Below are 57,510 nucleotides of genomic sequence, written 5' to 3' on the forward strand. Positions count from 1 at the left end.
AGGGGGAGGGATTCCTGCATTTAGTGCAGATTCCTAAACTGATAATTATGATAACTATTAATATTTTTAAAAAAACTATTAGATTTGACGTAACGATAAAAAAAGGAGGAGGTTAATAAATGGATAACTTAAAGAAAATATTAGATGATTTCTTAACAGATCAGAAGGAGAGGTTAAGCAAGCGTACTTATAATGATTATAGTAATGTAATATCTCTTTTTGAAGATTATTTAAATAGCTATGCTTATATGCATCTACCGGCGAAAGAACAGGATAATTTTGAAGAGAAAGCGATTTATGGAGAGGAGAGCTATTGTGAGATGTATTCAATTGATCAGCTGAGTAGTATGCAGATAGATGACTTTATGGCTGATTTTATGATCAGAAAAGTAATGGCTGAAAAATATTTAATGAAAAAGACAGCTACAGTAATGCGCCGCTTCAGTAAATGGTTGAAAAATAATGATTATATTACTGAGGAAAAATTTGATATCATTTATTCTACAATCAACGAAAAAAAAGATAGTCTGCCTAAAGCAGCTGAATTGTCTGATTTAATTTATGATGAATCAATAAAAAATGAATTTAATAAATATAGTTCTTATGAGGAAGGTAATTATGCTGTCACCAAAATAAAGCCGGGTAAATTATGGGTTAAAGATTATATGGAGGCTGGAGAAGAGATAGGTCCAGTTATAGTTCCTAAAAAAATAACTGATCTTGCGGAAAGAGATTTTTTTGTCTTTCTTGAGTTAGGGAAGAAGAATGGGAAGTATTATATAGTTAATAGCGGCAATGTTTATCCTTATTAGAATTGTTGTTGTGAAATGTTTATTGCTCCTGAAAGATTAGAAAGATATAATTAATTTGATTATTTCTCAAGGCTTTTAAAAAGGAGTTAAAAATGTATGATTTCAGCAAAAAAACTAAAAAAGAAATTAGACGGTTGGCAGCTCTCGCTCATGAGAGGGAACTAGAAAAAGCTTTAGTTGATCTGAATTTAAAATTTAAGCAGTGGGAAAAAGAAGAGCTGGATCCTTTTGAATTGGACAGTGAAATACACAATTTTCATAATAAGATATCTAGAGAAATCTTCAAAAAATATAACAGCTATGATATGGAGGATCATTTTGTAGCCATAGCTATAGTCAATGGAATAATAGATAAAAGTGAGATCAACACAGAAGCCTACCAGGAACTTGAATCATTAATTGAGAAAATAGAAGACAGTGATTACTTTTAATTGGAGGAATATCAATGGTTGCACCTAAAAGAAAAAGATATAATAAAAAACAGAGACTGGCTGCTGCAGAAAAGTGGATTCCTACCTATGACGGTAAAAATCTAGTCAAAGGTTACAGCAATTGGTTTGGGGTCGATAAAATCTGTGCAATAAATGAACTTGAATTACTGGGTCATGAGATAGATTCAGAATATAAAGAGCAGATTTACAAACTTAAAAAAAGACAGGAAGAAGCTGCAAAAAAGGAAAATTTCGATGACCCAGGTGATTTAAAAACAAGAGAATTTGATGACTGGCAGAATGCTGATTATTATTTCATAGCCGGTTGTTCCATACGGAATAACCTGGGAAGAATATGAGAGGGAATACAGGGAAGAGGAAGAAGAAAATAATAGCAGCAGAAATTTTGATAAAGATGATTTTGATGTACCTTTTTAATTGTTATTATCAAGAATAATTGAAAATAATACAGATATTGAATTGTGACAAAAAAATAATATTCATTGAAAGTATTTAAAATAATATCAAATAATTTGGATAAACAATATAAAAGAATAAAAAATATTCTTGGTCAATTATATAAACCATTTCAAGAATCACTAGAAATATACGGCAATTATTAAAAAAAGAACTTTATTTTCCATGTTATGTTAAGGGTCTAGAAGATTTCAACTGGGAAGAATTTTATGTTTGGGGTTGAGGACCTAAAGAAGATTCTGAAAGACTTAAAAAGAGTCACCCTTCATACAGGGAGCAATTTGAACTAATTGATTTAGATAGTGATTTAAAGTCAAAGTGGATAATAGATAAAGCTGATATTGTAGCAAAAGTTAGGAGAATTGATGATAATAATATTTTTTATTTATCTCTGTCAGAATTAGAAACAGAAAATAAGAATTCTTTAAATTATCAATTGCTGCATGATTATTCAGTCTGGTTTGTAAATAGACAAGATAGATAGTTAGGAGTTGATTATAATGGCTTTAAATGAATTATTGAAAAAAAGAGTTGAAAAAAATTTGGACAAATTTTGCGATGAGCGTATTCCAGAAAGAGTTAAAGATCAGATTAAGCTGGATTATAAGATTAGAGGTAATAGTGTGACACTAATTGAAAAGCGTCCCCATTATAAAAATACAGATGAATGGGTTGAAATGAAGATTGCTCAGTTTAGATTTAATCAGGATAATAATAAATGGTCTTTATACTGGTGGAGGCATACAGGTAGATGGTATGAATATGATAATATTGAAGCTACTACTGATTTTCAAAAACTGGTTAATGAAGTAGATGAAGATCCAACCGCTATCTTTTGGGGTTAATTCTTAAATAATCGATAGAGATTCAGGTGATAAAATGGCAGTAAAAAAGATAGATCTAATCACAATTAAAAACGACAACCTCTCTCTAAACATCAAGGGTAAGCCCCTGCATTCTGATCACGAAAAGGAATTTCCAGAAGCAAATAAAGCTCAGGCTGCAGTCAGTTTTAGCTCAGTTTTAGACCAAAACTTTGACTTTAAATACCATGAACCAGAGAAAAACAAGCTCAAACTGAGCCAGTTTAACTCCATAAAAAATTACCCTCTCTTTTTTGAATATCAAAACTATGATTTTTATATAGAATCAGAAATGCCAATTGACATCTACCATCCTAACCGAGAAATCAGGGATCTCTATCACATCCAAATGACAATCCAAATGTATTATACGGCAGCATTAACTTTGGCAGTGATATAGGTTATTCTGAATTTGAAATCAGAAGTAAGTCTCAGGTTATTTTCACTCTCAAATTAGAGGTCTTTTCCAGTAAAATTGACTATCAAAAAGACTATCAGCAGTTAATAGAGGAAGTAAATAAAGAAGTATATAATTTAGCCTATGATTTTTTAAGAAAGACCTATCAGAATATGAACACTGCAGAAAAACAGAACATCTCTAAATCTGAATTCTTTGTAATTATTGAAAATATATTTGCTGATTTATTTAAAGCTTTAAAATGAGTAGAAGAATCACCCCACCATCAGATTATTAAAAAAAGAAATGTCCGACCAGCCTCCAATGTAAAAAGAGTGGGGAGACAGAGCCTTAGTGGCTAAATAAAAACAGCCGCCATATGACAAAGAACTTAAGCTGCTGGAAAAGATGCTGGCAGTAGAAAAGAAATTGAGCTATGATAACTTTGAAAATAAGTTTATCAAGTGGAGCTTTTCAGAATTAATTAAAAGGCTCAAACATTTTAAGATTAATTATCTAAAAGTGAAAAGAGAAAATGTGGATCAGGATCTGATTAAAAAGATTGATAAAATGATTAGAAAGTTAAAATTAAAGCCCAAACATTCATTTTTAGCTGAAGTGGGCGAACTGCAGAAAATCAATTCAATTTCTCTGGTGCTGCAGATGGCCCCCGGCTATAAAGAATTATATAAATATTACTTGATGCTTTTAAAGGGACTTTCTCTAAACGGAGATATCTTTAGACTTTCAATTAAAGAGCTCTGGCAGCTTTATGAATACTGGACTTTTTTAAAGTTAAACAGCCTGCTGCAGGATAAATATAAGATGCTAAAAAATAATATTATTAAATTAGATTACAGCGGCATTAATGTAACTTTATCTAAAGGAGGCTTGGCAGAGGTTGAATATCAAAATCCAATTACGGGGGAGAAATTCACTTTAAGTTACAACACTGCAGCTGGAGATGGAATTACCACCAATCAGAAACCAGATAATATTTTATCTTTAAGCAAAGAAGATTCTGAGCATCAGTACAAATTTATCTTTGATGCTAAATATCAGCTCAATCAGGCAGAAGATGGGACTCCTTATGCTAGAAGCCACAAAGGGATTCCTGGTCCGGAAGAGGAGGATGACATCAACACTATGCACCGCTACCGGGATGCAGTGGCAGCAGCTTGGTAAAAAAATTAAATCTGAGGGTTATGGAGTCAATGGCAGCCATATTTATTCCAATCTGATGCTTTTAAAAAAGGCTGATACCCTGCCTGAACTAAGTATTCGTTCCTTAAAAGAATGGAGAATCTGGCTCGAATTAAAGCGGCTCAAGAAAAATATAAGGTTTAAGCTAAATAACAACAATTTAGATCAGATCGATAAAATTGAGGGCATTAAGATAGGAGAAGTTGAGCTCAACCTAAAAAAGAATGAACTTTTACTGGAATTAAAAAATGATCAGTTTAACTTTTCTTATTCAAAGTTTTTACAAAACCCAAGAGCTATCTTAAATAAAATAATTACCTCGGGAGAAATTAAAAAATAACATTTAGAGAATTAAGCTTTCAAATTATTCTTATTAGAATTATTCCAGGGTTAAAATATTAAATAAGGAGAATACAATGATTAAACTAGAAATTTGCTGTGCTTCAGCTGCAGACGCAGTTAATGCTTTTAAAGGTGGTGCAGATCGGGTAGAATTAAATTCGGCTATTGCCTATGGCGGTTTAACACCGAGCCTTGCTGATTTGGAAATGGTAAAAGCTAAAACCAATATTCCAGTGATGGTAATGATCAGGCCTCGAAGTGGAGGCTTTTCATATTCTGAGATGGAATTTGAAGTTATGAAAAGAGAGGCCGAACTGGCAGTTGAATCTGGAGCAGATGGCCTTGTGTTTGGAGTACTTAAAGAAAATAGAGAACTTGATCTTAAAAGAAATAAAATTTTAAGGGATATTGCAGGAGATAAAATAACTGTTTTTCACCGAGCTTTTGATATAGTTCCTGCTCCCTTTGCTGCCTTGGATAAAATTAAGGAAATTGGGATGGACAGAGTTTTAACTAGTGCTCAGGCTAATAAAGTTGCTGATAATCTGCAGCTGGCAAAAGAAATTATAGCATATGCTGGTGAAGAGCTGGAAATATTATTGGGTGGAGGGATTAGAGAACATAATTTAAAAGAAATCATTGAGCAGACAAACTGCAGAGAGGTACATTTATCAGCTTTCAATAAAAAGGTAGATAAGTCAATGCTTAAGCAGAAGCTTAAATTTAATAGCGACTGTATTTCAGAGTCTGAATATAAGCTGACTGATATTCAGAAAGTAAAGAGAGTTAAAGAAATTTTAAGTCATTATTAGTCCGGATTTGTTTTGCTTAATTAAATTAAAGAAAGCGCTTTCAATTTTTACCGACTTTAGTCATAAAACTGTTTACTTCCTAAATCGTTTTATGTTACAATAATATTGTTGTTTATAAAATTTTAAGGATCTAATTATAGGGACAATTACTAAATAAAGAAGTAAGGAGAATTCAAATGGAAAAAGTTAAACTTGATCTGGAAAAATATGCAGCAATTTCTCGACAGGCAGCTGCAGAAGGCTGTGTGCTTTTAAGAAATGAAAAGCAGGCACTTCCAATTAAAAAAGGAGAAAAAGTTTCTGTTTTTGGTAGAATTCAATTTGATTATTATAAGAGTGGTACCGGTTCTGGGGGACTTGTTAATACTGAATATGTAGTGGGGATTTTAGATGCCCTAAAATTAAACGATGAGCTTGATCTTAATCAGGAGCTGATCGATACATATGAAGAATGGCTGGAAGATAATCCCTTTGACCACGGTGAGGGCTGGGCTCAGGAACCCTGGACACAGAAAGAGATGCCGGTCAGTACTGAACTGGCCCAAAAGTCAGCCGCAGACTCTGATCTGGCAGTTGTTATTCTCGGCCGCACTGCAGGGGAAGATAAAGATAATTCAGCAACTAAAGGCAGTTATCTGCTGACAGATACTGAAGAAGAGATGCTGGCCAGTGTATGTGAAGCCTTTGATCGGGTAGCTGTAGTCTTAAATGTGGGTAATATTATCGATATGAAATGGGTCGATAAATATCAGCCCGAAGCTGTACTCTATGCCTGGCATGGAGGTATGGAAGGTGGAAATGGAACTGTAGATGTACTGACAGGGAAAGTAAATCCTTCCGGTAAGCTCAGTGATACAATTGCAGTTGATATTTCAGATTATCCTTCTATGGATGATTTCGGAAATAAGGATACTTTAATTTATAAAGAAGATATTTATGTGGGTTACAGATATTTTGAAACAGCAGCCAAAGACAGGGTTATCTATCCCTTTGGCTATGGACTCTCCTATACAGAATTTGAAATTGATATTCTTTCCTTTAAGGAAGGAGAAGATTCACTTACTGTAGAGCTTGAAGTCAAAAACACCGGTGATCTGGCCGGTAAAGAAGTAGTACAGGTTTATGCAGCTAAGCCTCTGGGTAAACTAGGTAAAGCAGCCCGGACTTTAGAAGCATTTGCTAAAACCAATTTACTGGAGCCGGGTCAGAGCCAGAAATTAAGTTTGAGCTTTAGAAAAGAACAGTTGGCTTCCTATGATGACAGCGGGATAACAGGCCACAAATCTTCATATGTAATGGAAGCTGGTGAATATAAGATATATGCTGGCAGTGATGTCAGAAAGGCGGAACTTGCCGGAAGTTTTGAAATCGAAACTCTGGAGCTCATAAAAGAACTTAAAGAAGCATGTGCACCGGTAGAGTCCTTTAAACGCTTAAAAGTTGATTCAGATGGCAGAATGACTGAAGAGGAAGTACCAGAGAGAACTATAGATTTAGATCAGCGGATAGCTGTCAAACGACCGGAAGCAATTCCCTATACAGGTGATCAGGGAATAAAGTTAAAAGATGTTTATCAGGAAAAAGCATCCTTAGAAGATTTTATTGCTCAGCTGAGTGACGAGGATCTGGCCTGTCTGATGCGGGGTGAAGGAATGAATTCTCCCAGAGTAACTCCCGGTACAGCTGGAGCTTTTGGTGGTGTAAGTGAAAATCTGACTGATTTTGGAATTCCTGCCGCCTGCTGTGCTGATGGACCTTCCGGAATTAGAATGGACTGCGGCACAACTGCGTTTAGTCTGCCAAATGGGACCTCTTTAGCCTGTACATTTAATTTAGATTTAGTAGCTAAATTATTTGACCTGATGGGACAGGAGCTTTTGGCAAATCATATTGAAACTATCTTAGGACCGGGAATGAATATCCACCGGACACCCTTAAATGGACGGAATTTTGAATACTTTTCTGAAGACCCGCTGCTGACCGGAAAAATGGCTGCCGCTCAGCTTAGGGCAATGAATAAATATAAGGTTACTGGAACTATCAAGCACTATGTGGCCAATAATCAGGAAGCTCACAGACATGATGTGAATTCTGTGGTCTCTGAAAGAGCCCTAAGAGAAATTTATATGAAGGGCTTTGAAATAGCTGTTAAAGAAGGAGAAGCAGCTTCCATTATGTCTACATATGGCGGCTTAAATGGAATCTGGACTGCCGGGAACTATGATCTTCTGACTACAATCCTGCGGGAAGAGTGGGGTTTTGACGGAATTGTAATGACCGACTGGTGGGCCAGAATCAATGAAGAAGGCGAAAAAGCCAGAAAAGGAAATACTATTCCGATGGTTCGAGCTCAGAATGATCTCTATATGGTCTGTGAGAATCCAGAAGAAAATAGCTGTGATGATAATACCTTAAAAGGCCTGGCCGAAGGGAAGATCACGAGAGGCGAGCTGCAGAGAAACGCGGCCAATATCCTTAAGTTTATATTGGATTCAGCTGTGATGGAAAGAAAACTAAGTGGAACTGGAGAAGAAGCAGCTGCAAAAGAAAGTATTGAAGAACCAACAAATGTAATGGAATATTATGATCTGACTGAGGTAGATGCCATTGACCTCTCAGATGTGAATACTGCCAAAGGAGAATCGGTTGTCTTTGGCATAATTCGAGATGAGAGAGGAATTTATAAGCTGAAGCTTGAACTGAAAGCCAGTGGAGGAGAAGTTGCTCAGGTACCTGTTTCCTTATTTATTAATAATAAGCTGGATTCAACGATTACAATCAATGGTACTGGCGAGTGGCAGACAGTAGAAAAAGAAATAACCCTCTGGAGTAAAAATAATTACATCAAACTTTATTTTGCTCAGAGTGGAATGGAACTCGGCAGGATGACTTTTGAATTTGAAAAAGAAATTGAATCAAATTAAATAAGCTTTTAATTATAAATGAATAGCACCTGTTAATTATGGCAGGTGCTTTCATAATTTTACGTATTTTTTTATTATAAACATTCGTTTGCAACATAATGCTGTCACATCTATGTGTTATACTTTAATTGTAAAGAAGCTTTTGAGATATTTAAAACACTGGATATTTATGAAGCACCCTCGGCAGTACATGACCTTCCATTGCCTTTAGCAGTGTTTCTTTGTCCGCACCAGCCTTTAAATCAAGCTGATCTTCAAGAGAATAGACATAGAATCTGTAAGTGTGGACCCCACTGGGTGGTGTGCCGGTCCCCTATAGCCTAATTCATTAAAATCATTTTTTCCCTGTGTGGCTCCATTTAGTTCTTTAACTTTTTCTTTCCTTTCAATATTTTTTGAAATTTTACTGATATCTGCCGGAATATTTCAGATCAGCCAGTGGGTAAAATTACCGTTTGGGGCATCAGGATCATCAACAATAACAGCCAGAGTTTTTGCATCTGAAGGCACATTTTCAATTATCAGCGGAGGAGAAATATCTCTGCCGTCTGCTGTGTATTCTTCAGGAATAAAGCCACCGTCTTCAAAGGCAGATTTAATAAGCAGTTCTTTTTCCATAAATTTAAGCCTCCTTTCTTAATCTCAAAAACTAATCAGCTGGATTAAGTTTTATATCTAGGCTTTTATAGTCTTTTATTTCAATTATATAATAACAAAAAACATTCAGAAAATAAAGAGTTGTAGAAGTAATTGCTACAGTCAGAGAGCTAAAATAAAGATAAAAAAGAAATTTCTATGTATTGGTATAATTACTATAAATATTTTATAATATTATTAGACAATACACCGACATTAGAAAAATATTAGATAAAGAGGCTATATTTATAAAAAGCTTGAATATGATATATGAGAAGCAGAAAATAGTTTAAAAATATACAGAGAGAGGACTAAATTGAACTTAAAGTTGGAGGTATCATTATGAACAAAACCAAACTCTCAAAACTATCTCTTATATTCTGCGCCATCATCCGGAAGATTTTGACTTAAAACTGGCAGCAGATGCTTCTGTTAAAACAGATGAACTTCTGCAGGCATTGAGTAAGAAGTATAAAAATATAACAAAGAATGACTTAATAAAGCTGGTCCAGAATGATTCCAAGGAGCGTTTCAGATTTTTAGATGGCAGGAAAAGAATCAGAGCAAGCTATGGCCACAGCATTGATGGAGTTAATCCAGATTACAGAGCCGTTAAGCCACCTAAAATTCTCTATCATGGTACCAGACCTGAGGTTAAAGATATAATTCTTGCTTCTGGTCTCAAACCGATGAAAAGAAATTATGTCCACTTAAGTGTTGAGATACAAGAAGCTGAGAAGGTGGCTCTGAGAAGAACCAGTAAACCGGTAATTTTTAAGATTAAAGCTCTTAAAGCTCATCAGGAAGGACAGAACTTTTATAAAACAGCAGCAAATATCTATCTAACTGATAAGATTTCTGCTAAATATTTATCTTTACTGAAAAAGGATTAGATTCATTCCCCTTATTGTAATTTAAATTGACAAGATTATAGATTTAGCAGGATCAAGATAAAGGAATTCTATTATAGATGATGAATTATAATAGTATTGGAATAATCTTTTTGTACAGCAAGAGGGGGGAAGTAAAATGAAAAAAATACTGGTCGGTGTGGATGGAACGGAAAAGTCAAAAAAAACATCTCATATTGCCGCAGACTTGATTAATCCTGAATCAGAAGTTACTTTAATAACAGTAATTACTGAAGCTGTAAAAGAAGAGAATATTAAAGAACGAATAAAAAAAAGTAATGGACAAAGAAGCAAATTTTTTTAAAAAAAGAGGCATAAAAGTAAAAAAGGAAATTCATTATGGACACCCTGCTGAAATAATCTGTAATTTTGCTGCTGAAAATAATTTTGACTTAATTATTCTGGCTGATAAAAAAGACGAAAAAAGAAGTTTTTTATTAGGTGGAACCAGTGATAAGGTAGTTAGACATGCAAAACAGGCAGTAATGGTAGTTAAATAGCTTTTCTAATAAAATATATTTTTAGGAAATTAAACTTTAATAGACTAAAGCACCCTCTAAGTCTTGATTGATTTTAGAGGGTGTTAATTTTATTTTAAAGATTGCTAAAGAAGATAGAATTGCATTTGCAGAATAGAAGTCATATAAAAAATTATTAATATTAATCTTTTAAAAAGGAGAAATTAATATGACAGAACTTGAATTATTGCTTGATTTTCATATAGAGGGTAAAAGACAGGGGCCAGGCAATACTGAGGATACAATAAAAGCACTGAGCTTTATGGAGCTAAATGAAGATAAAAATTTAAAAGTTGCAGACATTGGCTGTGGTACAGGTGCCCAGACAATTACTCTGGCTAAAAATATTAAAGGAGAGATAACAGCTGTTGATTTATTTACTGAATTTTTAAATGAATTAAATTCAAGGGCAGAAGAACTGGGCTTAGCTCATAAAATCAATACTTTAAAAAAATCAATGGATGATCTGCCCTTTGACCGTGAAGAATTTGATATTATCTGGTCTGAAGGAGCAGTTTACATTATGGGATTTGAAGCAGGCATCAAGTATTGGAAAGAGTTTTTAAAAACAGGCGGTTATCTGGCAGTAAGTGAGATAACCTGGCTCACCAATTCCAGACCGGTTGCAATAGAAGAACACTGGAATAGTGAATATCCTGAAATTGATACAGCTTCAAGCAAAATTAAAATCTTAGAAAAAAATGGTTTCTCACCAGTTGGATATTTCTGTTTGCCAGAATCAAGCTGGATTGATAGTTATTACAAACCAATGGAAGAACGTTTTGACAATTTTCTTAAAAAACATAATTACTCAGCAGCAGCCGGGCAATTGATAGAGAAAGAAAAAGAAGAAATAAGACTCTATAAAAAGTATAAAAATTATTTAAGTTATGGCTTTTATATTGCTAAAAAGATAAGATGATTTTATACTTTGTTAACTCCACAGGATATTAAACTTTTTTTGATAATCTCTTTTATTTTAATTGCTAATGTTGGACTAAAAATTTTCCTCAACATAGCTAACTAATAGATTAGAAAAGGGCATCAGGAGTGGAAAGAATGCATAGGGAAAATATTCTACTGTTGTCACTCCTAAAACTGCTGTCATCATTAAGGCGTTAACATTCCAGGGGATTAAGGGTGAAAATATGAGGCCGGAATCTCCCAGGGCTCTGGCCAGTTCTTTTCTTTTAACCTTCATTTGGTCGTAATTTTTTCCCAGCATTTTAGCCGGCAGAAATACTCCCAGAAACTGATTGCAGCCCAGAGCAGCAGAAATTATACCTGCAAAGATCGTTACAGTAATCAGATGCATTTTTTTCTTAATTAGATGAATAAATGGTTTTAAGAGACTGTTTAAAACTCCCATTTGTTCCAGGAGTCCTCCTAAAAGAACAGCAAAAATAATTAGCGAAATTAGCTCCAGCATACTTGTTAAACCGCCGCGACTAAGTATATTATCTATGAAGACCACCCCAGTTTTATTTTTAAAACCTCTAAACATAATATTTAAAAGTTCTGACCAGCCTCTTTGTGTTAAAGATATTCCCACTGCTAAAGAAAATAGAATGTTTAGTGCAAGATTAATAATTGTTGGTATTTTTAAGATGGCCAGAATAATGATTAAAATTGGAGGCAGTAAAAGCCAGTAGGAAATCTGAAAATTGCTGTTTAAAAGTTTAATCAGAGAATCTAAATTAACTGCAGCTGTCATGCTGGAAAAACTGTTTAATCCAATAAAGAGAAAAATTAAAGCTGTAATTAGATAAGGTAAAATTGCAGTTTTGAGCATATGGTAAATCATATCCATTAGCCGGGCTTCTGAACTGTGAGCTGTGATAATAGCAATTGAAGAAACTGGTGACATTCTGTCTCCTACATAAGATCCAGAAATAATTGCTCCTGCAGCTAAGGCAGGGTTAAGCCCCATTGTCTGGGCCAGACTGATTAAGGCCAGTCCGATTGTACTTGCAGTTCCCACAGCGGTACCAACTGCCATTGAAACAAGAGAAGTTGAAATAAAAGAAAGGATAAAAAAGTATCTGGGGCTGATAGTCTGCAGCCCGAAGTAGATCATTGTCGGTACTGTGCCTACAGCAATCCAGAGTCCGATCATCATTCCCAGTAAAAATAAAATTAAAATTACATTACCTATATTTTTAAAACTTGAAAAAAGCATTTCTTCAATTTCCTGCCACTTATAGCCCCAGTATAAGGCTAAAGCTATAATAATTATTATTTCAAAAAAGAGAGCAATCTGAATCGGTGCCTCCCAGAATAGAACAGAAAATAAGATCAATAAAACCATTGTAATCACAGGTATTACTGCCTGTTTAAAAGTTAACATTCCAATTCCCCCAGAGTTTTCTATTTATTATTTACCAATCCTACTATATAATTAATTTTGAACATATGTCAACACTTTGTTAGAAAAAGTTTTAATTATTTTTTGATTTGATATAATAGAAACCAGGAAGTGATAGAATGCCCAAAAAAATCTGCCTGTTTTACCAAAACAGCTTTTCAACCAGATTAAAACTATGGAACTGAATAATGTCTTTCCAATATTCAGTGTAGGCAGCATTGTTTTAATCACAGCCGCTGGTTATCTCTTTTTCGGAGAAAAATTAAGAACAAAAGAATGGGCCTCATTCTGATGACAGTAATAGAACTAATTTTAATCAATATTTAGAGCTGATTGAAATATAAAAGATAATATTTAAATTAAAGGAGTTAATATGGAAAAATTTAAAAAGCGAAGATTCAACAGTTTCGGAGAATTTATTAAAGAATTAAAATTTATTATCAAAAATAGAGATCAGATAAAGAAATTAGATTCAGGAGAACTGCTGGATGCAGAATTCAGGCAGAGGCTGATGATGGCTGTAACGGAGGTCAACGGCTGCCGCTACTGTTCCTACTATCATTCAAAACTGGCTCTTAAGGCAGGTATCAGTCAGGCTGAACTTAATTCTCTTTTAGCAGGTGAATTAGAAGACTGTCCGAAAGAAGAAACTTTGGCTTTATTTTACGCTCAGCACTGGACAGAAAAGAAAGGGCAGCCTGAGCAGGAAATGATGGATAAGGTTAAGGCTGAATATGGAAGAGAAAAATTTGAAACTATTAACTTAGCAGTCAGAATGATTAATTTCGGCAACCTGTCGGGGAACAGTTTTGATTATTTTCTTTATAAATTAAGCTTTGGTCTGCTGGCACAAAGCAGCTGATACTGCTGTTGCTGTCTGTGCAAATTATTAAAATAATATTATTCCCGGAGGAATAATTATGGATATTAAAAAAGATAAAAACATCAAAAAATTTGGATTTTATGGTCTGCTAAAAAACCTTAAATTCTTTGAGCCATTTCTTTATATATTTTTTCTCAGCCTTGGTTTTTCCTATTTTCAGATTGGAACCCTCATTTCAATCAGAGAAATTACTAAAAATATACTGGAAGTACCATCAGGTATTTTTGCTGATCAGTACGGCCGTAAAAAAAGCCTGCAGATCTGTTTTATTTTCTATATTTTTTCTTTTATTTTATTTTACCTGGCTTTAAATTATTTGGTTATGATTCTGGCAGTGATTTTTTTTGGTATAGCTGAGGCATTTAGAAGTGGAACCCACAAAGCTATTATTTTTTTATATCTTGATCGCAGAGGGCTTGCCGATAAAAAGTCGGAAGTTTATGGAAGAACTAAATCCTATTCACTGATAGGTTCAGCCATTTCGGCTTTAATTGGAGCTTTTATAGTTTTTGTAGAATCAAACTACAGATTGATTTTTTTATTTTCTATTATCCCCTATATTCTGGACTTTATTTTAATTTCTACTTATCCGGCTTACCTGGATGGAAAAACAAATGGAAATTTAGATTTAAAGAAATTTTTTCTGGCTGGAATCGACAGTCTAAAGAGACTGTTATTTAATTTACAGGATTTGCGGAAAGGAATTATAAATTCAGGTATTTATGATGGATTTTTTAAGGTTCTAAAAGATTATCTGCAGCCGATTTTAAAAATAGAATTGATTGCCCTGCCTTTGATGCTGAATTACGGAGAAGAAAAAAGACTTTCAGCTCTGCTTGGCCTGTCCTATGCAGTGATTTATCTACTCAGTTCCGCTGCCAGCCGCAGCGCCTTTAAGCTGAAAAGAATTTTTGCAGATACAGGTAAAGCTCTAAATATTGTCTATATTTTAACAGTAAGTATAATGGCTCTGATCGGCTTAATTATCAACAGCGGTTTTACTTATTTTATAATTCTTTTGTTTATCTTATTCTATGTTCTTAGAAGTATGAGAAGACCGGTGATGCTCGATTATATTGCCAATATCATAGCTGAAAAGGAAAGAGCAACTATGTTATCTATCGAATCGCAATTTAGAACTGTTTTCATTGTGGTTTCAGCTCCAATTATTGGTTTTATTGCTGACCGATGGGGTTTAAATATAATGTTTCTGACAGCTGCTTTAGTAATGCTTTTATTAAAAACTTTGATCAAATTATCAGTCCAAAAAAATAGCAAATAGAAATTATTTTGTTAACTGAGCTGATATGATATACTAAAATTAGCACAAAGTTTAAAATGAAGCAGTTGGCTGATTATTTGGAAAGCCAGAGTCTGGAGCAGGCTTATCTTTTAAGTTTAATTATAAAAACAGGAGGGAGCGGGATAATGTTAAAATCAATATTTAATGCTTTTGTTTCAAATAAAGCAGGTAAACTATATTTAACATCGATACTTATTTTGATCATTTCTAACATAATACTTAGTAGTAATAGTAATTTATATTTCATCGGTACAGCTGCTGTTATTTTTTATGTCATTGCACTGGTTTATTACTCAAGACATATGGAAATAAATATCTGGGTTAATATTCTCTTAGTTGCTTTAACTTTAGTACCTTTTGGGATCTGGATGACTTTAATATATTTTGCCCGCAAAAATTATTATCTAAATCAGCCAGAGGATTGATATCATGCTGACAATTAAATGTGCAAAATGCAAAAGTAAATTATTTAAATACAAAAAAATTGGCCAGGGCAGAGTTCTCCGCTGCTGGAAGAGCAAAATAACAAGGCTTTATGATGGAGAAGTTAAAGGTAAAAACTTTTTCTGTAAAAGTTGCGGTAATATTATAGCTGAAATCAAAGATGACCGCCTCGATATGAATAGTGATGCCTTTACTTACAGCGGAACAAAAATCAGAAAATAATTTTGATCTTTAATTTTAAAAATAATTGTTATAAAGAAAGCCGGGATTTCCCGGCTCTTTGATTTTTAAACAGGGAAAATAAAATTAATCAAGAATTATATATAATAGAAAAGGAGAATCTTTAAGTTGGATTACCATCAAAAAATTTTAGAGGAAATTAGAAAATATAAGCCGAACAGTCAAGCTGAGAAAAAATATAAGCGTCAAATTATAAATTTTTTAGCTAATAATGAAGATGACTATTTGCGAACTAATTCTAAAGGGCATTTAACAGCTTCTGCCTGGATAGTCAATCATCAGGGTGATAAGGTTCTACTTCACCATCATCAGGCACTAGATAAATGGATTCAACTGGGTGGACATTTAGAAGAGGGAGAATTAATTGAAGAAGCTGCTTTAAGAGAAGCTGCAGAAGAATCTGGTTTAAATTCACTTTCAGTAGTTGAGCAGAAAATATTTGATCTTGATGTTCATAAAATTCCTGCAGTTAAAAAGCAGGCTGAGCATTTTCACTATGACTTAAGAGTTTTATTGCAAGCAGATGCTGGAGAAGAATTAGAAAAGAGCAGCGAATCTAAGAATTTAAAATGGATTGATCTCAATAGAGTAGATAACTATGTCGATGAAGAATCAGTATTAAGGATGCTCAGAAAAACTAAAATGAAAATTTGATATTAAGGAGACAAAAATGAAAGTTAAAAAAATAGCAGAAGTTAGAAGTAAATATAAGGAACCTGTTGGTCCGGATGAGATGAAAAAGAATAGAAGTATAATTGAGGTTGAGGAAGAATACCTGGATGGTCTTGACAAAATAGAAGATTATGAATACCTGCAGATCCTTTTCTATTTTCATAAATCGGAAGGATATGACCTAATCAGCAAAAGAAGAAAGGGGTCGGAAAGAGGTCTCTTTACCTCCAGAAGTCCCCGCAGACCAACACCGATTGGGATTACAACTGTGGAATTATTGAAAAGAGAGGGTAATAAACTGCATGTCTATGGACTTGATGCGATAGATGGAACTCCAGTTATTGATATTAAACCTTACGCCTCATTTATGGATCAGCCAACTCTATCTCTGCAGAAGAAGACACCGCGCTACAGGATTAATAAATTGATCAGATATCAGAATCTTCATGATTTACTGCTTAAGACGGGAGAACTGCACGGACATTACTGTCCCTTTCTTGCCCTGGGAGTGCTGGCTGCTGCAGATGCCTTAAAGAGACTTGTTGCAGAAAATGATGGAATGGAGGATTTACTGGCTGTAGTGGAATCTAACAGCTGTTTTAGTGATGGTATTCAATATGTCGCAGGTACTACCTTTGGCAATAATTCAATTATCTATCGTGATTTTGGAAAGACAGCTGTCACCTTTGTCAAAAGAAAAAATTCATCAGAAAATCTTAGATATTATCTCAAAGATCCAGATTTTATTGAACGGGAATATCCAGAAGCAGCTGAATTATTTAAAAAAGTTATTGCAGAAAGAAGAGGCAGCAAAAAAGAACAGCAGAAAATGAAGGAACTCTGGCAGCAGATAGCTTTTGAAATAATTGAAGCAGATCCTGATAAATACTTTAAAATTGAAGAAAATGCTGAAATCAAACTACCTGATTATGCCCCGATCTTTGCTGATGCTGAATGCAGTAAGTGTGGGGAGAGATTAATGGCTGCCAAAGCTGTTCAAAAAGATGATAAAGTTTTATGCAGGGACTGTGCTGAAAGCAGTTATTATCAGCTTGACGGCAGCGGAATAGTTGAGAAATAAGGAGGCTAATTATGACCTGCAAATGGTATCCGGTCTGTCCGATGAAGAGATTTTATGAAGCTGGTAAAATAGATAAAAAGTGGGTTGAAAACTACTGTCATGGTGATAATAAAAGCTGTCAGCGCTATCAAATGGAAGAGCGCGGTGAATATCATCCTGATAATATGCTGCCTGACGGCAGTATTGATCAGAGTTTATAAATCTCAGTAATTAATAATAAATAAAAACAGGTGATAGTATTATGTTAGAGAAAAGACTTAACAATAAAACTGCCCTAATAACAGGGACCAGCCGGATGCAGGGAATTGGCGCAGCAATTGCCAGGAAATTAGCAGAAGATGGTGCAGATATTTTTTTTACTTACTGGCTTGATTATGATCGAAAGATGCCTTGGGGCGCAGAAAAAGAAAGAGGCGGCAGAATAATTAATCTCAGTTCAGGTCAGTTTAAAGGACCAATGGAAAATGAGATAGCTTATGCAGCTACCAAAGGAGCAGTGGATGCCTTAACCATCTCTCTGGCAGCTGAATTAGCTCCCAAAGGAATAACAGTTAATGCTGTTAATCCGGGTCCTACAGATACCGGCTGGATGGGTCAGGAGCTGAAAGAGGAGTTATTGAAAAAGTTTCCGCAGGGTAGAATCGGTCAACCTGAAGACACAGCCAGACTGGTTAGTTTTCTGGCCTCAAAAGATGCTGAATGGATTACCGGGGAAATTATAAATTCTGAAGGTGGATTTAAGCGTTAAAAATTAATGATTGAAGGTGATTAAATGTTTCTTGTAAGTTCCTGTCTGGCAGGAATTAACTGCCGCTATGACGGCAAAAATAACTTAAATAAAAAAGTTGCAGAGTTAGTCAAAACAGGAAAGGCAATTCCGGTCTGTCCTGAAGTTTTGGGAGGACTCCCGACTCCCAGAGATCCCTCCGAAATTATTATTGATGATCAAGGCAGGAAAAAAGTTGTAACTGAAAAGGGTAAAGATCTAACAGCTGAATTTAAACTGGGGGCAGAAAAAACTTTAAAAATAGCAAAAATTGTGGAAGCCAAAAAAGCATTACTGCAGCAGAGAAGTCCCTCCTGCGGCTCGGAAAAAATCTACGACGGAACTTTTAGCGGTACATTAATCAGCGGCAGAGGTCTCACAGCTGAATTATTAATAAAAAATGGGATAAAAGTTTTAACTGAAACTGACTTAGTGAAAAACAATTTAATTGAAGATTAGATTTAATAAAAATTTAAGGAGCTAAAACAATGGCTGAATTTAAACTGCAGCATTTAATAACAACCGGGACCCGCGAAGCAGAGATGATAGAGGCCTTACTCAATGATAACGGGATTGAGCTTATTGTGCGCCACGATGAAACCGGGGACTATACTATGCTTTATATGGGCTATTCCGCCTTCAATATAGAACTTTATGTTGCAGAGAAGGATTATAAAGAGGCTAAAGAACTGCTGGAAAGTTTAAATATAGAGGCTACAGAAGAAATTAAAGAAGCAGATCAGAGTCGAGAACTTAAAAGTGATAAAAATAGAAACAGAAACTTTTCTTTTTATCTGGCTCAGATTGCTAAAATAATTATTGTTCTCTATCTACTTTTACATTTACTACCCCTATTTTTTTAAAAAGTTTTAAATATTCTTTTTATGTTAGATTATTAAATATTCTTTTTTGGATGATATAAAAAAACAATAAAAAATAATTGACAGGGAGGCAAAAATAATGAAAGATAAAAGCTATTCTGCTTTATCAAATGCTGCACTTAGAGCAGCAGAATCATATTATCCCGAAGATGAGAGACTCTTTTATGATGGAGCAGCATTTTATTTAATGCCTCCTCTCTGGAAACTGTTTTTAAAGCTGATGAAGTTTTCTCCTCTAAGAGAGATGATATTTGCTAAAAGAGATAAAGAACTGCCTGGCGTAATTGGCAATCTCTTATACAGAACAAGATATATTGATGACACTTTAAGAGAAAACTTAAAAGAGATGGAGCAGTTATTAATTCTTGGCGCAGGATTTGATACAAGGTCCATCAGGATTGAAGGGTTGGAAAATCTGGAAGTCTTTGAAGTAGACCATCCTGAGACTCTTTCCAAAAAGAAAAAAGGATTAAAAAAGTTATATCAGGATCTTCCTGAATATCTTAATTTGGTAGAAATTGATTTTGAAAAAAGAGACTTAAATGAGGTGCTGCAGGAAAATAATTTTGATAAGAATAAGAAAACTTTTTTGATCTGGGAAGGTGTTACTCAATATCTGGAAAGAGAAGCGGTGGATAAAGTAATCGATTATTTTGCTGAATTAAAGAGTGGAAGCAGAGTAGTTTTTAGTTATGTGAAAAAGGAAGTAGTTGTTGGTTCTGAAAGATCTGAAGTTGATGAAAAAATCATCTCTTTTGTTGAAGAGATGGGTTCTCCCTGGAAAACCGGCCTTAAAAGCAGTGAAATTGAAGAGATCTTAAATTCACGAGGTTTAGAACTAATAGAAGATGTGGGAAAGGATGAGTATCAAAAGCTGTATTCTGATTTAAGCAGCAGAGAAATCAGCATTTATGATGGTGAAAGAATAGTTTATGCAGTTAAGGATTGATAAAGAGAAATTATTCGATTAAAGAATGAAATAATCAACTTTCAATATACTTAATTTTAGGCTGTATTTGTGTTTTAACTAAAATAATTATTATGTTAATATAATTTAAAATGATAAAATTGCTATAGCTGATTTGGAGTCACAGCAGCAGGTTTTAGATTTAAGTCTGGAGCTGTTGGAGGAAGAAGAGAAGATTGATGTTTTGATCAATAATGCGGGAATTTATCAAAATAAATTAGAATATAGTGAAGATCAGATAGAAAAGACTATAGCTGTCAATTATCATTCTCAGTTTATTTTAACACTTCATTTGCTTTCATTATTAGATAAAATTACCTCTAACTGCCTACATCCAGGAGTTATTAATACCAAATTGCTGCAAAAAGGTTGGGGAGCGGAATAAAAGTTTTGAAATGATAAGATATCAGGAAATTATAAACAGGTTACCTGATCGATTTCTGAAGTAAAAGATATAAATAAAGAGGTGAATATATGTTTTATCTACTAATGCTGGTTACATTTTTGGTGGCACTCCTTGTCTGCTATATAGTAAGCAGATTGTTTAATGATTCAATTTATAAAATTTTAAACTTAATAGTACCTGAGGCAATCAATCAGGCCTGGCTTAAATATATTAAATTTGCAATTTATGTGGTTGGAATCTCCGGGGGAGTCAGAGTCTGGGATTTAGAAAAATATATAACTTCTCGCTATGAAAATAGAGAAGTTGTTCAACTTACAGCTGAGCGCTGGACTTTAGAAATTTACAGAACTTTGATTGGTTCTCTGCAGAGCATTGCTACAGTCTTACTAATCTTTTTTGTCTTTACATTAATTGCTTATGTTGTCTTGAGTATTTTTTCATCAAAAAATGAGAAAAAATAATTGCTGGTTGATTTTGTTAAGAAGTAGTAAATTAGTTGAATATACAATGACTGCAATTTGAACAGTAATTTAAAGTGGAAAAATCTGATCCAGATAGTTTACAATTTTAATTTAAAATGATAAAATTAGTTAACTTATTAAGAACAGTTATGATTATAATTAGTGATAATTCGAGAAGTAGAGTAGAGAAAGGAAGGATCATATGAATTTTATCTTTATATCGCCATATTTTCCTAATAATTTTTATAATTTCTGTGTGGAGCTTAAAAACGCCGGAGTCAATATACTTGGAATTGGAGATATGCCCTATTTAGAATTGAGAAGAGAGCTTAAAGATTCTCTGACAGAATATTATAAAGTTGATAATATGGAGGACTATTCCCAGCTGCTTAGAGCTTGTGGATATTTCACCCATAAGTATGGAAAAATTGATAGAATTGAGTCCAATAATGAACATTGGTTGGAAAAAGATGCCCGTTTGCGAACTGATTTTAATGTGCCAGGTTTAAAAATTGATGAAATTGAAGCAATGAAGTACAAATCAAAGATGAAAGAAATCTTTCAGCAGGCTGGTTTAAACACAGCCCGCGGCAGGGTTGTTAACAGTCTCAACGAAGCCGAAGACTTTATTGCTGAAGTTGATTATCCGGTGGTTGTTAAACCTGACAGCGGTGTTGGCGCAGCAGATACCTATAAAATTCACAATCACGATCAACTGTTAGATTTTTTTAATAATAAATTAAATCTTGATTATATAATGGAAGAATATATCGAGGGCAAAATACACACTTTTGATGGGCTGACAGATCAAGAAGGTAATATTGTTTTTTCCTCCTCAATGGTCTATAAGGGTGGAATTATGGAGACTGTTAATGAGGGGCTTGATATGTATTATTATATTCCGCGAGAGCTGCCGGAAGATATAGTGGAAGCTGGTAAAAAGACGGCTCGGGCCTTTGAACTCAAAGAAAGATTTTTTCACTTTGAGTATTTTAAACTAGCGGACGGAAGAATTGTTGCCCTGGAAGTTAATATGAGACCACCTGGAGGGCTGACTCTGGACATGTTTAATTATGCCAATGATATAAATATCTACAAAGCTTATGCAGAGTTGATAGCTCATGGTGAATTTAGAGCAGATATCAGCAGAAAATATAACTGTTTTTATATCGGCCGTAAGAATTTTATCAATTATAAGCATTCTTTAGAAGATATTTTAAATAATTATGGTCAATATATAGTTTTACACGAAGCAATTTCGCCCATTTTAGCTCCTGCTATTGGAGATTATGGCATAATTTTAAGAACTGAGGAAATGGAGCAGGGAAAAGAAGCTGTTAAATTCGCGATAGATAAAAATTAATTTTTTTGAAAGGAAAGCAGGTATAATTATGCAGATAGAGTACAGAAGTTTTTACAGTTCAAATTTAAATCGGGAGATGCCTTTTAAAATCTACGGCTATGCCGGAAAACCAATGCTTGTTTTCCCTTCTTCTGGTGGTAGTTTTCATGAATACGAGGACTTTGGTATGATTGATGCTATCTGGCCTTTTATTGAAAATGGTGAGCTAACAGTTTATGCAGCAAGCAGTGTTGATGCTGATTCCTGGCTTAATTTCGGCCTCCATTCCCATGATAAGGCTTTAGTTCACAACAGCTATGATCGCTATATTGTTGATGAACTGCTGCCTCTGATTAAATATCATTCCAATTGGCAGGGAGGATTAATTACTACTGGCTGCAGTATGGGCGCCTACCATGCTGTCAATTTTTATTTTAAACATCCTGATGCCTTTGATACCGCTGTTGCTTTAAGCGGTATTTATGATGCCAGATTTTTTACCGGGGGCTATATGGATACAGAAGTCTATTTGAATTCCCCGGTTGATTATTTAAGGGAGCTGGAAGATGATTGGTATCTCAATCATTATCGCAAAAATAAGTTGATTGTCTGTGCCGGTCAGGGCAGATGGGAGAAAGATACTTTAAGAGATACCAGGCTTTTAGATACTATTCTGGCTGAAAAAGGGATTCCTGCCTGGTTTGATTACTGGGGTTATGATGTAGACCATGACTGGACAGGCTGGAGAGAGCAGATGCCCTATTTTCTGGGAAAGCTTAAAGAAGAGGGAATTATCTAGTTTAGTTGATTTTAAAAAAAGTAAGATCAATAAAAAAGGTAGCTGAGGGGTTCTAGATGATAAAAGAAAAAATAGATATTAAAATTATAAAGGACTTTAAATCTGAGGTTTTAAATAATTCCAGAAAAATAAGAATATATTTACCGCCTTCTTATTCAGCTCAAAAGAATAAATTTTATCCAGTTTTATATGTTCATGACGGTCAGAATGTATTTTACGGCCGGGAATCTTTTTCTGGAGATTCCTGGAATCTGCATCAGACTGCAGAAAGGTTAATTAGAGCCGAAAAAATTGAAGAAATTATAATTGTGGCTGCTGATAATATGGGTAAAGAACGGCTGAGCGAATATGCTCATCAGGATGGTTATTATAGAGGGAAGAAGGTTAAAGCCAGAGGTTTTGCCTATGAAAAATTTATTATTCGAGAACTAATGCCCTTTATTGAAGAAAATTACAGAGTTAGAAAGGGTCCAGAAAATACAGCCTTAATGGGTTCATCGATGGGAGGGTTGGTTACTTTCAACATTGGATTGCGGAGGAGCGACCTCTTTGGCAAACTTGCAGTGATGTCTCCCTCCTTCTGGTGGGGTAAAAGTTCCCCGCTGGAAAAAATTAATTCTTATAATTATCATAATTTAAAGAGCAGAATCTGGCTGGATACGGGTGAGGCCGAAGGTAAATTTATGTCTTTTACGGAGGATGTCATTTCAAGGCTCAAAGAGCTTAAAAGAAAATTTAAACTTGATTTAATCTATTATCAGGTTCCCGGAGCCGTTCACAGCGAAACTGCCTGGGCAGCTAGAGTTCACTGTCCCCTCCTATATTTTTATGGAGATTTTGCAGATCTTAAAAAGCTGAAATCGAAAGATTTTGATTACAGCTACTGCAAAAAATTAAAATAACAAACAGATAAAGCCGGTATTAGCCGGCTTTTTTCTAACTCTGAAATTTAATTGAAGGCTATACTGCTGCTGAAAGATTAAGCCAGTTTTTTTATAATTTTTTCTAAATAGCGTGATTTGAGCTGCTTACTGGCCATTGCCTGTTTAATGGGAGGCAGTTTTAAAATAGCTGAGACTACAGCTGCCATTGCCCGGTGGCTGCCGAAAGCCTGGTTATCGAAAATCAAATTCTGCAGTTTACCTCTTTCAATTGCCATCATAACTGTTCTGTGGACTGAATTAACGGGAGTTATAATTTCTTCTTTGCGCCGCTGCAGACTTAAGGAGCTGTTGGGGCAGGAGCGAACACAGACTCCACAGCCAAGACAGATATCATGGTCAATCACTACCTTTTCATCATTTCTGGAGATTGCATCGATTGGACAGGCTTCAATACACTTACCACAGTCAATACAGCTTTGGTAATTGATCTGAGGTAGATAATGAGTTGTCTGTACCGGATGCAGATTGCCAAACTTTTTTGCTGCCAGAAGTGCCTCACAGCAGCAGCCACAGCAGTTGCAGATAAAGGTAGGACTCTCACGCACATTTTCTCCACACTGAACAAGTCCGTGCTCATAAGCCTGATGTAAAAGCTCCAGACACTCTGAAGTTTCAACTCGACGGGCATGATCATGGCGAATTAAAGAATCAGCAGTGTTATTAAAGGTCATACAGATATCAAGTGGAGCGTCACAGGCCTGATCAAGGTGGTGCATTTTATGCCTGCAGTAACAGGTGCTGATTCCTATATCTTCAGCACTTTCTATGATATGACTTGCTTTTTCAAAATCTAAAATATGAACCATATTATCTTTAGAGAGAACTTCTTCATTAACATAGACCCGGCCCAGTTTGGTTTCGCTGGCTAAAAATAGATCTTTAATAAAATCTTCTTCCACATTCAAATACTGATGATATAATTCTGCCAGCAGTTTTTGATTGATATCCTGACGGGTTCTCATCATTGAAAATTCGAAAAAACCTGCCATTGGTGGTGGCAGTATATATTTTTTTACTCCCTGATCTTTAGAATCAAGAAGTATTGCTCTTCCTGCAAGTTCATCCAGAATATTTTCAGTCTTTAGCTGATCCATTTTCAAAATTCTGGCTGCCTTTTTAACGGTAAATGGTTTTACCGGCAGCTGAGCTACAATTTTTGCCTCTTTTTCACTAAAAAGTATGGATAAAATTTTATAAAGTGTTTTGGAAGGTGGTGCTCCCTGAGGAAATTGATTTAATCTTTCTTCAAGATTTTTATAAGCTGATTTTGCTGTTTTATGTGACAAAATATTCACCTGCTCTCTTAATATATAATTAAACAATAGTGAAAGATTTCCCTTTATTTTTTTAAAATTGTTTAATACTTTAAATTAACTATTATTGTGATATAATTCAAAGCAGAGAAATCTCAATTGCTCAAGAATTCTAATATTAATAGTCGAGTACAGGAAAGAGAGGGATAATTTGAAGCAGGAAATAGAAAATTTAATTCACGATTTTATAGCTAACTATCAAGAAAAAGATGATATAAAAAGCAGCTGGAAAGAACCGATAATAAAGTATGCAGCGGCTGATGATCCAATGTTTGGTGAATTAAAAAAAGCAGTTTCTGAGGACCATTTAATGCCTGAGGATTTAATGCCCGGGGCCAGAACAATTATTGCTTATTTTATTCCATTTTCTAAGGGGATTGCAGATTCCAATATTGAAGGAAAATACAGCTCAGATCAGTGGGCAAAAGCATATATAGAAACCAATCAGTTGATTGCAGATTTAAATCAGCATTTAAAAGAAAAACTTTCTAAAAAGGGATATCAGGCCAGTCTAATTGCCGCCACCAATAATTTTGATAAAGAAAGATTGATCAGCGACTGGTCCCACCGACATGCTGCTTATATAGCCGGGCTCGGAACCTTTGGTCTTAATAATATGCTGATTACTGAAAAGGGCTGTGCCGGTCGAATCGGAACTTTAGTTACTGATCTAAATATTGAGGCTTCAGAGCGGAGTGAGCAGGATAAGTGCCTAAATAAGGCTGGTTTTAACTGCAGCAAATGTGTTGACCGCTGTGTCAACGGCTCACTGCAGGAAGACTCATTTGACCGTCATCAGTGTTATCAACTGCTTTCAGAAAATGATAAAATTCATCCGGAGTCAGAGTTAACTGATGTCTGCGGCAAATGTTCGGTTGATTTACCCTGTTCTTTTAGTTCCCCAGTTTAAAAAGGAATAATCGTTACTGGTTGAGTATAATATTAATAGATTTCTAAATTTATTAGAGGAGGGAATTGGATTATGGATTTAAAAATTAAAGGTAATTCAGCAATTGTTACTGCATCGAGCAGCGGGCTTGGAAAAGCTGCTGCAGCTGCCCTGGTTAAAGAGGGAGTAAACGTGGTTATTAACGGCAGAGATCAGCAGAAATTGGACAGTGCTTTAAAGGAATTAAATGAGCTAAACGGAGGCAGGGTAATTTCCTGTCAGGGAGATATAACTAAAAAGGAAGATATTAAAAGGCTGGTTAAAACTGCAGTTGATAACTTTGGCAGGCTCGATCACCTCGTTACTTCTGCTGGTGGTCCACCAGCTAAATCTTTTCTGGAAACAACAGAAGCTGACTGGTATGATTCTTACGAGCTGCTGGTGATGAGTGTGGTCAGACTGATCAAAGAATCAGTAGAATTTTTAAAAAAAGATGGTGGGGGAACAATAGTAAATATTACTTAATTCTCAGGTTGAAAATGGTGAATTCGAAAATTATCAGGAAGCTTTAAATGCAAAAAGTAAAAGTGTACCCGTCAAAAAAATAGGTACACCGGAAAACCTCGGTGATTTAATAGCTTATTTATCATCACCAAAGTCTGATTATATTAATGGCAGTTCAATAGTTGTTGATGGAGGAGCAGGGAGTTCAAACTTATAAGCGCGCATAAATACAGTCTTCAACCAATTCTATATTATTTTCGGCTGCAAAATCTCTAATCTCCTGACTCCTTGTCCCTGGCTGCATCCAGACATATTTAATTCCCAGTTTCTTAATTTCTTCCATAACATTAATCCCGTGCTTTGGATTAATAACCATATCAACCACATCAATTTTAGCGTCTATTGCGCTCAGGTCATTATAGCATTTTAGCTCGGCAACTTTTTCGAATTTTGGATTAACGGGAAAAACATTATAGTCATTTTCCTTTAGTTTTTTAACAATTTTGTAGCCGAATCTATTTTTCTTTGTAGTGGCACCAACAACTGCCCAATTTTTTAACTTCATGGTTTTTTCGATTAGACTCACAATATCAGCTCCTTTATATTTTGATTAGATAAATCTTATTGATTAAATAAAGTTTATCAGTTAAGCCTTTAAAATGTCAAAATCTATATCATCTTTTTTAATCTTATTTTTTTTTCATCAAAATTAATTAAATTCGGATGAGCTAGACTTAAAATTTCTGGTTGATGTTTATTAAAATTTTGTTAAGTGGTTTTTAGCTTTAGTTTATGCAGGATATTTATTATTTAAATCAAATATATTATATAGTAAGTTAAAATAAATACCTTAATATATGAGAAAAAAGAGGAGGATAATGATGATAGATAAAAAATTAAAAGTTTCAATTATTACCGGTGCCCTGCTGGGTGTGATCTGCATTATTGGTGGTGGAATCAGAATGGGCTACAGTGGAAATGGACTTTATCTTTTTGCCCTCTGGTATAACAGGCTAATCATGGGTTTTTTAATTGGTTTGACCCAGATGAAACCTGGTTTAAATGGGCTTTTTAAGGGCGGTTTTCTGGGTTTGATTGTATCTTTAGCTTTTTATCTTTCTACTGGAATGAATGATCATATTTCGTTTTTGGCCGGTATTATTTATGGAATTATAATTGTAGCAGTTGCCAGAAAATACGAATAATTTTAAATGTAAGTAATTTAAATGTAATTAATTTAATAGAATACTTATGAATGGGAGGTATTTAAAATAGAGACTATAGATTTTGAAAAATATTTAAAAAAATATGATCAGACAACAGGACTCTATCCCGAAAAATTGATGCAGATTGGAAAAGAATATCATCAAAAAGAATATCTAACAAAAGATGAACTATATCAGCTGGCTCATCTTAATTCCACCCGCAGTTCCTACCATGTAAAAAAGAATCCAGCCAGACGGGTAGAAAAAGTAACAGAAGCTGCCTATCAGCTTTATGATGATTTTTGTCGTCTGGCCCTTTATACGAGCTTAATGGGGATTGGGACACCAACTGCTTCGGCTATTTTAACTTCGCTGGAGCCTCAAAAACATTGCGTTATCGATACCAGGGTTTGGGCTACTCTTTATAATCTGGGCTATTTTGAACAAGAAAAGGAAAGTTTTAAGCCGGATGATTATATTAAAATAATAAGAATTGTGCGGAAGATGGCTGCAGAATCAGAATATACTACTGCCGAAATTGGTTATGCTTTATTTGCCTATGATACAGTTCATCGCAGGGGAAATTTACATTGATCTTTTAAATAATTAGTAAATAGTTAAATTATAAATTTGATATGAGGTGTTAAAAATGACTGAAAAAAAACAGCTTAAAATAAAGATTATTAAAGATGGACCTTACTGTGTTTTCGGAGCTGTTCCCTTATCTGAAAAGATAATTACTCCAGTCGGAAAACATTATGAATACAGGGAAGGTAAAAAACTTCCTCAAAAAGAAAATTACTCTCTCTGCCGCTGTGGAGAGACTAAAACTCCCCCTTTCTGTGATAGCTACCACAACCAAATGGATTTTGATGGAAAAGAAACTGCTTCTAAACTTGACTATAAAACAAGAGCTGAACTTTTAGAAGGTAAAGAAATAGACTTAAGAGATGATCACCGCTGTGCTTTTCTCCGCTTTTGCCATACGGAAAAAGGGGATACCTGGAATTTAATAAAAGAATCGGATAAAAAAGAAGAAAGGGAGCTGGCGCTTAAGTCAGCAGAAGAATGTCTGGCAGGTAGATTGACTGCTGTTTCGAAAAACGGTGAGATTTTAGAAAAAGAATTTGAACCGGCTATAGAAATTTTGCAGGATCCAGAAAAGAATGTGGGATCTGCTATTATTGTTAAAGGAAAAATAGAGATCGAAGGGGCGGATGGAGAAAGATATGAGGCAAGAAATTCGGTTGCGCTCTGCAGATGTGGTAAATCAGATAATAAACCCTTTTGTGACTGTAGTCATGTCCATGTCAATTTTCAGGAATAGTAAGCTCTTTCTCAGTTTGAACTTAAAACAAAAGAAAGTGCTTTTTTCTTTTAAACTTTGCTAAAAAATGCTATAATAAAAAGGCATCTCAGACAGTTAAAGGGGAGGGAAGTATTTTAGACCTGGTATGAAAAAATTAGAAGAGGAAATTAAATTTTATCGAAAAATTTTTATTTTGGCGGCAGCTGCTTACTTAATTTTTGCTGTCATCTATAGATTTACGCCAGAACTTACTGATCCAATGTCCTTAGCTGAAAGATTAATTTCGATATCAGTTTTTTTAATGGTTTTTATATTATCATATAGATCGGACTGGGTTAAAAGGCGAATTGAGGGGATATCTTATTTAGTCTCTCTGCTGGCTATTTTTCAACTTATTTACTATACATATCTGCAGAATTTTAGAGTAGCACTGGCAATTTTAATTATTTTAATTACAGCAATTTTTAATCTTATTTTTAATTTAAATCTGCTCAAATTTTTAACCAATTTACTTTTAATAATAGTAATGATTTTTACACTTTATTTTTCGGATTCAAAACAGATTGTAGTTCCAATTTATTTCAGCTCTTATCTTATTATTACTGCACTCAGTTTTTATATTAGCTATAGTATTGAACAGGCTCAGAATAGAATAGAAAAAAACTTAGAAGAATTAAGAGCCCAGTATAAGTTTCAGAAAACCCTGGCAGATGTTTCTTCCAGATTGGTTAATCTGGGGCTTAATAATTTTAACTATAAAATAAATGAATCTTTAAAAGTCCTGGGAGAGTTTTTTGATATTGACCGCAGTTATATTTTTAAAGTATCAGACGATAAAAAAACTATGTCCAACAAATTTGAATGGACTGCTCCAAGTATAAAATCAGAAAAGGATAAATTACAGAATTTAAGCACCCAAAAATTTAAGTGGTGGTTTGAAAAATTAAACCAGAAAGAATTAATAATTATAGAAAATCTTGAGGAGCTTGATAATCAGGCTGATCCAGAAAAAATATTACTGAAAGAACAGAATGTAAACTCGCTGATTGTAGTTCCTATTTTTATCAGTGATGAACTTTACGGTTTTTTTGGTTTTGATCTGGTAGAATCTGAAATGGATTTTAACCAGGCTAAAATCAATCAGCTCAAGATTTTTGCAGATGTGATTACCAGAGCTATCTCCAAACATCTTGATAATTTAAAAATTAAAGAATTAAGTTACTATGATTCTCTAACCGGTCTTTATAACCGCAGGTTTTTTGAAGTCGAGATGGAAAGACTGGACAGTCAGAGACAGCTACCTCTCTCGATAATTATGGCAGATTTAAACGGCCTGAAAATTATAAACGACAGCTATGGTCATAAAAAAGGAGATCAAATGCTTAACAAAGCTGCAGAGGTTTTAAAGAGTTCTTTAAGAGAAGAAGATATACTGGCCCGGCAGGGAGGAGATGAGTTTATAATTTTACTTCCTCAGACTGATCAAAACGGGACTGCTAAGATTATTCAGAGAATTAAAAAGAAAACTGCTGCCGTTAAAAATCTTGAGCTGCCGCTGTCAATTGCTCTTGGACAGGCAACAAAAACTAATTCTGAAGAAGATATTGAAGAAATTATCAGGCAGGCAGATAATCAGATGTATGAAAATAAGCTGTCTGAAAGTAGAAGCAGTAAAAGCAATATCGTTCAGGGCTTAATTAATGCACTTGACGCTAAAAGTAGTGAAACTAAAGAACATGCAATGCGAATGACCAAACTAGCTTTTAATTTTGGCGAAAAAATAGGTCTAACTGAATCTGATCAGAACCGACTTTCTCTGCTGGCTACTCTTCATGATATTGGTAAAATTAATATTAATGAAGAAATCTTAAATAAAGAGGAAAAACTGACTGATAAAGAATGGAAAATTATCAAAAAACACACCGAACAGGGTTATAAAATTGCTTCTTCTTCGGAGGAGTTTGCTGCTGTAGCTGAAGAAATATTTTCTCACCATGAAAACTGGGATGGAAGTGGTTATCCTCGTAATTTAAAAGAAAATTCTATACCATTTTTAGCTCGAATTATTTCTCTGGTAGATTCTTTTGATGTAATGACACACGAAAGACCTTACAGCAGAGCAATGTCTAAAAAAGAAGCGCTGACTGAGATTAGAAGGTGTGCGGGAAGTCAATTTGATCCTAAACTTGCTGCAGAATTTATTGAAATGCTGAAGTGATTTTTTGGTATCAGTTATCAACTGCTGGTTTTTAACTGGTTATCAGGTTTTAATTTGCAAAGTTGAGGGGGAAGATAATGAGTTTAAAGATTATGCATACAGGTGATCTGCATCTGGGAATGAAATTTAATCAGTATCCAAATATTAGTACAGAATTGGAAAATGCCCGTTATCAGGCGTTAGAAAATATAATTAGAGAGGCTAACAGGAGAAATACAGATTTACTGGCTATTGCTGGAGACCTTTTTGATAGAGCAAGTATTAAGAATGTAAAAATAAAGGAAACTATCTCTATCCTAAATGGATTTGCTGGAGATGCAATTTTAATCCTGCCTGGAAATCATGATTACAGTGATGGAGTTAGCAATCTCTGGTCTCAATTCAAAACAGAAATTAAGGGAAGAATGTTGATTCTGGATCAGGAAAAAATTTATCTGCTCAATGATTTTGGAATAAATGCAGCAGTCTATCCAGCCCCCTGTGATAGGAAACTTTCGGCAGAAAACAGGTTAGGCTGGATTAAAAATCTAACTGAGCGACCTCAAATAAATTATCATCTGCTGTTGGCACACGGAGCACTGGCAGGTTTTTCGCCGGATTTAAATGATGATTATTTTAAGATGACAGAAAAAGAACTTTTAAATTTAGAAATGGATCTTTATCTGCTCGGTCACTCTCACCTTCCTTATCCAAAAAAAGAAAAGCTGAGTGGTCATAAGATTTTTAATAATGGAACTCCAGAACCAGACGGTATGGACTGCAGTCATCCTGGATCTGCCTGGTATATAGAATTAAATAAAAAAAAGGAAGTTGAAGCATCCCGGATTAAAACTGGAAATTATCACTTTTCAGACCAGGAATCTGAGCTTAATTCGCTTAATGATCTGAAAAATCTAATTGATAAAATAATAGATTCTGAAGCTAAAACTAAAATTTTACGGTTGAGGCTCAAAGGAGAACTACCTCGAGATGACTTTGCCGAAAAGGATAAACAGCTTGCTCGTCTGAGAGAAAACTGTTTTTATGTAAAGATAGATCAGAATGATTTAACTATTAAAATTAACCAGGAATTAATTACAGAAGAATTTGCTGAAAACTCTTTTCCTTTTCAGCTTCTAAAAGAACTGGAAGACAATCATCAGGCTCAATATCTTGCTTATAAAATGCTGAAGGAGGTCCAGCAGTGAAGATTAATAATTTCAGTACTGAAATTTTCGCAGGTATTAACAACAGAAACTATCAGTTTAAAGATGGTTTAAATATTCTTTTAGGAGACAATGAGGCGGGTAAGAGTACAGTGATCAATGCTATTTATGCTTCTTTGTTTGTCAACCCGCAGCTCAAATTGAATACCACAGAGGGGAGAGAGTTTAAAGAAAAATTTCTACCCTATCCAGATGGTGATTTTGCAGAGGCAGAAATTGAATTTCAAGCTGGAAATAATAATTATAAATTTTATAAAAAGTGGAGCAATAGTAATTATCGGGGTTTTTTAGAGCTGCCTGATGGTCGCAGAATAGAGAAAGTTAGTAAGATTAAGGAATATAAAAATGATATTTTTCCCTATGTTAAAAGCACCTATAATAATATAGTTTTTAGCAGTCAGCAGGATATTAAGTCAACTTTAAAACGGATTAATGCTGAGGAAAACCCAGAATTGATTGATACAATCAATTCTTTTTTGCGGCGAGCAGTGATGGAACTGGATGGTATTTCAATTGATAAGTTTCGCAGCAAAATTGAAAATGAGCTGGAAGAACTGACCAAAAAGTGGAATCTTAAAGCTGATGCTGTCCAAAATAGCAGCCGTGGAGTTAATAATCCTTATAAAGTTGGTACAGGAAAAATTTATGACTCCTATATTGCCAGGGAACAGCTGAGAAGCAGGATTAAGCAGAGTCAGATTAATGAGAGAAAATACGAAGAGCTGGGACTGGAAATTAAAGAATTAAAAGACAAAGAGGGTCGGATAATTGCAGAAATCAAAGAGCTCTCTGAAATTGAGTCTGAAATAAACCAGCGGGCAGCAGTTGAACTGGAAATAGATAACTTGAGTGAGAAAGTAAATAAAATGACTCAGATAGCTAAAAAATGGCCTGATTTAAAGTCAGAGCTCAGTAAATTAAAACTCAATCAGGAAGCGGAATCTAAAAAGATTGAAAAATTAAAAGAAGAAATAAAAAGAGCTGAAAAATTAAAAGAAAAGCAGAAGATTAGCGAGCAGCTAGAGCTAATTAATACATCGCAAAAGAAGCTTGCTGAACTGGAAAATTTGAAAACTGAATTTACTGTTAGCCCGAGTCAGGTAAAAAATATGGAAAGATATAAAAATAAAATTGCAGCAGCAGAGGCAAGTCTTAAGGCTGCAAAGTTAAGAGCTCAGCTCAATTATTCTGCAGCAGAATCGATTAAAGTTTCAACTGGTGTTGAAGGTGAAAAAATTATTTCTGAAGGAGAAATTTTTGAAGCTGATGGCTATTTAAGAATTAAAACAAAAGAGATCGATATAGAAATTGAATCAGCTGAAATTGATTTTAAAAGTTTGAAAACAGAATTTAAAGAAAATCAGCAAAAACTTGAAAAATTAAAAACAAAAATGAAAGTCGATAATCTTAGTCAGGCAAGAGAAAAACTGCAGCAGTTAACGGAAATAAAAGGCAAAATTGAAGTTGAAAATGATAAGATTAGTGAACTACTGGCTGGAAAAAGTATAGAAAAACTAAAAGCTGAACTTTCCAAATTGGCGGAACTGCAGCCAGCCAGAGAAGCTGATCAGATCAGAGAAGAAATAGACAGGCTTACTTCTAGAAGAGCAGATCTGAAAACAGAAATTAAAATTAGAGAAAATAAAATAAAGGAATTTAAAGAGGATTATGGTTCTTTAACATTACTCAAATCTGAGTTAAAGCAAAAAGAAAATAAAATAGATATCTTAAAACAAAAATTAAAAGATTTAGCTTCCTTACCTCAAAAATATAAAAGTACAGCTGAGTTTATTAGTAATTTAAAAGCTAGAAGAGAAAAAAGAGAAATGATTAATCAGAAGCTGAGAGAAAAAATGAATAAGCATAAAGAATTAGAAAATGTGCTGCCTGATACTTCCACCCGGGAAATGGAAGCAGAGTTTAAAGAACTTAAACAAAAATTAGAAAAGCAGAAAAATAAGGCTCAAAATCTACTGAAAATAAAAAGAGTTTTCGAAAATAAATTAGAGGAAATGGACCAGAACTCTTTTCAGCCGCTGGTTAATACTTTTAGCAGAAATTTAGAAATTTTAACTGCTGGTAAATATGAGGCTGGTTTTATCGATAGTGATTTTTCGATAAAAATTAAGTCGTCTCAAAGCCGGGAACTACCAGGAAAATTTGAGCTGCTCTCTTATGGAACCTATGATGCAGCAGCACTTGCCCTGCGTCTGGCAATCTTTGACAATCTATTCAGTGAATATGGAGGTTTTATTATCCTTGATGACTGTCTGGTTAATTTTGATCCAGAGCGTCGTAAAAAAGCAGTCAAACTGATTAAAGAATATCAAGAAAAATATCAGATAATTTATACCACCTGTGATCCAGAGCGGGCTGACGAATTTGAAGCAAATATCATAAATATTTAACAATTTCATAGCAAAAAAGGTGATTTGATGTTAAAAGATTTAAGTTTAGAAACAGTACTCAATAATTTAACAATGGGAATAGCAATTTTAGATGAAGAAAGAGATTTTGTCTATATCAATGATTTAACAACCAGGATAACTGGTTATTCACTTTCTGATATAACTAATCTGGAGCAGTGGTTTGAAGCAGCTTTTCCTGATCCTGTTGAGAGGGGAAAAATTTATTCAGATTTTAAAGGAAAACTGGCAAATGGAGAACACTATAACCGGGTTTCTGAAATCATGACTAAATCAGGAGAGAAGAAATTTGTTGAATTTAGAGTAAATCCAATTGAAAAAGATTACTTATTAATAAATTTGGTTGATGTCAGCAGAAGAATAGAGAGGGAAAAAGAAATTAAATATTTATCCTATCATGATGAACTGACTGATTTGTATAATCGTCGTTATTTTGAAGAAGAAATGGAACGTCTGGATGATTCACGTCTTTACCCAATCAGTATTATAATTGGAGATCTGGATAATTTAAAAGCAGTTAATGATAATTATGGACATCTGCTTGGTGACGAATATCTTCGTAAAGCGGCTCAAATTTTAAAAGAACTGCTGCGGTCTGAAGATGTTGTTGCCAGAATAGGTGGGGATGAGTTTGCAATTTTGCTTTCGGAAACCGATAAAAAAGCAGCTGCTCATATTTGTGAGCGAATTAAAGCAGAATTTAATCAATACAATAATGCTGACAGTTTTCCAATTGAATTCAAAATCTCTCTGGGCTGTGCCACTGCCCGAAAAAAAACTAAAAAACTAACAGATATTTATAATCAGGCTGATAAAAATATGTATAAAGATAAGGGTAGAAGATAAAATTTGGATAAAAAAATTTAAAAAATTAGACAAAAAAAATCAAGGTTCTGACGAATCTTCTTCGATTGCCTGTTTACAGTTGATTTTTTTACTTTTCTTATTTTTTCTTATTATTTTTGATTTAGTCCTCCATTACTATCTTTGATTTGCTCAAAGATCATTATTAAAGAAGGCTATCCCTTAATAATTTCTTTTTGCTTACCATTAATAGTAACTTCTTCGGAATTGATCTTAATTAACTTTGATCAATCTCAATCAACAATCTTACTTCTAAATCTCAAATAATTTTACTTAAATAAGAATTTCAAAATACCACTTATAAACATTTAATCTTAGGACTTCCTCAGAACCTTGTAACTATATTATAGTCCTCTAAGTCAAAAAAATCAAAGTCGAAATTTGTCGATTAAAATAAAATATCGTTAAATATCTTCTGTTTTTAAGCAGAAACTAAATATCCCATCAATTTTCAGAATACAGGTTCAATTCAAACTACTTTTTAGCCTTATTGTTTTTAAAGCTTAATATGGGAATGACTTGATAATCTGCAGTTCTACCTGTATTATTTACATTAAGAAAGATAAAGAAACGAAATCTTTACTACAGGAGGTAGGGAAATGAAAACAATTGGATTAATTGGCGGTATGAGCTGGGAGTCTACAGTTGACTATTATAAGATATTAAATCAAGAAGTAAAAAATAGCTTAGGTAATCCACATTCTGCTGAAATAATTATGCATTCAGTTGATTTTGCAGAAATTGAAAGGCTGCAGGAATTGGGGGACTGGAATAAATTAACTGAAAAGATGATAAAAATCGCCAGAGAATTGGAACAAGCACGAGCAGATATGATTTTAATTTGTGCTAACACAATGCATCAAATGGCACCTGCGGTTGAGGCTGAATTGGAAATTCCTCTGCTTCATATAGCTGATGCTGCTGCAGAAAAAATAAAAGCAGATAATTTAAAAAAAGTTGGTCTGCTGGGAACTAAATATACTATGGAAGCTGATTTTTATAAAAATAGAATAGAAAAAAATTATGGGATTGAGGTTATAATTCCAGAATCAGATGATCGAAGTTATATCCACCAGGCTATCTATCAGGAATTAGTTGCTGGTATCTTAAAGACTGAAACTAGGGAAAAATTTAAGGGAATAATTGATAATCTTAAAATTCATGGTGCCGAGGGAGTAATTCTGGGTTGTACTGAAATTCCAATGTTAATTAAAGCAGAAGACAGTGTTTTGCCTGTTTATAATACAACTGAATTACATGCCAAAAAGGCAGTAGAACTGGCACTGAATTAAATTTAGCTAATATTGATTGCTTAATTTTATTGAATTAATTGAATTATATATATCTTAAATTACAGCAGGGGTGAATTTTTATGTTTAGCAATAAATTAGTTGCAAGAGCAATGGAATATGCGGCTCAGGCACATCGTGGTGATACACGCAAAGGTGGTGAGGTGCCATATATTGTTCATCCATTTGAAGTAGCAATGATCTTAAAAGAAAATGCTTTTGAAGATAAAATAGTGGCAGCTGGATTACTCCATGATTTACTGGAAGATACAGAAGTTGGAATAGGGGAGTTAAGAGATGAATTTGGAGAAGAAATCCTTGAGCTTGTACTTTCAGCTTCAGAAAAGCTGGAAGGGAGAGATAAAAGAAGCTGGAACAAAAGAAAAGAAAACACAATTAATTATCTAGAAGAAGATGCAGATTTTATTAATAAAGTGATAGCCTGTGCTGATAAGCTGAGCAATGCTCGCAGTATTTTGAGAGATTTAAAAACCGAGTCAGGAGATTTTTGGCAGCGATTTAGTGCACCAAAAGATAAACAGAAATGGTATTACGAATCACTGGTTTACAGTTTAAGAGAGCTTGATGGCTTGAAGATGTATACTGAATTTAAGTCAGTTGTGGCAGAAATTTTCAAATAAAAATTAAGATAAATAAACCCGATTTGAATAAATTCAATTTTAAAAAGTCAGGTTTCAAACCGGGTTTTTTGATTATTTATTTTATAAATAAACTATATAAACCAGCAGACCATGTCCTGCAGCCAGAATAAGGGTAAGATAGGCAAATATTTTGTGTAGTTTTAAATTTAAACGGGGATTAAGATTAAATACCTTTCTAAAAAATCTGATACCCAGTAAAAAGGTTATTACAAGAGATGTTAGAGCACTAATGCCCGCTGGAATAATCCACTGCCCCATATTAATCTCCTCCTTCGCAAATAACAGTAAATAAAGAAGCTGGATTAAACTATTTATTCTACATTAATTTCATTTTCTCTACTTCCAAATTTATTACATTCTGCTTTCAGACGAATAGTGTCTCCAGATTTTGCCCCCGGGATCATATAATGTAAATATTGAACCTCATTGTTAGTCTGCATAATAAAATCTTGTTCAATATGCAGGCTGTCATTTAAATAAACTTTTACATTTTTAACAAAATGTTTACTGTTATCATTGGAGTTATGAGGTATTGTAACTTCTAGCATATTATTTTCATTATTAAAAGACATTTCTATATTTCCAGGTGGGTGAGCATAAACACTGAGAGATAAGCTGAGAATCAGAGCAATAGTTAAAAACAGAACTCTTTTCATAATTAATGACCCCTTTCATATTTTATTTAATAGAACTTTGTTTATATAATTTGTCATAAAAACAATTATTCCTTCCTTAATCAAATTAATTTTTCACAAAATCTGTAAAATATTATAATTAGCTTTGACTTAAACAAATATATAATTAATTTGCTATATTAAAAATCTAAAATGATATATAGCTTTTGATTTCTTGTTTTAATTGCAAGTGAGGATTTTTCTTTCTAAAGAGGATTTTTCTTCTGAATGCTGAATTATAGTTAAAGAACTAAATTAATTAGTTATTTAAATTTTGTGCCTGGAAAATCACAAAAAAGGGGAGAATTTAAAGTGTGGACAAGAAGCGAACTTAAGAATATCGCAAAGAAAAAGTTAAAAGGTTTTTACTGGCAGGCTTTTTTAGTTAGTTTAATTCTGGTGATTAGTGGAGGCAGTCATAACAGACTTGATTTGGGTGGTTCCAGCAGCACAGGCTCTACTACTACTGGTGGTGGGGGAAGTGAATTTACCCTGGGTCTAGTTTTGATTGCTGTAATTGGCGTTTTAGTTTTTTTAGCTCTCAGAATTTTTCTGGGATATATTCTGGAAGTTGGTGGTAGAAAATATTTTATTGAGTTAAGCAGAGGCGAATCTGAGATTTCATATCTGCTTAAATTTTTTGATAAAAAATATTATAAAAATATTATTACGGTTCTTTTATATCGTGGAATTTATATTTTTCTCTGGTCACTACTTTTAATTATTCCAGGGATTATTAAAATGTATCAATATCGTTTTGTTGCCTATATCATGGCTGAAAATCCTGATTTAGATCATAATCAGGCTCTGAATTTAAGTCGAGAAATGACTGCGGGACAAAAACTGGATATTTTTATTCTGGATCTCTCATTTTTAGGTTGGTTTATTTTAGGAGCTTTATTTTTTGGTATTGGAGTGCTATTTGTGCAACCCTATTATGATGCAGTTAATGCTGAACTTTACCAGAAAGTTAAAGCAGATATTTGATTTCCAAAGGATTTGATTTTTGACAGGTGGCTTATAAACTAATTAATTAGATGATATTTTATTTTGCAGTCAATTGGGGGAAACTATTATGGCCAGCAGAAAAAAAGTTAGTCAGGCAGTTCAGTGGTATAAAAAGGAGAGAAGTAAATATATAGAGCTAAGAGCAGAAGTCGAAATAATATTGAGGGAAGCTTTAAATCAAAATGAGATTGTTTTTCACAGTATAGAAAGTCGGGTCAAGTCAATAGAAAGTTTCAGAGAGAAAGCTGAGCGTGATAAATATAGTGATCCGGTAAATGAAATAACAGATTTAACTGGTATTAGAATTATTACACTTTTTGAAAAAGAAATTCATCAGATTAGCGATATTATTAAAAAATTATTTGAAATTGATTATCAGCGCAGTGAGGATAAGTCTGATCTGCTGGAAGCTGATAAAATGGGATATAAATCAATTCATTATATTGCGGAGCTGAGTCCTGATAAAATAGACCAAACAGAGCTGGGTAAATTTTCTGGTTTGAAATTTGAAATTCAGATTCGAAGTATCCTGCAGCATGCCTGGGCTGAGATTGAGCATGACCGTAATTATAAATTTAAAGGTGAGCTGCCTAAAAATCTGCAGCGTCGTTTCTATGCTCTGGCCGGGATGCTGGAAATAGCAGACAGGGAATTTAACACACTTTCAGAAGAAGTTGAAAAATATCGCCAGCAAAATAATTAATTTAAAGCGAGGTAATTAGAATGTATAGAAAAGTAAAAAGTTATTTTGAAGGTAGAGAAACTCAGGATGGGGCAGGGGTTAAACTCAGACGCTGTTTTGGTTATCATCAGATTCCAGACTTTGATCCCTTCTTAATGATGGATTTTTTTGATTCGAAAGACCCTGCAGATTACAGACGCGGGTTTCCCTGGCATCCCCACCGTGGTATTGAAACTGTAACTTATCTGATCAAAGGAGAAATCGAACATGGTGACAGCATTGGCAATAGTGGAGTTATAAGGGATGGTCAGTGTCAGTGGATGACTGCGGGTTCGGGTATTTTGCACCAGGAACTACCCCAGCCCTCAGAAGAAATGTTGGGAGTTCAGATCTGGTTAAACCTAGCTGCGGTTAATAAAATGACTGAGCCGCAATATGGTGACATTACCCAAGATATGATTCCAGTCTATCAAGATGAAGACAAAAAAGTCCATATTATAGCTGGTGAATATGGAGGCTTAAGTGGTGAGATACAGAGAAATGATACCAGACCAATATTTTTTGATGTCGAATTAAAAGCAGATAGTGAAATTATCTTTGAACTACCGACAGATTTTAATGCCTATGCTTTTTTAATTAGAGGCGAGGCCAATTTTGATCCACAAAAGAAAAATTTAAAAAAATATCCTCAGGGAGTATTATACGAAAATGGGAGTAAAATTAAAGTTGATACAGCTAAGAATCCAGCTCGATTTCTCTTTCTAGCAGGCAAAAAATTAGAGGAGCCGATTGCCTGGGGTGGTCCAATTGTAATGAACAGCAGAAAAGAACTGGCAGCAGCCTCACAAGAATTAGACAGAGGAACTTTTATTAAAAATAAAAAGGAGAAAAATGTAAGTCAGATCAATGAATTTTATCAGGATGATTAAATATTAAAAATCAGGAGAGTTAAAAATGAGTAAAAAAGTAGTTTTAATAACTGGAGCTTCAAGTGGTATCGGAAGAGCTGCGGCAGTAAAGTTTCTTGAACAGGGTTATATAGTTTATGGAGCAGCCAGAACCGAAGCAGATCTTAAATATTTAAATGATTATCAAAATGGACATTATATATTGATGGATATTACTGAGGAAGAAATGCGAAATAATTGTATAAATCAGATACTAAAAAAAGAGACAAAAATTGATATCTTGATAAATAACGCTGGCTATGGTGCTTATGGAGCTGTAGAAGAGGTTCCACTGAAAGATGCTAAAAGACAGTTTGAAGTTAATTTATTTGGCCTTTCTGAATTAACTAAACTTGTAATACCAGTTATGCGCCAAAATGGTTCCGGCAGGATTATTAATATTTCTTCTATAGCCGGTAAAATTTGGACTCCACTTGGTGGCTGGTATCATGCCAGTAAGTTTGCACTGGAAGGTCTGAGTGATTGTCTGAGAAATGAATTGAGAGAATTTGGAATTAAAGTAATATTAATTGAACCTGGAGCAATTGAAACTAACTGGGCCAGTACAGCCGGGAAAAATTTAATTAAAAATTCAGGTGAGGGTGTTTATCAAAAACAGGCCGAAAAAAAGGCAGTTAAATATGAAGAAATGTATGGTGAAAATGGTATAGCAGCTGACCCTGGAGTTGTTGCCCGAGCAATTTTTAAAGCAGCAGAGGCTGGTCATCCAAAAGCGAGATATGCAGTTCCCTTCCACGCAAAATTAATATTATTTTTTCGCTGGCTGCTTCCAGATAGACTCTATGATTTTTTTACTAATAAATTTTTTTGATAATTTTTTCATAAGTGATATAATAAGTAAGTGAGAGAATTCATAGAAGGAGCTGTTTTTATGGACGAAGACAATATTCAAAGACTTGAGTATGCAGGAAAAGAAATAATTTTAATTCCAACTGCTCATATTTCTAAAAAGAGTGCAGAACAAGTTAAAGAAGTTATAGAAACTGAAAAACCAGATAGTGTTTGTGTTGAACTGGACGAGGAAAGATACAGTTCAATTAATGATGAAGATAAGTGGAGTGAAATGAATATTTTTCAGGTGATTAAGCAGAAAAAATCTTTATTATTACTGGTTAATTTAATTATAAGTTCTTTTCAGAGTCGGATGGCCGAAAAATTAGGAATTAATGCAGGTCAGGAAATGCGGCAGGGAATTGAGTCTGCTAAAGAAATTGGAGCAGACCTGGTGCTTGCTGATCGAAACATCCAGATTACTTTTAAAAGAGTCTGGCGTGGACTTGGTCTCTGGGAAAAAATGAAACTCATTTTTCAAATTATTTCAATGCTTTTTGTAGACGAAGAGATTACTGAAGAAGAGATGGATGAATTAAAAAACGGAGATGCTTTAAATATGATGCTGGAAGAGATGGGTAAGTCTTTTCCGGGAATTAAAAAACATTTACTTGATGAGCGAGATCAGTATCTGGCTAATAAAATAAAAAATGCTTCTGGTGAAAAAATTGTCGCTGTTTTAGGAGCAGCACATGTTCCAGGAGTAAAAAAAGAAATTTATAAAGAACAAAATTTAAAAAAAATAACAAAACTTCCACCTAAACCAAAGTGGGGTAAAATATTTTCCTGGGGAATCCCAGCAGTAATTTTAGTAATTATAATTTCCAGTTTTATCAAAAATATTGGTACCGGAATTGAGGTAACAAAAGCCTGGTTTATCTGGAATGGTTCCTTATCAGCTCTGGGAGTACTTTTAGGCAGAGGTCATATTTTGACCATTCTGACTGCTTTTTTTGTAGCTCCATTAAGTTCCTTAAATCCTGCACTGGCAGCTGGTTGGTTTGCAGGGCTTACGGAAGCCTATCTTAAAAAGCCCCAGGTTAAGGATTTTCAGAAACTTTCGGAAGGGATTTCTATTAAAGAAATTTATACAAATAAGGTTACCCATATACTTTTAATTGTAATTCTTGCTAATTTAGGGAGTGTTATTGGTACAGCTGTGGGTGGAGCCAGTGTAATCAGGACTTTTTTAGAATTCTTTAATTTTTAAAATATGTTTTGTTATTTACTTAAAAAATTAATATTAATTTATAAAAAAACTCTTCTCAAATTTTCGAGAAGAGTTTTTTAGCTATATTACTTATATTTAAATAAATTTAAGGTACCAAAACAGTATCGATTACATGAATGACACCATTACTTGCTTCAATGTCTGTTGTTATAACACGGGCATCATTTATATAAACCATACCATCTTTAATTGAGATTTTAATATCTTTACCCAGCAGAGTTTCCGCCATCGCTCCATCCATAGTTAATACATCTTCTGCCATTACTTTACCGGCGACTACATGATATAATAAAACATTTGCCAGCTGTTCTTTGTCAGCAAGCAGACTGTCTAGTGTGCCTTCCGGTAGTGCCGCAAAAGCAGCATCAGTTGGTGCAAAAACTGTAAATGGTCCATCACCTTTTAGGGCTGAAACTAAATCAGCCTCAATTATTGCTGTTGTCAAGGTGTTAAAATCATCAGCTTCTAAAGCAACATCAAGAACATCAGGACCACTTTCAACATGTCCAGCCGCCAGCACCATTACATTCAGAGAAAACATAAAAGCCAGAACCATTAGCAGAGAAACAATAATTTTTTTGGAATTACTTAAAGACTTTTTCATTTAAATTTCCTCCTTATATTTTGAGTTAAGTTTTGTTAAATTTAATATAGCACAACTTATTTTAGATGTCAATAGTATTGATAATTATTTTCAAAAAGTGTATTTCAGGCAACATTATATTTTTCTCTATAAATTTATCTCAAAGTGTCGACAAGTTAACAACTCCTTGATATAATGTTTAATAATAGAGTAGTTAGAAGTAAGCGATATAAGATTACAGGAGGTTATAATTTTGCTTAGAATAGGGATTTTAGGACTTGGTACAGTCGGTAGTGGAGTAGTTAAGATTCTGGAGAAAAATTCGGAGAATATAAAAAATAAGGTTGGAACTGAGGTTACAATAGAAAAAATTCTGGTTAATAACCTGAAAAAAGAAAGAGATGTTGAAATTAAAAAGGAATTATTAACAGATAAAGTTGAAGATATAATTAATAATTCGAATATAGATATTGTAGTCGAATTAATTGGTGGAGAACAGCCTGCCTATGACTATATAATTAAGGCTATAGAAAATGGAAAGAGTATTGTTACAGCAAATAAACTGGTGATTGCTAAATATGGGAAAAGAATATTTAGAAAGGCAGATGAAAATGACGTTCAGGTCTGTTATGAGGGAAGTGTAGCAGGAGGTTTGCCAATTATTCGTCCCCTGCAAAATTCTCTTGCCGCCAATAGAATTGAAAAAATTTATGGTATATTAAATGGGACTACCAATTATATTTTAACTGATATGAGTAAAGAGAAAAAAGATTTTGCTGATTCTTTAAAAAATGCTCAGGCACTTGGGTTTGCAGAGGCTGATCCTAGTTCTGATATTGAGGGCTATGATGCAGCTTATAAAATTACAATTTTATCATCACTGGCTTTTGAGCGTTTTGTTGATGTAAATGAAGTTTATGTTGAAGGCATAAAAGATATTGATATCGAGGATATAGAACTGGCACATGAAATGGGTTATGTGATTAAGCTTCTAGCAATTGCTAAAAATTCATCTGAAGGTCTTGATGTTAGAGTTCACCCTGCATTTGTTCCAGAAGATCATCCCCTGGCTATGATAAATGGCACCTATAACTGTGTTTACCTCCATGGTGATGCAGTTGGTCAGGTAATGTCTACAGCTCGTGGAGCAGGTCAAATGCCTACTGGTAGTGCAGTAACTGCGGATATTATTCAAGTAGCTAAGGATATTAATCATAATCAGCGCGAAGTTCAGCGTATGGATTCTTTTTTAGAAAGTAATGTAATTAAAATTGATGAAATCGAAAATAGCTTTTATCTGCGCTTTGAAGTTAAGGATGAACCAGGTGTGATGGCTCATATTGCCAAAATATTTGGAGATAATAATGTCAGTCTGGCTTCAGTGCTGCAGAAACAGAAAGAGAATCCTGTTGTACCACTGGTATTTATTACTCATTCAGTTAGGGAAAAAGATCTAAATCAGTCTCTAGCTAAGATTAAAAAGCTTGATGATGTAATAGAAATTAAAAGTGTTATTCGAGTTGAAAATAACATTTAATTCAAATTCCAGGATAAATTCCGTTATTAAAACGGTTTTTATCTTTTGAATAGATTGTGATAATTTTATCATAAATATTATTTTAATTGTGGAGGAGATTTGATGCGAAAAATATTTTTGTTCATTTCGATTTTTTTGCTATTCAGCAGTAATCTGGTAATGGCAGCTGAAATTTCAGAAGCAGACTGGTTAAGTGATCTCAATTATCTGGAAAGTGAGCTGCCGGTAGAGCATTATAATTTGTTTTTTAAGCTTGAAAAAGAAGAATTTATAAAAGAGATGGATAAATTGAAAAATGATCTGCCAGAACTTTCAAATCTGGATACAACTTTAAGACTGGCTGAAATTTTTGCTAAAATTGGTGACACTCATACAGCTATTGATAATACTCGTTTTTTAACTGAATATTATCCACTTTTTTTAAAAAAATTTGAAGATGGTTATCGAGTAATTATGACCGATAATCAATATAAAAAAATTCTGGGAGCAAAATTAATAGCTATTAATAATTATTCCATCGAAGAATTAAAAGACCATTTTAATAAAATTATTACTGCTGATAATCAGATTTCTATAGATTACAGGATCAGTTCATTTCTTAAATTAAATGAGGTGCTCAAATATTTAGGAATAGTTGATTCTAAAAATGAATTTTTATTTGAAAAAGACGGTGAGAAAATCAGAATTAATTTTGAACCTTTAAAAATAAAGAATATGGCTTCCAGTAATAACAGTTTAAGCAAATTAGATTATCAGACTGGTTATATACGGTCTAATGCCAATCAACTTTTCTGGTCAGATTATATTGCAGCAGAAAAGATGGTTTATTTTCAATACAATAGCTGCTGGAGTAGGGAGCTGGCCCAAAAACATGGGAAGCCTAATTCTGAACTCCCCTCATTTGCTGCAGAAGAATCTGAAATTTTAAATTATATCAAAAATAAGGAAATAGATAAGTTGGTAATTGATCTTCGTTTTAATTCTGGAGGTGACTCAAGTCAGGGGACAGAACTGGCTGAAAAATTGAGTAAATATCGAGATCAATTTGAAACTTATATTATTATTGGAGCTGATACTTTTTCTTCTGCAATAATTAATGCTCTTGATTTTAAAAAACAACTAGATGGCTATTTAATTGGTACAGCAACTATGGGCAAACCAAATCATTATGGAGAAGTCAGGACTTTTAATCTTCCAAATACAGGTTTAAGAGTAAGTTATTCTACTAATTATTTTAAACTGCTTGAAAACAGTGATCCTGATTCCCTATACCCGGATATTACAGTAGAAACAAAATTTGAGGATTTTTTAAGTGGAAGAGATAGCATTTTAGAAATAATTAAAAATATTGATTGAAATGTATAATGTAGTTTAATAGTTAATAGTTAGTAAAATATTTGATGGTCTAATAAATTTAGTTAATAAAAAAGGAATTGATTAAATGGAGTTATTAATGGAATTTCAAACTCGGATACCAGAACTAAATAATGTTTACAGGCGCAAAAGATTACTTAAAGATCTGGATAGGCTGAGTAGAGAAAAGAAAGGATCACTGGCATTAATTACAGCTCCGGCAGGTTTCGGCAAAACAACTCTGGCTGCCGACTGGATTGAGATCAGCAGCGAGTCTGCCTCCTGGCTTAGTATTGACAATAATTTTAAAGATGAATTTATATTTATTAGGGGAATTATTACTGCTTTAAAAAAATCAACCAAAAGAGATTTTTTAAATACTGAAGCAATTTTAAGGATTCCGCTTAAATTAAATGCAAAAAAAATAGTTTTTAGTCTGCTTAAAGACCTTAAAAGTGTAGAAAATAAAATAAATTTAGTTATAGATAATTTAAATTTAATTGAGCAACAGCCCGTATTTGATATTTTAAAATACTTAATTGGATTAATGCCTGATAATTTAAATCTTATTTTAATTAGTAGAAAAGAAATTCCTTTTTTAATTGAAAGACAGAAAATTAAGGGCCAAATTGTTAGAATTAAAAAAGATGATTTGAAATTTAACTATCTTGAATTGAAAAAAATTATCCAGAGAGAAAAAAATCTTAGTTTGAATGATAATAAAATTAAAAAGCTTTATCAAATTACTGAAGGATGGCCTCTGGTGATAGAATTTTTTCTATTTAAACTTTTAAATGAACCGGAATATGATCTTAATAATTTAAAAAATGAACTTGAATTAACCAACAATAACTTGTTTCAGTATCTAAATCAAGAAGTTTATTCTAAACTTAAGTTAGAAGAAAAAGAATTTCTTTTAAAAACATCAATTGTAGAAAGCTTTTCCGTAGAGCTTGCTGATCAGCTGGCTTCATCTCAGGAAAGCAAAGTTTTAATTGATAATTTACTTAAAAAAAAGATTTTTATAGAGGCTGTTGATTTAAAAAATAATATTTTTAGATATTTTAATCCTTTTAGAAATTTTTTGCTCAGTCAGTTGAGTTTTCTACAAAAACGCAGGCTTTATTTAAAAGCTGCAGCCTGGTTTGCAGAAAATAGTTATTTTCAGGAGGCTATTTTTTATTCACTACAAATAGATGATTATTATTCTGCAGTAAACTATTTAGAAGATTCCATTCCAGAATATTTAAAAACTGGGGAATTAAAAGAATTTTTAAATTTGTCAAATTCAATTCCCGGTGATTTTTTAAAAAATCATCCTCTAATTCTAATGATAAAAGCCTGGTCTCTTTTTATTCTGGGGCAGTCTGGAGAGGCTGCTTATTATCTTAATTTAATAAATAATAAAAAGAACTTAAGTCCAGAAAATAGAGGACGTCTTTTAACATTAAGTTGTTTGATGGATAAATATCAAGATGCTGAAGAGCACTGTAGTTTAACTGCAGAGGCTTTAAATTTAATCTCAAATACTGATTATATTTTTAAAATTAATGCTTTAATGAGTCTGGGACAGATTCAATCATCTTATTTAAAAATTGAAGAGTCAATCGAATCGTTTCGCAGTGCTGCTTTTATGGCGAGAGAAAAAGAACAGTATTTAATGGAAATTAATTCACTGATGAATTTGATTTTAAAACTGACACAAAAGGGCGGTTTAAATAAGGCTTTTAATCTTAATTTGGAAAGTATAAATCGGTTTAAAAAAAGTAAAAAAGTTGCAGCTGAGTTGATTAATCTTCTTTCTATTCCGATGGGTATAATCTATTTTTTAAAGGGAAATTATTCGAAATCAAAAGATTATTTAATTAAAGGAATTGAAGCAGGTCAATTTTATGAATTAATTCATGTGTATTGGCTGCCAATGATTTATTATGCCCGCAGTTCTTTTTATCTAGGGCAAATAGAAGAGGCAGAAAATATAATTTTAGAGACTTTAGAATTATGTAATAAATATAATTTAAAAGTTAATTACCAGCTGGTAGAAATGGAAAAATTAAAATTCGAGCTAATTAATGCTCAGAAAAACAATAAAATAAGTATCCTTTTGAGAAAAAAGATAAAAGCTAAGGAGGAACTTATAGATAAGCAGACATTTTTTGGAGTCAGAGTAAAAGCAGTTTTTTTAATTACAGAGCTGCTGATAGTAGAAGCTAATTATCAGCAAGCATTAAATTATCTGCAGAAAATTGATTATCAAAATTGTGACTTTCTTGATCGAATAAAGAGACAAATTTTAATGTCTTTTATTTTTTTAAAATTAGAAAATCGCACTCAAAGTAGAAAATTACTTTTAGATACACTGATTTTGCTGGAAAAGGAAAGTTATTTAACTGTTTTAGAGGAATATAAAGAATATTTAGCAGAATTACTTCTAGAATTTAAGCAGCTGCAACAGGAAGTAATAGTAAAATTTAATTTCAAATCTGAAACTAAAAGAAAACGGCAAAATAATTCAGAGCTTATTGATCCTCTAACTGAAAGAGAAAAAGAGATTATTGTTCTGCTGGCGGAAGGACTAAGCAACAAAAAAATAGCCGAAAAATTATTTATTACCGAAGGAACAACTAAATGGCATTTAAGCAATATTTATTCTAAACTGGCTGTTAAAAATAGAACTAAGGCTGCTGCCAAAGCCAGAAAACTTAATATAATCTAATGATTTTTGGCCTCACCACCTATCAGGTACAGCAAAACCTAACTTTTGATAGGTGTTTTTTTATTTCAACCAGGTTATTATTGTACTATCAGAATTGAGTGAGGTGGAAAAATTGGATTATTTAAAAATATTTGTGATTTTAAATCTGCTTTTTAAGAAAAGAAAATATTGATTAAAATAAAATATGATATCAATTAAAGCAATTTGATTTTATTAAAAGCCAAAATTCTGTTATAATAGATATATCTACGAAATTTTTATTTTATCAGTCCACAATAAGTAGAGAATAGAGGAGTGAGAATGTGGAAACTAAAGACTGGTTAATTAAGGATTTAAAGGAAAATTGGCTTGAAGATAGAGCAAAAAAAGTTGAAAAGGTTAATAAGATTGATAAAGAATATTACAGACAGTATGATATTAAACAGGGATTGAGAAATTCGGATGGGACAGGTGTAGTAGTTGGTTTTACAAAAATTGGTTCTGTTCATGGTTATACTTACTGTGATGGAGTTAAAACTTCAATTGAAGGTAAATTATTCTATAGAGATATAGAAGTAGACGAACTGGTAAAAAACACTGGCGAATTTGGTTTTGAAAGTATTGTTTACCTTCTGCTATTTGGAGAACTCCCTCAGCAGGAGGAATTGAGAAAGTTTAATGCTATTTTAGATGGATTTAGAAAACTGCCAACTCATTTTACTGAAAATACAATTTTGAAAAGTCCCAGCAGAGATGTAATGAATAAACTTCAGCGGGCAATACTCGTTCTTTATTCTTATGATGAAAAACCTGATTCGCTTGATATTGATCGGATTTTAATTCAAAGTTTAAAATTAATTGCTAGATTTCCTACAATTATTTCTTATGGATTTCAGGCTAAAGCACATTATTTTGATGATCAAAGCCTCTACCTTCACAATCCTAAGGAGGGACTGGGGACTGCTGCCAATATATTACATATGATTAGAGCAAATAACAAGTATACCCAGCTGGAAAAGGATACTCTGGATTTATTATTAATTCTTCATGCTGAGCATGGGGGTGGAAATAATTCCGCTTTTACAACTCATGTAGTCTCCTCCAGTGGAACAGATACTTATTCTGCTGTGGGAGCAGCTGTGGGGAGTCTTAAAGGGCCAAAACATGGTGGTGCCAACTTAAGAGTTAAAGCAATGGTTGATGATATTAAAGAAAACCTGGCTGATTATTCTGATCGCCGTAGTCTAAAAGAATATCTAAAGAAAATTTTAAAAGGCGAAGTTTTTGATCAAAAAGGGTTAATTTATGGAATGGGGCATGCAGTATATACCAAAAGTGATCCGCGAGCTGTTATTTTAAAAAAGAAGTCTAAAGAGCTGGCTGCAGCCAAGGATAGACTTGATGAATATGAACTTTATGATAATATTGAAAGTCTAACCAAAGAAATATTTAAAGAAGAGCGGGGAGAAGATATAGAAATCTGTGCTAATGTGGATCTTTATTCTGGTTTTGTCTATCAGCTTTTAAATATCCCCCAGGAATTATTTACCCCTTTATTTGCTACAGCGAGAGTTGCCAGTTGGTGTGCACATCGTATCGAACAGCTGGTTAGTGATCATAAGATTATTCGTCCAGCATATAAATCTCTAAAAAATGAAGAAAAATGTACAATCAGATGATCTTCAATGCAAAAAAATCAGGCTTTTTATGTATTGTTATAAATTAAGTCGATAAATAAAGGGAGGCTTTTAAATGAACAGACAGATAATTGATCAGCCTAAATTGGAGATGTTTCAAAAGAAATTTAAACAAAGAAAAAATAATGATATTATTGCTAATGCTGTAATAAAAAACGGAATCAATAATACGGCTTTAAATAACAATTCAATTAAAAATATGCACTATGATTTTTCGGTAGAAATTGATGTTGGCCGGGTAACAAACCAGAAAAAAAGTGGGCGCTGCTGGATGTTTGCAGCCTTAAATAATATTCGCTACAGTATTTCAAAAGATTTAGAGATTAAAGACCATGATTTTGAGCTTTCTCAAGCTTATACAATGTTCTGGGATAAGCTGGAAAAAGCAAATTATTTTTTAGAAAATATTATTGCAACAGCTGAGCTTGATCTTGACAGCCGTCGAGTAATGTGGCTTTTAAATGAGCCTACCAATGATGGCGGTCAGTGGGATATGTTTACTGCTTTAATCGAAAAATATGGTATTGTACCCAAATATGTGATGCCCGAAAGCTACCACAGCAGTAATTCTCGCTATATGAATAAAATTTTAAGTTTAAAATTAAGAGATCTGGCACATACTCTGCGGAAAGATTATAAGCTGGGTGCAGATAAAGAAAGTTTAAGAGAAGAAAAAGAAACTATGCTGGCTGAAATTTATTCAATTCTGGCATATTTTTTAGGTGAACCGGCTCAGAAATTTGATTTTGAGTATAGAAATAAAAATGGTGAATTTTATAGAGATGCTGATTTAACACCACAGGAATTTTATCATAAATACTCGAAAGTAAAAATGACAGATTATGTAAGCATAATCAATGCTCCTACTTCTGATAAGCCTTTTGATCAGACTTATACAGTAGAATTTTTGGGTAATGTAAAAGAAGGCCCCCAGATTCATTATTTAAATCTCGCGATTGATAAGTTAATTGATTACAGCAAAGAACAGCTAAAAGATGGAGAACCCGTCTGGTTTGGCTGTGATGTTGGCCAGTGGTCAGATAGAGATTTAGGTATAATGGATACTAAACTATTTAATTATGCAGAGGTGCTGGATACTAAATTTTCTCTGGACAAAGGTCAGCGCCTGCAGTATGGCGAAAGTATCTTAACTCATGCTATGGCTTTTACCGGAGTTAACCTAAAAAATGAAGAGCCACTTAGCTGGAAAGTTCAAAATAGCTGGGGAGAAAAGGTTGGTGATGATGGATTTTTTATTATGAGTAATGACTGGTTTAAAGAATTTAATTATGAAGTAGTTATTAATAAAAAACACCTATCTGAGAGTGATCTTGAATCATATCAAAAAGACCCCGTTGTTTTAAAACCATGGGACCCAATGGGTTCACTGGCAATTAAATAAAAAATAAATTTTGGAACAGAGCTGCTGTATGAATACAGCAGCTTAAGCTTTTTAATTTTATTTTAATAGCCGAAAGTCTAAATCGGAGGGATAGTTTAAATGAAAATTAGAGAATTTTCAAACAAATTTGATTTAAGTTATGATACCATTCGTTATTATATGAAATTAAAACTGATTAATCCCCATAAAAACGGAGGACATTATGAATTTAATAATGAAGATCAGGAGGATATGGAAGAAATATTAAAACTAAAAGAAATGGAGTTTTCTTTAGAAGAAATCAAGGAAATTTTAAGCTTTAAAAGGATTGGCAGATTGAGTAATTATCAAAAAAACAGCTATTATCAAAATCTATATCATCGAAAACTTGACAGTTTAGAAAGAAGAATTATAGAGTTAAAAGATGCCAAAAATGCTTTGCACTCTCATTTAAAAAAATTAAAATCAGCAAACAATGACAGGCGTAATGATCTCAGTTTAAATTTGAATTTGCTGAGTCTTTTTGCCTGCCCGGCCTGTGGGTCCGATCTAACTTTAACTGCAGAAAAAATTGAAAATAATAGAATTCATCTGGGAAGTCTCAACTGCAGTTGTGGCGAAAAAATTTTAATTGAAGATGGTATTATATATACTAAAGATGTTTATGAGAGAAAAAAAGGTGACGAAGTAATTGAAATAGATCCAATTTATCATGTAACAGATTATATTAAACAGACTGATTCTGAATTTATTGATCAATCATATCAGAGTCTGGAATGGTTGAAAAATAGACTTGATTATTCTAAACTGGAAAATCAAGTTATTTTAGAACCCGGTTCTGGTTATGGGCTCTTATTAAGAAACATCTATGATCAGCTGCCTTCTAATTTAACCTATATTTGTGTTGAACATGATGCTGAGCTGAATAGATATCTTAAAACCTTATTGGAGTTATCCCCCTCTGGTCCGGAAGTTATTTTTTTAACAGCTGAGCTGCCAGATTTGCCACTTAAAGAAAGCAGTCTTGATTATTTGATTGACTATTCCGGAATTTCTAATTTTTCATTTCATAACAGAGGATTTTTACCAGAGCTGCTGCTCAAATATTTTAAAGATCATTTTACAATGACAGCAGTCTTTATTATTTATCATAAATTTGGTGCTAAGAACATAGTTGAAAGAGAGTACAGAGATTATTTTATTCATTCGAATATTAGAACTAAATTAAAGGAAATAGGTTTTGAATTTTTAACTGAGAATAAATCAGAGCCTAAAAAGATTAATAGTTCTTTTGGTAAATACGAAGAGTTTGCTCAAATTGGAGATCAGATTTATTCTTATCAGCTGCAGGCAAAAAAATAAATTTTAAAAGTAGAGTTGGCTCTACTTTTTCGAAAATATTTTCTAAAAAAATTTTTAGAAACTCTTGCACTTGAGTTACCTCCATTTTTTATAATTGATTTAGAAAAGAGGAGGTAGTTAAAATGTTAAATTATCAAGAAGACCAAGCTGAAATTAATCAGGAATTAAAAAGTGACAGACAGGAAAAATTAAATTTGCTGCTATTTTTATCAGGAAAGACAATTTCTTTATTCGGATCAGCAATTTATGCGTTTGTGATTGGACTTTATCTTTTAAGGACAACATCTTCTGCATTCTCTTTTGCTTTGAATCTTGCTCTATATACTTTGCCAGTTGTTTTATTTAATCCAATTGCCGGTGTTATGGCAGATAAATTTAATAAAAAAATTCTGGTAGTTGGTTCTGATCTGATTAATGGTTTATTTCTTTTTCTGATCTATTTGGTGATCACAAATTTTAATTTTAATCTTTATATTCTATATCTCAGTACTTTTGTAATGACAACTTTAACAGTCTTTTTTGATATTGCTCTAGAAGCTGCCAAACCAGGGCTGGTAAAAGAATCTGGGCTGGTTAAAATTAATTCTCAGGCCAGAGTTATAGAGTCATTATCTCAAATTTTAGGACCACTGCTTGGTGGATTAATTTATGGTTTTATTAATTTGGAAGGTTTTATCTTAATTAACGCAATTTCTTTTTTGATCTCTGCTTTGATAGAATATTATATTGATTACCAATATAATCAGCAAATACAAATGGAAACTGGCAGCAATAAAGATTCAGATGATTTTGTTTATAGATTAAAAGAGGGGTTTTATTATATTTTTAGATCAGAAAATTTAAGAGCCTTAGTTTATATTTTTGTGGCTTTAAATTTCTTTTTTAATTTTACTTTAATTGTGCCTTTACCTTATCTATTAAATACTGTCTGGAAAATAGATCCTAATAATTATGGTATAATTCAGGCAGCTTTTCCGGTAGGTATGATATTGGGAGCCATATTAACTGAAAAGATAATGAATAAAATAAGCTATAACCTTTTAATAAAGAATATTACTTTTGTCGCTGCAGTTGGAGTAACGACTTTTGCTCTGCCTATTATTATTTTTCAAAATACTCCGGCCTCAAATTTTGTTTTAACCTATTATAGTCTGCTGATGTTTTTAAGTGGTATTTCAGTTGCCTGGATAGATGTACCCGCAAATGTAATAATTCAAAAAAGTGTACCTCAAAATATACTGGGACGAGTTTTGAGTGTTAAAATGAGTATTATTAAAATTGTTGTACCAATTTCACTTTTAATTTCATCTCTAACAATTAAGTTGCTTGAGGTGGAATATGTTATATTTGTTGGTGCTTTAATTTTTTTTGTTTTCAATATTATTTTTTTTAATTCCAGTACCGGGAGAAAATTTATTCAGCAGAAAGCAGATCAAAAAAATTTATAAATTATAAATAAAACAAATTTAAAACACTTGACTTTATGAACAATATTCATTATAATATTTATAGTGAACGATATTCATAAACTCTTTTTTTAGATTAAAATGAACATAATTCATAAAAATAAATGGAGGGAAAAAAATGTATAAAGATGAAAAGACAAAAAAACTGGCAACGACTCCAATTCCTCAACTTTTGACGCAGATGTCAATACCTGCAATTATTGGTATGCTTGTTTCAGCGGTTTACAATATAGTTGATACAATTTTTGTGGGAAGAATTGGTACCGAAGCCATTGGAGCAGTGACCATAGCTTTTCCACTTTTTATGGTTATTTCGGCAATCGGCTTAACTTTCGGTATTGGTTCAGCCTCCTATATTTCGCGACTTTTAGGAGAAGAGAACAGAGAAATGGCTAATCGAGTTTCGACAACTTCAATTGTAACTACCTTTATTTTAGCTGTAGTTCTGGCTGCAGGAGGTCTTTATTTTCTCAAACCTTTACTCAGGTTATTTGGAGCAACTGAAGTGATAATGCCCTATGCAGTTAATTATACGGCTATTATTATTATCGGTTCAATTTTTACAATGAGTAATATGAATATGAATAATATGGTGAGAGCAGAAGGCAGTGCAAAGATGAGCATGATTGCTTTAAGTACTGGAGCTATATTAAACATAATTCTAGACCCGTTATTAATTTTCACTTTTAAGATGGGAATTGCTGGAGCTTCAACTGCCACTGTAATTGCTCAGGCTGTATCGACGGTAATGTTGATTGGTTTTTATAAGTCAGATAATAGTGTTCTTGATTTAAAACTAAGAGAATTTAGACCTTCTCTTTCTATCTATACAGAAATTATGAAAATAGGTATTCCTACTTTGATTAGACAGCTTTTAAGCAGTGTAGCAATGACTTTACTCAATAATATGGCTGCAACTTATGGGGCGGTTGTTGTGGCTTCAGTCGGGATAATTAACCGAGTTTTTTCTTTTGGCTTTTTTATAACAGCAGGCTTTACTCAGGGATTTCAGCCGGTAGCTGGTTTTAACTTTGGAGCCAGAAAAATTGAAAGGCTTAAGGAATCAATAAAAGTCACTGTTAAGAGAACAACTTTATTTGGCTTAATACTTTTTGCAGTTTTCTTTTTCTTTAACCGGGAGGTCATTGGTGTTTTTAGTCAGGATCCGGAAGTTATAAAAATTGCTGCAATGGGATTAAGACTTTACGCAGTTGTTCTACCACTTATGGGATTTTCTATAACCACCAATACTCTTTTTCAGGCATTGGGGCATGGAATCCCGGCAACTATTCTTTCCTTATCCAGACAGGGTATTTTCTTTATACCAGCAATCTTTCTGCTGCCAAATTATTTCGATTTAAAAGGGCTATTTATGGCTCAACCAGTTGCGGATGGTTTTACCTTTCTCCTGACAGTAATATTGTTTGGATTTGTTTATAAAGAAATTAAAGAACTGGAAGGAGAGGCAGGAATCCGTAATTTAAATCTAGAATATGATAGTGAGGGTGCTTAAATAAGATTAATAAGTTTTCTGTAATATTTTAATAAAGGGAGTATAATATGCCTAAAATAATTGAAAATCTGGAAGAAGAAATAGCCAGAAGTTCTTTAAAACTATTTAAAAAAAATCCATATCAGAATGTAAGTATGCGTAGAATTGCATCAGAAGCCGGGATAGCTGTAGGTACTTTATATAATTATTATTCAAATAAATGGGAATTATATATTGGGGTTTTTGAAGAAAGCTGGAAGGAGACCTATCAGATTTTGAGCGCTAACTGCAAAAATACTGATAATGATTATTTAAAAAATTATATTGAAGTTCTTTATTCTGAAATGAAAGAAAAAAAATCGATTGTGCGAGAACTTTTTCGTTATATAATGAATGATTTAGAAATTGGTGAAGAAGAGCAGAAAGAGAAATTTAAGCGAATTAGATTTCCCAATGTAGTGATTAATCAGATATATGAACTTTTTATTATTATCTTAGAAAAAGAGTTTAAGGTTAAGTTAGAAAAAGATGATGAGGATCTATATCGACTTTTTGCTATGCTCCAGACTAATATTCCGCTGCTACAGCAGAACTTTAAAAAAGAAAAGCAGAACATTGATTTTCTTTATGATTTGATTTGTTCTTTTGTAGAAAAGAAAATAGTATAAAAGATAAAAAAAGAGGCTGAACTACTCCTGAAAAGAGTAATTCAGCCTTTAATTATTTTTGCCCAATAATTTTTAGCTTAGTTATTTAAATATCCCCTTAATTCTTTACTCCGGGTAG

62 protein-coding genes and 2 pseudogenes (1 of these 64 only partly in view) are annotated in these 57,510 nt (G+C 33.4%); 55 read left to right on the forward strand and 9 right to left on the reverse strand.

Going from position 1 to position 57,510, the window contains the following annotated elements:
- The first annotated feature begins 119 nt into the window (after nt 1-119).
- The 10 genes from DFR80_RS05635 (at nt 120) to DFR80_RS05680 (ending at nt 8,261) form a co-directional block, all read left to right on the forward strand.
- Complete coding sequence (locus DFR80_RS05635) at nt 120-812, forward strand: hypothetical protein (protein ID WP_114489422.1); 693 nt, start codon at nt 120-122, stop codon at nt 810-812.
- A 92-nt stretch (nt 813-904) separates the two neighbouring features.
- Nucleotides 905-1,243, forward strand: coding sequence for a hypothetical protein (locus tag DFR80_RS05640; protein ID WP_076545973.1), 339 nt, complete (start codon nt 905-907; stop codon nt 1,241-1,243).
- 14 nt (nt 1,244-1,257) lie between these two features.
- Nucleotides 1,258-1,602 (forward strand): hypothetical protein, encoded by a 345-nt coding sequence (locus DFR80_RS05645; protein ID WP_076545974.1) that lies wholly within the window; start codon nt 1,258-1,260, stop codon nt 1,600-1,602.
- Nucleotides 1,603-2,220: 618 nt separating this feature from the next.
- Nucleotides 2,221-2,565: a DUF3024 domain-containing protein gene (locus DFR80_RS05650; RefSeq protein ID WP_076545975.1), complete on the forward strand. Its 345-nt coding sequence runs from the start codon at nt 2,221-2,223 to the stop codon at nt 2,563-2,565.
- A gap of 34 nt (nt 2,566-2,599) precedes the next feature.
- Nucleotides 2,600-2,983 carry a hypothetical protein gene (locus DFR80_RS05655; RefSeq protein ID WP_076545976.1) on the forward strand — a complete coding sequence of 128 codons (384 nt, stop codon included), beginning with the start codon at nt 2,600-2,602 and terminating at the stop codon, nt 2,981-2,983.
- A gap of 17 nt (nt 2,984-3,000) precedes the next feature.
- A complete protein-coding gene (locus DFR80_RS15565) occupies nt 3,001-3,246 on the forward strand; it encodes a DUF2357 domain-containing protein (RefSeq protein ID WP_369862628.1) in 246 nt (81 codons plus the stop codon).
- A 142-nt stretch (nt 3,247-3,388) separates the two neighbouring features.
- Entirely contained in the window at nt 3,389-4,165 is a 777-nt protein-coding gene (locus DFR80_RS05665) for a DUF2357 domain-containing protein (RefSeq protein ID WP_076545977.1), read from the forward strand.
- Nucleotides 4,143-4,523 carry a hypothetical protein gene (locus tag DFR80_RS05670; protein WP_076545978.1) on the forward strand — a complete coding sequence of 127 codons (381 nt, stop codon included), beginning with the start codon at nt 4,143-4,145 and terminating at the stop codon, nt 4,521-4,523. The genes DFR80_RS05665 and DFR80_RS05670 overlap by 23 nt, the downstream gene beginning before the upstream one ends.
- Nucleotides 4,524-4,599: 76 nt before the next feature.
- Nucleotides 4,600-5,337 (forward strand): copper homeostasis protein CutC, encoded by a 738-nt coding sequence (locus DFR80_RS05675; RefSeq protein ID WP_114489423.1) that lies wholly within the window; start codon nt 4,600-4,602, stop codon nt 5,335-5,337.
- 176 nt (nt 5,338-5,513) lie between these two features.
- Complete coding sequence (locus DFR80_RS05680; protein WP_114489424.1) at nt 5,514-8,261, forward strand: glycoside hydrolase family 3 C-terminal domain-containing protein; 2,748 nt, start codon at nt 5,514-5,516, stop codon at nt 8,259-8,261.
- 151 nt (nt 8,262-8,412) lie between these two features.
- Here the strand turns inward: DFR80_RS05680 and DFR80_RS15450 are convergent.
- Nucleotides 8,413-8,505 (reverse strand): annotated as a pseudogene (locus DFR80_RS15450) (hypothetical protein); the annotation flags it as partial.
- Between the two features lie 182 nt (nt 8,506-8,687).
- Entirely contained in the window at nt 8,688-8,879 is a 192-nt protein-coding gene (locus DFR80_RS15455; protein ID WP_255417017.1) for a YbhB/YbcL family Raf kinase inhibitor-like protein, read from the reverse strand.
- 398 nt (nt 8,880-9,277) lie between these two features.
- Between DFR80_RS15455 and DFR80_RS05690 the strand changes: the two genes are divergently transcribed.
- The 4 genes from DFR80_RS05690 to DFR80_RS05700 all read left to right on the forward strand — a co-directional run bounded on the left by DFR80_RS05690 (nt 9,278) and on the right by DFR80_RS05700 (nt 11,248).
- Entirely contained in the window at nt 9,278-9,790 is a 513-nt protein-coding gene (locus tag DFR80_RS05690) for an RNA 2'-phosphotransferase (RefSeq protein WP_233493746.1), read from the forward strand.
- 136 nt (nt 9,791-9,926) lie between these two features.
- Complete coding sequence (locus DFR80_RS15350; protein ID WP_233493741.1) at nt 9,927-10,112, forward strand: universal stress protein; 186 nt, start codon at nt 9,927-9,929, stop codon at nt 10,110-10,112.
- A complete protein-coding gene (locus tag DFR80_RS15355) occupies nt 10,087-10,308 on the forward strand; it encodes a universal stress protein (RefSeq protein WP_233493742.1) in 222 nt (73 codons plus the stop codon). The genes DFR80_RS15350 and DFR80_RS15355 overlap by 26 nt, the downstream gene beginning before the upstream one ends.
- A gap of 187 nt (nt 10,309-10,495) precedes the next feature.
- Nucleotides 10,496-11,248 carry a class I SAM-dependent methyltransferase gene (locus DFR80_RS05700; RefSeq protein WP_114489426.1) on the forward strand — a complete coding sequence of 251 codons (753 nt, stop codon included), beginning with the start codon at nt 10,496-10,498 and terminating at the stop codon, nt 11,246-11,248.
- 75 nt (nt 11,249-11,323) lie between these two features.
- On the opposite strand, the gene DFR80_RS05705 is transcribed toward DFR80_RS05700, so the two are convergent.
- The gene (locus tag DFR80_RS05705; protein WP_114489427.1) at nt 11,324-12,673 is read right to left on the reverse strand and encodes a Na+/H+ antiporter NhaC family protein; all 1,350 of its coding nucleotides are present in this window, start codon (nt 12,671-12,673) and stop codon (nt 11,324-11,326) included.
- A 391-nt stretch (nt 12,674-13,064) separates the two neighbouring features.
- Between DFR80_RS05705 and DFR80_RS05710 the strand changes: the two genes are divergently transcribed.
- From DFR80_RS05710 to DFR80_RS05785, 16 genes are all read left to right on the forward strand, one after another.
- Complete coding sequence (locus DFR80_RS05710; RefSeq protein ID WP_114489428.1) at nt 13,065-13,553, forward strand: carboxymuconolactone decarboxylase family protein; 489 nt, start codon at nt 13,065-13,067, stop codon at nt 13,551-13,553.
- Between the two features lie 58 nt (nt 13,554-13,611).
- On the forward strand, nt 13,612-14,856 hold the full coding sequence (locus tag DFR80_RS05715) for an MFS transporter (protein ID WP_114489429.1): 1,245 nt from the start codon (nt 13,612-13,614) through the stop codon (nt 14,854-14,856).
- 146 nt (nt 14,857-15,002) lie between these two features.
- A complete protein-coding gene (locus tag DFR80_RS05720) occupies nt 15,003-15,302 on the forward strand; it encodes a hypothetical protein (RefSeq protein ID WP_076545988.1) in 300 nt (99 codons plus the stop codon).
- Nucleotides 15,303-15,306: 4 nt separating this feature from the next.
- Nucleotides 15,307-15,543: a hypothetical protein gene (locus tag DFR80_RS05725; protein WP_114489431.1), complete on the forward strand. Its 237-nt coding sequence runs from the start codon at nt 15,307-15,309 to the stop codon at nt 15,541-15,543.
- Nucleotides 15,544-15,669: 126 nt separating this feature from the next.
- A complete protein-coding gene (locus DFR80_RS05730; protein WP_158537684.1) occupies nt 15,670-16,215 on the forward strand; it encodes an NUDIX hydrolase in 546 nt (181 codons plus the stop codon).
- 16 nt (nt 16,216-16,231) lie between these two features.
- Nucleotides 16,232-17,314 (forward strand): tRNA (N6-threonylcarbamoyladenosine(37)-N6)-methyltransferase TrmO, encoded by a 1,083-nt coding sequence (gene tsaA / locus DFR80_RS05735; protein ID WP_114489433.1) that lies wholly within the window; start codon nt 16,232-16,234, stop codon nt 17,312-17,314.
- A gap of 11 nt (nt 17,315-17,325) precedes the next feature.
- Complete coding sequence (locus DFR80_RS05740; protein WP_076545992.1) at nt 17,326-17,514, forward strand: uracil-DNA glycosylase; 189 nt, start codon at nt 17,326-17,328, stop codon at nt 17,512-17,514.
- Nucleotides 17,515-17,555: 41 nt separating this feature from the next.
- Nucleotides 17,556-18,062 (forward strand): SDR family oxidoreductase, encoded by a 507-nt coding sequence (locus tag DFR80_RS05745; protein WP_114489434.1) that lies wholly within the window; start codon nt 17,556-17,558, stop codon nt 18,060-18,062.
- 24 nt (nt 18,063-18,086) lie between these two features.
- Nucleotides 18,087-18,539: a DUF523 domain-containing protein gene (locus tag DFR80_RS05750; protein WP_114489435.1), complete on the forward strand. Its 453-nt coding sequence runs from the start codon at nt 18,087-18,089 to the stop codon at nt 18,537-18,539.
- A gap of 29 nt (nt 18,540-18,568) precedes the next feature.
- Complete coding sequence (locus DFR80_RS05755; protein WP_076545995.1) at nt 18,569-18,943, forward strand: DUF2007 domain-containing protein; 375 nt, start codon at nt 18,569-18,571, stop codon at nt 18,941-18,943.
- Nucleotides 18,944-19,040: 97 nt separating this feature from the next.
- Complete coding sequence (locus DFR80_RS05760) at nt 19,041-19,910, forward strand: SAM-dependent methyltransferase (protein ID WP_114489436.1); 870 nt, start codon at nt 19,041-19,043, stop codon at nt 19,908-19,910.
- Between the two features lie 133 nt (nt 19,911-20,043).
- Nucleotides 20,044-20,313, forward strand: a complete 270-nt coding sequence (locus tag DFR80_RS05765) for an SDR family NAD(P)-dependent oxidoreductase (protein WP_233493743.1) — start codon at nt 20,044-20,046, stop codon at nt 20,311-20,313.
- Nucleotides 20,314-20,402: 89 nt separating this feature from the next.
- Nucleotides 20,403-20,795, forward strand: coding sequence for a hypothetical protein (locus DFR80_RS05770; protein WP_114489438.1), 393 nt, complete (start codon nt 20,403-20,405; stop codon nt 20,793-20,795).
- A gap of 202 nt (nt 20,796-20,997) precedes the next feature.
- On the forward strand, nt 20,998-22,158 hold the full coding sequence (locus DFR80_RS05775; protein ID WP_114489439.1) for an acetyl-CoA carboxylase biotin carboxylase subunit family protein: 1,161 nt from the start codon (nt 20,998-21,000) through the stop codon (nt 22,156-22,158).
- 28 nt (nt 22,159-22,186) lie between these two features.
- On the forward strand, nt 22,187-22,936 hold the full coding sequence (locus DFR80_RS05780; protein WP_076546000.1) for an esterase family protein: 750 nt from the start codon (nt 22,187-22,189) through the stop codon (nt 22,934-22,936).
- A 56-nt stretch (nt 22,937-22,992) separates the two neighbouring features.
- Nucleotides 22,993-23,838, forward strand: a complete 846-nt coding sequence (locus DFR80_RS05785) for an alpha/beta hydrolase (protein ID WP_114489440.1) — start codon at nt 22,993-22,995, stop codon at nt 23,836-23,838.
- 77 nt (nt 23,839-23,915) lie between these two features.
- Here DFR80_RS05785 and DFR80_RS05790 read toward each other — a convergent pair whose 3' ends face one another.
- Nucleotides 23,916-25,166, reverse strand: a complete 1,251-nt coding sequence (locus DFR80_RS05790; protein WP_114489441.1) for a 4Fe-4S dicluster domain-containing protein — start codon at nt 25,164-25,166, stop codon at nt 23,916-23,918.
- A gap of 178 nt (nt 25,167-25,344) precedes the next feature.
- Here DFR80_RS05790 and DFR80_RS05795 point away from each other — a divergent pair, with 178 nt between their 5' ends.
- A complete protein-coding gene (locus DFR80_RS05795) occupies nt 25,345-26,103 on the forward strand; it encodes an epoxyqueuosine reductase (protein WP_114489442.1) in 759 nt (252 codons plus the stop codon).
- Nucleotides 26,104-26,175: 72 nt separating this feature from the next.
- Nucleotides 26,176-26,803, forward strand: a pseudogene (locus DFR80_RS05800) (SDR family oxidoreductase).
- On the opposite strand, the gene DFR80_RS05805 reads toward DFR80_RS05800, so the two are convergent.
- Complete coding sequence (locus DFR80_RS05805) at nt 26,798-27,172, reverse strand: CoA-binding protein (RefSeq protein ID WP_114489443.1); 375 nt, start codon at nt 27,170-27,172, stop codon at nt 26,798-26,800. The pseudogene DFR80_RS05800 and the gene DFR80_RS05805 sit on opposite strands and share 6 nt — an antisense overlap.
- A 295-nt stretch (nt 27,173-27,467) precedes the next feature.
- Here DFR80_RS05805 and DFR80_RS05810 point away from each other — a divergent pair, with 295 nt between their 5' ends.
- From DFR80_RS05810 to DFR80_RS05850, 9 genes are all read left to right on the forward strand, one after another.
- Nucleotides 27,468-27,791: a hypothetical protein gene (locus DFR80_RS05810; protein ID WP_199505785.1), complete on the forward strand. Its 324-nt coding sequence runs from the start codon at nt 27,468-27,470 to the stop codon at nt 27,789-27,791.
- 138 nt (nt 27,792-27,929) lie between these two features.
- Nucleotides 27,930-28,385 carry a hypothetical protein gene (locus DFR80_RS05815; RefSeq protein WP_233493744.1) on the forward strand — a complete coding sequence of 152 codons (456 nt, stop codon included), beginning with the start codon at nt 27,930-27,932 and terminating at the stop codon, nt 28,383-28,385.
- Nucleotides 28,386-28,440: 55 nt separating this feature from the next.
- Nucleotides 28,441-29,118: a CDGSH iron-sulfur domain-containing protein gene (locus DFR80_RS05820; RefSeq protein ID WP_114489445.1), complete on the forward strand. Its 678-nt coding sequence runs from the start codon at nt 28,441-28,443 to the stop codon at nt 29,116-29,118.
- Nucleotides 29,119-29,245: 127 nt separating this feature from the next.
- Nucleotides 29,246-31,318, forward strand: a complete 2,073-nt coding sequence (locus tag DFR80_RS15360) for an HD domain-containing phosphohydrolase (RefSeq protein ID WP_114489446.1) — start codon at nt 29,246-29,248, stop codon at nt 31,316-31,318.
- 77 nt (nt 31,319-31,395) lie between these two features.
- Nucleotides 31,396-32,505: a DNA repair exonuclease gene (locus tag DFR80_RS05830; RefSeq protein WP_114489447.1), complete on the forward strand. Its 1,110-nt coding sequence runs from the start codon at nt 31,396-31,398 to the stop codon at nt 32,503-32,505.
- On the forward strand, nt 32,502-34,931 hold the full coding sequence (locus tag DFR80_RS05835) for an AAA family ATPase (protein ID WP_114489448.1): 2,430 nt from the start codon (nt 32,502-32,504) through the stop codon (nt 34,929-34,931). The genes DFR80_RS05830 and DFR80_RS05835 overlap by 4 nt, the downstream gene beginning before the upstream one ends.
- 27 nt (nt 34,932-34,958) lie before the next feature.
- On the forward strand, nt 34,959-35,795 hold the full coding sequence (locus DFR80_RS05840; protein WP_114489449.1) for a sensor domain-containing diguanylate cyclase: 837 nt from the start codon (nt 34,959-34,961) through the stop codon (nt 35,793-35,795).
- A 617-nt stretch (nt 35,796-36,412) separates the two neighbouring features.
- Nucleotides 36,413-37,105, forward strand: coding sequence for an aspartate/glutamate racemase family protein (locus DFR80_RS05845; protein WP_076543330.1), 693 nt, complete (start codon nt 36,413-36,415; stop codon nt 37,103-37,105).
- Nucleotides 37,106-37,185: 80 nt separating this feature from the next.
- Nucleotides 37,186-37,743, forward strand: coding sequence for an HD domain-containing protein (locus tag DFR80_RS05850; protein WP_114489450.1), 558 nt, complete (start codon nt 37,186-37,188; stop codon nt 37,741-37,743).
- Nucleotides 37,744-37,824: 81 nt separating this feature from the next.
- Here the strand turns inward: DFR80_RS05850 and DFR80_RS05855 are convergent, their stop codons facing one another.
- Complete coding sequence (locus tag DFR80_RS05855; RefSeq protein WP_076543332.1) at nt 37,825-38,022, reverse strand: hypothetical protein; 198 nt, start codon at nt 38,020-38,022, stop codon at nt 37,825-37,827.
- Nucleotides 38,023-38,075: 53 nt separating this feature from the next.
- Complete coding sequence (locus DFR80_RS05860) at nt 38,076-38,420, reverse strand: hypothetical protein (RefSeq protein WP_076543333.1); 345 nt, start codon at nt 38,418-38,420, stop codon at nt 38,076-38,078.
- Nucleotides 38,421-38,750: 330 nt separating this feature from the next.
- On the opposite strand from DFR80_RS05860, the gene DFR80_RS05865 reads away from it, so the two are divergent.
- From DFR80_RS05865 to DFR80_RS05885, 5 genes are all read left to right on the forward strand, one after another.
- Complete coding sequence (locus DFR80_RS05865) at nt 38,751-39,425, forward strand: DUF975 family protein (protein ID WP_158537685.1); 675 nt, start codon at nt 38,751-38,753, stop codon at nt 39,423-39,425.
- An 88-nt stretch (nt 39,426-39,513) separates the two neighbouring features.
- On the forward strand, nt 39,514-40,149 hold the full coding sequence (locus tag DFR80_RS05870; RefSeq protein ID WP_076543335.1) for a GTP pyrophosphokinase family protein: 636 nt from the start codon (nt 39,514-39,516) through the stop codon (nt 40,147-40,149).
- Between the two features lie 20 nt (nt 40,150-40,169).
- Complete coding sequence (locus DFR80_RS05875; RefSeq protein WP_076543336.1) at nt 40,170-41,057, forward strand: pirin family protein; 888 nt, start codon at nt 40,170-40,172, stop codon at nt 41,055-41,057.
- Nucleotides 41,058-41,082: 25 nt separating this feature from the next.
- The gene (locus DFR80_RS05880) at nt 41,083-41,907 is read left to right on the forward strand and encodes an oxidoreductase (RefSeq protein WP_076543337.1); all 825 of its coding nucleotides are present in this window, start codon (nt 41,083-41,085) and stop codon (nt 41,905-41,907) included.
- A gap of 60 nt (nt 41,908-41,967) precedes the next feature.
- Nucleotides 41,968-43,137, forward strand: coding sequence for a TraB/GumN family protein (locus DFR80_RS05885; RefSeq protein WP_114489452.1), 1,170 nt, complete (start codon nt 41,968-41,970; stop codon nt 43,135-43,137).
- A 106-nt stretch (nt 43,138-43,243) separates the two neighbouring features.
- On the opposite strand, the gene DFR80_RS05890 is transcribed toward DFR80_RS05885, so the two are convergent.
- Nucleotides 43,244-43,762 carry a fasciclin domain-containing protein gene (locus DFR80_RS05890; RefSeq protein WP_114489453.1) on the reverse strand — a complete coding sequence of 173 codons (519 nt, stop codon included), beginning with the start codon at nt 43,760-43,762 and terminating at the stop codon, nt 43,244-43,246.
- Nucleotides 43,763-43,994: 232 nt separating this feature from the next.
- On the opposite strand from DFR80_RS05890, the gene DFR80_RS05895 reads away from it, so the two are divergent.
- The 9 genes from DFR80_RS05895 (at nt 43,995) to DFR80_RS05935 (ending at nt 57,392) form a co-directional block, all read left to right on the forward strand.
- Nucleotides 43,995-45,278, forward strand: a complete 1,284-nt coding sequence (locus tag DFR80_RS05895; RefSeq protein WP_076543340.1) for a homoserine dehydrogenase — start codon at nt 43,995-43,997, stop codon at nt 45,276-45,278.
- 102 nt (nt 45,279-45,380) lie between these two features.
- Nucleotides 45,381-46,634 carry a S41 family peptidase gene (locus DFR80_RS05900; RefSeq protein ID WP_114489454.1) on the forward strand — a complete coding sequence of 418 codons (1,254 nt, stop codon included), beginning with the start codon at nt 45,381-45,383 and terminating at the stop codon, nt 46,632-46,634.
- 97 nt (nt 46,635-46,731) lie between these two features.
- On the forward strand, nt 46,732-49,347 hold the full coding sequence (locus DFR80_RS15520; RefSeq protein ID WP_305037538.1) for a LuxR C-terminal-related transcriptional regulator: 2,616 nt from the start codon (nt 46,732-46,734) through the stop codon (nt 49,345-49,347).
- A 302-nt stretch (nt 49,348-49,649) separates the two neighbouring features.
- Nucleotides 49,650-51,005, forward strand: a complete 1,356-nt coding sequence (locus tag DFR80_RS05910; RefSeq protein WP_076543343.1) for a citrate/2-methylcitrate synthase — start codon at nt 49,650-49,652, stop codon at nt 51,003-51,005.
- Between the two features lie 73 nt (nt 51,006-51,078).
- On the forward strand, nt 51,079-52,425 hold the full coding sequence (locus DFR80_RS05915; RefSeq protein WP_114489456.1) for an aminopeptidase C: 1,347 nt from the start codon (nt 51,079-51,081) through the stop codon (nt 52,423-52,425).
- 99 nt (nt 52,426-52,524) lie between these two features.
- Nucleotides 52,525-53,766: a MerR family transcriptional regulator gene (locus DFR80_RS05920; RefSeq protein ID WP_114489457.1), complete on the forward strand. Its 1,242-nt coding sequence runs from the start codon at nt 52,525-52,527 to the stop codon at nt 53,764-53,766.
- A 122-nt stretch (nt 53,767-53,888) separates the two neighbouring features.
- Entirely contained in the window at nt 53,889-55,214 is a 1,326-nt protein-coding gene (locus DFR80_RS05925; protein WP_076543346.1) for an MFS transporter, read from the forward strand.
- Nucleotides 55,215-55,350: 136 nt separating this feature from the next.
- Nucleotides 55,351-56,745 (forward strand): MATE family efflux transporter, encoded by a 1,395-nt coding sequence (locus DFR80_RS05930; protein WP_076543347.1) that lies wholly within the window; start codon nt 55,351-55,353, stop codon nt 56,743-56,745.
- Nucleotides 56,746-56,792: 47 nt separating this feature from the next.
- Nucleotides 56,793-57,392 carry a TetR/AcrR family transcriptional regulator gene (locus DFR80_RS05935; RefSeq protein WP_114489458.1) on the forward strand — a complete coding sequence of 200 codons (600 nt, stop codon included), beginning with the start codon at nt 56,793-56,795 and terminating at the stop codon, nt 57,390-57,392.
- Between the two features lie 77 nt (nt 57,393-57,469).
- Here DFR80_RS05935 and rpoD read toward each other — a convergent pair whose 3' ends face one another.
- On the reverse strand, nt 57,470-57,510 hold the 3' portion of the coding sequence (gene rpoD, locus DFR80_RS05940) for an RNA polymerase sigma factor RpoD (protein WP_076543349.1). The gene runs 889 nt beyond the window's last position; the window shows 41 of its 930 coding nt (coding positions 890-930); its start codon lies beyond the right edge, outside the window; its stop codon occupies nt 57,470-57,472.

It is taken from the genome of Halanaerobium sp. ST460_2HS_T2 (assembly GCF_003337665.1).
Classification (GTDB): Bacteria; Bacillota; Halanaerobiia; order Halanaerobiales; family Halanaerobiaceae; genus Halanaerobium; species Halanaerobium kushneri.

What these genes read in the sequence shown, in the direction of transcription:
- DFR80_RS05680 (WP_114489424.1), top strand. Translation starts at nt 5,514, where the DNA reads ATGGAAAAAGTTAAACTTGATCTGGAAAAATATGCAGCAATTTCTCGA.
- DFR80_RS05845 (WP_076543330.1), top strand. Translation starts at nt 36,413, where the DNA reads ATGAAAACAATTGGATTAATTGGCGGTATGAGCTGGGAGTCTACAGTT.
- DFR80_RS05890 (WP_114489453.1), bottom strand. Translation starts at nt 43,762, where the DNA reads ATGAAAAAGTCTTTAAGTAATTCCAAAAAAATTATTGTTTCTCTGCTA.
- DFR80_RS05760 (WP_114489436.1), top strand. Translation starts at nt 19,041, where the DNA reads ATGAAAGATAAAAGCTATTCTGCTTTATCAAATGCTGCACTTAGAGCA.
- DFR80_RS05700 (WP_114489426.1), top strand. Translation starts at nt 10,496, where the DNA reads ATGACAGAACTTGAATTATTGCTTGATTTTCATATAGAGGGTAAAAGA.
- DFR80_RS05705 (WP_114489427.1), bottom strand. Translation starts at nt 12,673, where the DNA reads ATGTTAACTTTTAAACAGGCAGTAATACCTGTGATTACAATGGTTTTA.
- DFR80_RS05750 (WP_114489435.1), top strand. Translation starts at nt 18,087, where the DNA reads ATGTTTCTTGTAAGTTCCTGTCTGGCAGGAATTAACTGCCGCTATGAC.
- DFR80_RS05860 (WP_076543333.1), bottom strand. Translation starts at nt 38,420, where the DNA reads ATGAAAAGAGTTCTGTTTTTAACTATTGCTCTGATTCTCAGCTTATCT.
- DFR80_RS05830 (WP_114489447.1), top strand. Translation starts at nt 31,396, where the DNA reads ATGAGTTTAAAGATTATGCATACAGGTGATCTGCATCTGGGAATGAAA.
- DFR80_RS05920 (WP_114489457.1), top strand. Translation starts at nt 52,525, where the DNA reads ATGAAAATTAGAGAATTTTCAAACAAATTTGATTTAAGTTATGATACC.
- DFR80_RS15455 (WP_255417017.1), bottom strand. Translation starts at nt 8,879, where the DNA reads ATGGAAAAAGAACTGCTTATTAAATCTGCCTTTGAAGACGGTGGCTTT.
- DFR80_RS15355 (WP_233493742.1), top strand. Translation starts at nt 10,087, where the DNA reads ATGGACAAAGAAGCAAATTTTTTTAAAAAAAGAGGCATAAAAGTAAAA.
- DFR80_RS05725 (WP_114489431.1), top strand. Translation starts at nt 15,307, where the DNA reads ATGCTGACAATTAAATGTGCAAAATGCAAAAGTAAATTATTTAAATAC.
- DFR80_RS05770 (WP_114489438.1), top strand. Translation starts at nt 20,403, where the DNA reads ATGTTTTATCTACTAATGCTGGTTACATTTTTGGTGGCACTCCTTGTC.
- DFR80_RS15360 (WP_114489446.1), top strand. Translation starts at nt 29,246, where the DNA reads ATGAAAAAATTAGAAGAGGAAATTAAATTTTATCGAAAAATTTTTATT.
- DFR80_RS05810 (WP_199505785.1), top strand. Translation starts at nt 27,468, where the DNA reads ATGATAGATAAAAAATTAAAAGTTTCAATTATTACCGGTGCCCTGCTG.
- DFR80_RS05650 (WP_076545975.1), top strand. Translation starts at nt 2,221, where the DNA reads ATGGCTTTAAATGAATTATTGAAAAAAAGAGTTGAAAAAAATTTGGAC.
- DFR80_RS15520 (WP_305037538.1), top strand. Translation starts at nt 46,732, where the DNA reads ATGGAATTTCAAACTCGGATACCAGAACTAAATAATGTTTACAGGCGC.
- DFR80_RS05880 (WP_076543337.1), top strand. Translation starts at nt 41,083, where the DNA reads ATGAGTAAAAAAGTAGTTTTAATAACTGGAGCTTCAAGTGGTATCGGA.
- DFR80_RS05820 (WP_114489445.1), top strand. Translation starts at nt 28,441, where the DNA reads ATGACTGAAAAAAAACAGCTTAAAATAAAGATTATTAAAGATGGACCT.
- tsaA (WP_114489433.1), top strand. Translation starts at nt 16,232, where the DNA reads ATGAAAGTTAAAAAAATAGCAGAAGTTAGAAGTAAATATAAGGAACCT.
- DFR80_RS05840 (WP_114489449.1), top strand. Translation starts at nt 34,959, where the DNA reads ATGTTAAAAGATTTAAGTTTAGAAACAGTACTCAATAATTTAACAATG.
- DFR80_RS05720 (WP_076545988.1), top strand. Translation starts at nt 15,003, where the DNA reads ATGTTAAAATCAATATTTAATGCTTTTGTTTCAAATAAAGCAGGTAAA.
- DFR80_RS05780 (WP_076546000.1), top strand. Translation starts at nt 22,187, where the DNA reads ATGCAGATAGAGTACAGAAGTTTTTACAGTTCAAATTTAAATCGGGAG.
- DFR80_RS05775 (WP_114489439.1), top strand. Translation starts at nt 20,998, where the DNA reads ATGAATTTTATCTTTATATCGCCATATTTTCCTAATAATTTTTATAAT.
- DFR80_RS05645 (WP_076545974.1), top strand. Translation starts at nt 1,258, where the DNA reads ATGGTTGCACCTAAAAGAAAAAGATATAATAAAAAACAGAGACTGGCT.
- DFR80_RS05670 (WP_076545978.1), top strand. Translation starts at nt 4,143, where the DNA reads ATGCAGTGGCAGCAGCTTGGTAAAAAAATTAAATCTGAGGGTTATGGA.
- DFR80_RS05855 (WP_076543332.1), bottom strand. Translation starts at nt 38,022, where the DNA reads ATGGGGCAGTGGATTATTCCAGCGGGCATTAGTGCTCTAACATCTCTT.
- DFR80_RS05925 (WP_076543346.1), top strand. Translation starts at nt 53,889, where the DNA reads ATGTTAAATTATCAAGAAGACCAAGCTGAAATTAATCAGGAATTAAAA.
- DFR80_RS05745 (WP_114489434.1), top strand. Translation starts at nt 17,556, where the DNA reads ATGTTAGAGAAAAGACTTAACAATAAAACTGCCCTAATAACAGGGACC.
- DFR80_RS05930 (WP_076543347.1), top strand. Translation starts at nt 55,351, where the DNA reads ATGTATAAAGATGAAAAGACAAAAAAACTGGCAACGACTCCAATTCCT.
- DFR80_RS05875 (WP_076543336.1), top strand. Translation starts at nt 40,170, where the DNA reads ATGTATAGAAAAGTAAAAAGTTATTTTGAAGGTAGAGAAACTCAGGAT.
- DFR80_RS05850 (WP_114489450.1), top strand. Translation starts at nt 37,186, where the DNA reads ATGTTTAGCAATAAATTAGTTGCAAGAGCAATGGAATATGCGGCTCAG.
- DFR80_RS05935 (WP_114489458.1), top strand. Translation starts at nt 56,793, where the DNA reads ATGCCTAAAATAATTGAAAATCTGGAAGAAGAAATAGCCAGAAGTTCT.
- DFR80_RS05675 (WP_114489423.1), top strand. Translation starts at nt 4,600, where the DNA reads ATGATTAAACTAGAAATTTGCTGTGCTTCAGCTGCAGACGCAGTTAAT.
- DFR80_RS05640 (WP_076545973.1), top strand. Translation starts at nt 905, where the DNA reads ATGTATGATTTCAGCAAAAAAACTAAAAAAGAAATTAGACGGTTGGCA.
- DFR80_RS05900 (WP_114489454.1), top strand. Translation starts at nt 45,381, where the DNA reads ATGCGAAAAATATTTTTGTTCATTTCGATTTTTTTGCTATTCAGCAGT.
- DFR80_RS05740 (WP_076545992.1), top strand. Translation starts at nt 17,326, where the DNA reads ATGACCTGCAAATGGTATCCGGTCTGTCCGATGAAGAGATTTTATGAA.
- DFR80_RS05815 (WP_233493744.1), top strand. Translation starts at nt 27,930, where the DNA reads ATGCAGATTGGAAAAGAATATCATCAAAAAGAATATCTAACAAAAGAT.
- DFR80_RS05635 (WP_114489422.1), top strand. Translation starts at nt 120, where the DNA reads ATGGATAACTTAAAGAAAATATTAGATGATTTCTTAACAGATCAGAAG.
- DFR80_RS05870 (WP_076543335.1), top strand. Translation starts at nt 39,514, where the DNA reads ATGGCCAGCAGAAAAAAAGTTAGTCAGGCAGTTCAGTGGTATAAAAAG.
- DFR80_RS05715 (WP_114489429.1), top strand. Translation starts at nt 13,612, where the DNA reads ATGGATATTAAAAAAGATAAAAACATCAAAAAATTTGGATTTTATGGT.
- DFR80_RS05885 (WP_114489452.1), top strand. Translation starts at nt 41,968, where the DNA reads ATGGACGAAGACAATATTCAAAGACTTGAGTATGCAGGAAAAGAAATA.
- DFR80_RS05665 (WP_076545977.1), top strand. Translation starts at nt 3,389, where the DNA reads ATGCTGGCAGTAGAAAAGAAATTGAGCTATGATAACTTTGAAAATAAG.
- DFR80_RS05655 (WP_076545976.1), top strand. Translation starts at nt 2,600, where the DNA reads ATGGCAGTAAAAAAGATAGATCTAATCACAATTAAAAACGACAACCTC.
- DFR80_RS05755 (WP_076545995.1), top strand. Translation starts at nt 18,569, where the DNA reads ATGGCTGAATTTAAACTGCAGCATTTAATAACAACCGGGACCCGCGAA.
- DFR80_RS05710 (WP_114489428.1), top strand. Translation starts at nt 13,065, where the DNA reads ATGGAAAAATTTAAAAAGCGAAGATTCAACAGTTTCGGAGAATTTATT.
- DFR80_RS05785 (WP_114489440.1), top strand. Translation starts at nt 22,993, where the DNA reads ATGATAAAAGAAAAAATAGATATTAAAATTATAAAGGACTTTAAATCT.
- DFR80_RS05915 (WP_114489456.1), top strand. Translation starts at nt 51,079, where the DNA reads ATGAACAGACAGATAATTGATCAGCCTAAATTGGAGATGTTTCAAAAG.
- DFR80_RS15350 (WP_233493741.1), top strand. Translation starts at nt 9,927, where the DNA reads ATGAAAAAAATACTGGTCGGTGTGGATGGAACGGAAAAGTCAAAAAAA.